50 protein-coding genes, 1 tRNA gene and 1 pseudogene (2 of these 52 cut by a window edge) are annotated in these 57,671 nt (G+C 39.6%); 21 read left to right on the top strand and 31 right to left on the bottom strand.

Annotated elements, in window-relative coordinates; genetic code table 11:
- Nucleotides 1–798, top strand: the end of a protein-coding gene (locus tag DC498_RS13550) for a phospho-sugar mutase (protein WP_116874762.1). The gene continues 930 nt to the left of window position 1, outside the view; only the last 798 of its 1,728 coding nucleotides appear in the window; its start codon lies off the left edge, out of view; it ends in the stop codon at nt 796–798.
- A gap of 147 nt (nt 799–945) precedes the next feature.
- Nucleotides 946–2,433 (top strand): annotated as a pseudogene (gene hutH / locus DC498_RS13545) (histidine ammonia-lyase).
- A 380-nt stretch (nt 2,434–2,813) separates the two neighbouring features.
- On the opposite strand, the gene DC498_RS13540 reads toward hutH, so the two are convergent.
- The 4 genes from DC498_RS13540 to DC498_RS13525 all read right to left on the bottom strand — a co-directional run bounded on the left by DC498_RS13540 (nt 2,814) and on the right by DC498_RS13525 (nt 7,379).
- The gene (locus tag DC498_RS13540; protein ID WP_116874700.1) at nt 2,814–4,367 is read right to left on the bottom strand and encodes a serine hydrolase; all 1,554 of its coding nucleotides are present in this window, start codon (nt 4,365–4,367) and stop codon (nt 2,814–2,816) included.
- Nucleotides 4,368–4,752: 385 nt separating this feature from the next.
- Complete coding sequence (locus DC498_RS13535) at nt 4,753–6,996, bottom strand: Tex family protein (protein WP_116874699.1); 2,244 nt, start codon at nt 6,994–6,996, stop codon at nt 4,753–4,755.
- 77 nt (nt 6,997–7,073) lie between these two features.
- Nucleotides 7,074–7,147: transfer RNA gene (locus DC498_RS13530), tRNA-Arg, on the bottom strand.
- A complete protein-coding gene (locus DC498_RS13525; protein WP_116874698.1) occupies nt 7,125–7,379 on the bottom strand; it encodes a GIY-YIG nuclease family protein in 255 nt (84 codons plus the stop codon). Before DC498_RS13525 ends, DC498_RS13530 begins: the two co-directional genes overlap by 23 nt.
- 260 nt (nt 7,380–7,639) lie before the next feature.
- On the opposite strand from DC498_RS13525, the gene ung reads away from it, so the two are divergent.
- From ung to DC498_RS13495, 6 genes are all read left to right on the top strand, one after another.
- Nucleotides 7,640–8,317, top strand: coding sequence for a uracil-DNA glycosylase (ung, locus tag DC498_RS13520; RefSeq protein ID WP_116874697.1), 678 nt, complete (start codon nt 7,640–7,642; stop codon nt 8,315–8,317).
- A 173-nt stretch (nt 8,318–8,490) separates the two neighbouring features.
- Entirely contained in the window at nt 8,491–9,384 is an 894-nt protein-coding gene (gene prpB, locus DC498_RS13515) for a methylisocitrate lyase (RefSeq protein WP_116874696.1), read from the top strand.
- A gap of 3 nt (nt 9,385–9,387) precedes the next feature.
- The gene (gene prpC / locus DC498_RS13510; RefSeq protein WP_116874695.1) at nt 9,388–10,545 is read left to right on the top strand and encodes a bifunctional 2-methylcitrate synthase/citrate synthase; all 1,158 of its coding nucleotides are present in this window, start codon (nt 9,388–9,390) and stop codon (nt 10,543–10,545) included.
- 72 nt (nt 10,546–10,617) lie between these two features.
- Entirely contained in the window at nt 10,618–10,980 is a 363-nt protein-coding gene (locus DC498_RS13505; RefSeq protein ID WP_116874694.1) for a four helix bundle protein, read from the top strand.
- A 73-nt stretch (nt 10,981–11,053) separates the two neighbouring features.
- A complete protein-coding gene (locus tag DC498_RS13500) occupies nt 11,054–12,508 on the top strand; it encodes a bifunctional 2-methylcitrate dehydratase/aconitate hydratase (RefSeq protein ID WP_116874693.1) in 1,455 nt (484 codons plus the stop codon).
- Between the two features lie 198 nt (nt 12,509–12,706).
- Complete coding sequence (locus DC498_RS13495) at nt 12,707–14,368, top strand: T9SS type A sorting domain-containing protein (RefSeq protein ID WP_116874692.1); 1,662 nt, start codon at nt 12,707–12,709, stop codon at nt 14,366–14,368.
- A 64-nt stretch (nt 14,369–14,432) separates the two neighbouring features.
- On the opposite strand, the gene coaD is transcribed toward DC498_RS13495, so the two are convergent.
- Together coaD and DC498_RS13485 are read right to left on the bottom strand one after the other, a co-directional pair.
- Entirely contained in the window at nt 14,433–14,900 is a 468-nt protein-coding gene (gene coaD, locus DC498_RS13490) for a pantetheine-phosphate adenylyltransferase (protein WP_116874691.1), read from the bottom strand.
- Nucleotides 14,901–14,972: 72 nt separating this feature from the next.
- On the bottom strand, nt 14,973–15,908 hold the full coding sequence (locus tag DC498_RS13485; RefSeq protein ID WP_116874690.1) for an aspartate carbamoyltransferase catalytic subunit: 936 nt from the start codon (nt 15,906–15,908) through the stop codon (nt 14,973–14,975).
- A gap of 189 nt (nt 15,909–16,097) precedes the next feature.
- On the opposite strand from DC498_RS13485, the gene rpmI reads away from it, so the two are divergent.
- From rpmI to DC498_RS13470, 3 genes are all read left to right on the top strand, one after another.
- Nucleotides 16,098–16,295: a 50S ribosomal protein L35 gene (gene rpmI / locus DC498_RS13480; protein ID WP_116874689.1), complete on the top strand. Its 198-nt coding sequence runs from the start codon at nt 16,098–16,100 to the stop codon at nt 16,293–16,295.
- Nucleotides 16,296–16,371: 76 nt separating this feature from the next.
- Entirely contained in the window at nt 16,372–16,716 is a 345-nt protein-coding gene (gene rplT / locus DC498_RS13475) for a 50S ribosomal protein L20 (RefSeq protein ID WP_116874688.1), read from the top strand.
- A 157-nt stretch (nt 16,717–16,873) separates the two neighbouring features.
- Nucleotides 16,874–18,274, top strand: a complete 1,401-nt coding sequence (locus tag DC498_RS13470; protein WP_116874687.1) for an arginine decarboxylase — start codon at nt 16,874–16,876, stop codon at nt 18,272–18,274.
- Nucleotides 18,275–18,365: 91 nt separating this feature from the next.
- Here DC498_RS13470 and DC498_RS13465 read toward each other — a convergent pair whose 3' ends face one another.
- From DC498_RS13465 to DC498_RS13455, 3 genes are all read right to left on the bottom strand, one after another.
- Nucleotides 18,366–19,409: an SMP-30/gluconolactonase/LRE family protein gene (locus tag DC498_RS13465; RefSeq protein WP_116874686.1), complete on the bottom strand. Its 1,044-nt coding sequence runs from the start codon at nt 19,407–19,409 to the stop codon at nt 18,366–18,368.
- 196 nt (nt 19,410–19,605) lie between these two features.
- Nucleotides 19,606–20,754 (bottom strand): galactonate dehydratase, encoded by a 1,149-nt coding sequence (dgoD, locus tag DC498_RS13460; protein WP_116874685.1) that lies wholly within the window; start codon nt 20,752–20,754, stop codon nt 19,606–19,608.
- A gap of 23 nt (nt 20,755–20,777) precedes the next feature.
- The gene (locus DC498_RS13455; RefSeq protein ID WP_116874684.1) at nt 20,778–22,196 is read right to left on the bottom strand and encodes an ATP-binding protein; all 1,419 of its coding nucleotides are present in this window, start codon (nt 22,194–22,196) and stop codon (nt 20,778–20,780) included.
- A gap of 196 nt (nt 22,197–22,392) precedes the next feature.
- On the opposite strand from DC498_RS13455, the gene DC498_RS13450 reads away from it, so the two are divergent.
- Complete coding sequence (locus DC498_RS13450; RefSeq protein ID WP_116874683.1) at nt 22,393–22,854, top strand: hypothetical protein; 462 nt, start codon at nt 22,393–22,395, stop codon at nt 22,852–22,854.
- A gap of 71 nt (nt 22,855–22,925) precedes the next feature.
- Here the strand turns inward: DC498_RS13450 and DC498_RS13445 are convergent, their stop codons facing one another.
- The 6 genes from DC498_RS13445 to DC498_RS13420 form a co-directional block, all read right to left on the bottom strand.
- On the bottom strand, nt 22,926–24,950 hold the full coding sequence (locus DC498_RS13445) for a polysaccharide biosynthesis protein (protein WP_116874682.1): 2,025 nt from the start codon (nt 24,948–24,950) through the stop codon (nt 22,926–22,928).
- Nucleotides 24,951–25,293: 343 nt separating this feature from the next.
- Nucleotides 25,294–25,596 (bottom strand): rhodanese-like domain-containing protein, encoded by a 303-nt coding sequence (locus DC498_RS13440; RefSeq protein WP_116874681.1) that lies wholly within the window; start codon nt 25,594–25,596, stop codon nt 25,294–25,296.
- Nucleotides 25,597–25,626: 30 nt separating this feature from the next.
- Complete coding sequence (locus DC498_RS13435) at nt 25,627–26,463, bottom strand: PASTA domain-containing protein (RefSeq protein ID WP_116874680.1); 837 nt, start codon at nt 26,461–26,463, stop codon at nt 25,627–25,629.
- A 55-nt stretch (nt 26,464–26,518) separates the two neighbouring features.
- Nucleotides 26,519–27,514 carry a D-alanine--D-alanine ligase gene (locus DC498_RS13430; RefSeq protein WP_116874679.1) on the bottom strand — a complete coding sequence of 332 codons (996 nt, stop codon included), beginning with the start codon at nt 27,512–27,514 and terminating at the stop codon, nt 26,519–26,521.
- Between the two features lie 71 nt (nt 27,515–27,585).
- On the bottom strand, nt 27,586–28,116 hold the full coding sequence (locus DC498_RS13425) for a YybH family protein (protein ID WP_116874678.1): 531 nt from the start codon (nt 28,114–28,116) through the stop codon (nt 27,586–27,588).
- A 100-nt stretch (nt 28,117–28,216) separates the two neighbouring features.
- Nucleotides 28,217–28,564, bottom strand: a complete 348-nt coding sequence (locus tag DC498_RS13420; protein ID WP_116874677.1) for a 4Fe-4S dicluster domain-containing protein — start codon at nt 28,562–28,564, stop codon at nt 28,217–28,219.
- Nucleotides 28,565–28,642: 78 nt separating this feature from the next.
- On the opposite strand from DC498_RS13420, the gene DC498_RS13415 reads away from it, so the two are divergent.
- Both DC498_RS13415 and DC498_RS13410 read left to right on the top strand, forming a co-directional pair.
- Nucleotides 28,643–29,650 carry an acyl-CoA reductase gene (locus DC498_RS13415; RefSeq protein ID WP_240628010.1) on the top strand — a complete coding sequence of 336 codons (1,008 nt, stop codon included), beginning with the start codon at nt 28,643–28,645 and terminating at the stop codon, nt 29,648–29,650.
- Between the two features lie 230 nt (nt 29,651–29,880).
- The gene (locus tag DC498_RS13410; protein WP_116874676.1) at nt 29,881–31,392 is read left to right on the top strand and encodes a trypsin-like peptidase domain-containing protein; all 1,512 of its coding nucleotides are present in this window, start codon (nt 29,881–29,883) and stop codon (nt 31,390–31,392) included.
- Nucleotides 31,393–31,447: 55 nt separating this feature from the next.
- On the opposite strand, the gene DC498_RS13405 is transcribed toward DC498_RS13410, so the two are convergent.
- Nucleotides 31,448–32,668 (bottom strand): bifunctional 3,4-dihydroxy-2-butanone-4-phosphate synthase/GTP cyclohydrolase II, encoded by a 1,221-nt coding sequence (locus DC498_RS13405; protein ID WP_116874675.1) that lies wholly within the window; start codon nt 32,666–32,668, stop codon nt 31,448–31,450.
- 179 nt (nt 32,669–32,847) lie between these two features.
- On the opposite strand from DC498_RS13405, the gene DC498_RS13400 reads away from it, so the two are divergent.
- Nucleotides 32,848–36,186, top strand: a complete 3,339-nt coding sequence (locus DC498_RS13400) for a TonB-dependent receptor (protein ID WP_116874674.1) — start codon at nt 32,848–32,850, stop codon at nt 36,184–36,186.
- A 77-nt stretch (nt 36,187–36,263) separates the two neighbouring features.
- On the opposite strand, the gene DC498_RS13395 is transcribed toward DC498_RS13400, so the two are convergent.
- The 4 genes from DC498_RS13395 to DC498_RS13380 form a co-directional block, all read right to left on the bottom strand.
- Nucleotides 36,264–36,857, bottom strand: a complete 594-nt coding sequence (locus DC498_RS13395) for a hypothetical protein (protein ID WP_116874673.1) — start codon at nt 36,855–36,857, stop codon at nt 36,264–36,266.
- Entirely contained in the window at nt 36,854–38,155 is a 1,302-nt protein-coding gene (locus DC498_RS13390) for an LVIVD repeat-containing protein (protein ID WP_165813834.1), read from the bottom strand. Before DC498_RS13390 ends, DC498_RS13395 begins: the two co-directional genes overlap by 4 nt.
- A gap of 90 nt (nt 38,156–38,245) precedes the next feature.
- The gene (locus tag DC498_RS13385; protein WP_116874671.1) at nt 38,246–39,796 is read right to left on the bottom strand and encodes a hypothetical protein; all 1,551 of its coding nucleotides are present in this window, start codon (nt 39,794–39,796) and stop codon (nt 38,246–38,248) included.
- Entirely contained in the window at nt 39,783–40,346 is a 564-nt protein-coding gene (locus tag DC498_RS13380) for an RNA polymerase sigma factor (RefSeq protein WP_240628008.1), read from the bottom strand. Before DC498_RS13380 ends, DC498_RS13385 begins: the two co-directional genes overlap by 14 nt.
- 148 nt (nt 40,347–40,494) lie before the next feature.
- Between DC498_RS13380 and aat the strand changes: the two genes are divergently transcribed.
- Nucleotides 40,495–41,139, top strand: coding sequence for a leucyl/phenylalanyl-tRNA--protein transferase (gene aat / locus DC498_RS13375; protein WP_116874759.1), 645 nt, complete (start codon nt 40,495–40,497; stop codon nt 41,137–41,139).
- Here aat and DC498_RS13370 read toward each other — a convergent pair.
- The 10 genes from DC498_RS13370 to ku form a co-directional block, all read right to left on the bottom strand.
- The gene (locus DC498_RS13370; RefSeq protein WP_116874670.1) at nt 41,134–41,835 is read right to left on the bottom strand and encodes a hypothetical protein; all 702 of its coding nucleotides are present in this window, start codon (nt 41,833–41,835) and stop codon (nt 41,134–41,136) included. The two genes, aat and DC498_RS13370, sit on opposite strands and share 6 nt — an antisense overlap.
- Nucleotides 41,813–42,334 (bottom strand): hypothetical protein, encoded by a 522-nt coding sequence (locus DC498_RS13365; RefSeq protein WP_116874669.1) that lies wholly within the window; start codon nt 42,332–42,334, stop codon nt 41,813–41,815. Before DC498_RS13365 ends, DC498_RS13370 begins: the two co-directional genes overlap by 23 nt.
- A gap of 11 nt (nt 42,335–42,345) precedes the next feature.
- Entirely contained in the window at nt 42,346–43,074 is a 729-nt protein-coding gene (locus tag DC498_RS13360) for a dioxygenase family protein (protein ID WP_116874668.1), read from the bottom strand.
- Nucleotides 43,075–43,182: 108 nt separating this feature from the next.
- Nucleotides 43,183–43,875 carry a LytR/AlgR family response regulator transcription factor gene (locus DC498_RS13355; RefSeq protein WP_116874667.1) on the bottom strand — a complete coding sequence of 231 codons (693 nt, stop codon included), beginning with the start codon at nt 43,873–43,875 and terminating at the stop codon, nt 43,183–43,185.
- Entirely contained in the window at nt 43,875–44,951 is a 1,077-nt protein-coding gene (locus tag DC498_RS13350) for a sensor histidine kinase (RefSeq protein ID WP_116874666.1), read from the bottom strand. Before DC498_RS13350 ends, DC498_RS13355 begins: the two co-directional genes overlap by 1 nt.
- A gap of 107 nt (nt 44,952–45,058) precedes the next feature.
- Nucleotides 45,059–45,958: an SAM hydrolase/SAM-dependent halogenase family protein gene (locus DC498_RS13345; protein WP_116874665.1), complete on the bottom strand. Its 900-nt coding sequence runs from the start codon at nt 45,956–45,958 to the stop codon at nt 45,059–45,061.
- Nucleotides 45,959–46,117: 159 nt separating this feature from the next.
- Complete coding sequence (locus DC498_RS13340; RefSeq protein WP_116874664.1) at nt 46,118–47,983, bottom strand: M1 family metallopeptidase; 1,866 nt, start codon at nt 47,981–47,983, stop codon at nt 46,118–46,120.
- 183 nt (nt 47,984–48,166) lie between these two features.
- Nucleotides 48,167–50,059 (bottom strand): DNA ligase D, encoded by a 1,893-nt coding sequence (gene ligD / locus DC498_RS13335; RefSeq protein ID WP_116874663.1) that lies wholly within the window; start codon nt 50,057–50,059, stop codon nt 48,167–48,169.
- A gap of 56 nt (nt 50,060–50,115) precedes the next feature.
- On the bottom strand, nt 50,116–50,766 hold the full coding sequence (locus DC498_RS26560; protein WP_116874662.1) for a DNA polymerase ligase N-terminal domain-containing protein: 651 nt from the start codon (nt 50,764–50,766) through the stop codon (nt 50,116–50,118).
- A gap of 3 nt (nt 50,767–50,769) precedes the next feature.
- Entirely contained in the window at nt 50,770–51,537 is a 768-nt protein-coding gene (gene ku, locus DC498_RS13325) for a non-homologous end joining protein Ku (RefSeq protein WP_116874661.1), read from the bottom strand.
- A 763-nt stretch (nt 51,538–52,300) separates the two neighbouring features.
- Between ku and DC498_RS13320 the strand changes: the two genes are divergently transcribed.
- Entirely contained in the window at nt 52,301–52,936 is a 636-nt protein-coding gene (locus tag DC498_RS13320; RefSeq protein WP_116874660.1) for a hypothetical protein, read from the top strand.
- Between the two features lie 34 nt (nt 52,937–52,970).
- Nucleotides 52,971–53,591, top strand: a complete 621-nt coding sequence (locus DC498_RS13315) for a M949_RS01915 family surface polysaccharide biosynthesis protein (protein WP_116874659.1) — start codon at nt 52,971–52,973, stop codon at nt 53,589–53,591.
- 119 nt (nt 53,592–53,710) lie between these two features.
- Here the strand turns inward: DC498_RS13315 and DC498_RS13310 are convergent, their stop codons facing one another.
- Nucleotides 53,711–54,316, bottom strand: coding sequence for a tRNA-(ms[2]io[6]A)-hydroxylase (locus DC498_RS13310; RefSeq protein WP_116874658.1), 606 nt, complete (start codon nt 54,314–54,316; stop codon nt 53,711–53,713).
- Between the two features lie 370 nt (nt 54,317–54,686).
- Here DC498_RS13310 and DC498_RS13305 point away from each other — a divergent pair, with 370 nt between their 5' ends.
- The 3 genes from DC498_RS13305 to DC498_RS13295 all read left to right on the top strand — a co-directional run.
- A complete protein-coding gene (locus DC498_RS13305; protein WP_116874657.1) occupies nt 54,687–57,134 on the top strand; it encodes a penicillin acylase family protein in 2,448 nt (815 codons plus the stop codon).
- 74 nt (nt 57,135–57,208) lie between these two features.
- On the top strand, nt 57,209–57,565 hold the full coding sequence (locus DC498_RS13300; protein WP_116874656.1) for a hypothetical protein: 357 nt from the start codon (nt 57,209–57,211) through the stop codon (nt 57,563–57,565).
- A gap of 38 nt (nt 57,566–57,603) precedes the next feature.
- A protein-coding gene (locus tag DC498_RS13295) for a DUF5686 and carboxypeptidase regulatory-like domain-containing protein (RefSeq protein WP_133176848.1) crosses the window boundary here: on the top strand, nt 57,604–57,671 show its 5' end (the start). The gene runs 2,392 nt beyond the window's last position; 68 of the gene's 2,460 nt are visible here — the first part of the coding sequence; its start codon is at nt 57,604–57,606; the stop codon falls past the right edge of the window.

Raw genomic sequence — 57,671 nt, 5'->3', positions numbered from 1 at the left:
AAGGATACAAAAGGAGAATGGCTGCTGGTAAACGGTAACCAAACCGCCCTGCTTGCTTTCAGCTACCTGATAGAAGCCCGTAAATCAAAAGGTATTGCCAAGCCGAATGATATGGTGGTGAAAACCATTGTAACCACGGATATGATTGACCGCTTTGCAAAAGAAAATGGCGTAAAATGTTACAATGTACTCACCGGTTTTAAATGGATCGCGGAGCTGATAAAAGAAAAAGAAGGCGTGGAAGATTATATTATTGGTGGTGAAGAAAGCTATGGCTTACTGGTTGGCTCTAAATTAAGAGATAAGGATGCCGTTAGCGCTGTAGCTATTTTATGTGAGATGGCCGCTTACGCAAAAGAAAACGGCAAGAGCCTTTTTGAGCAATTGGTTGAACTGTATGTAAAATATGGCTTCTTTAAAGAAAGCCTTATTTCAATTACCAAAAAAGGTATGCGCGGCCAGGAAGAAATTGCCGAAATGATGCAATCTTACCGTGATAATCCACCTCAGACAATAAACGGTTCACAGGTTGTTGAATTGCTTGATTATGAATTGAAGAAAGGTAAGAACCTGCAAACAGGCAAAGAATGGGAGATTAAATTACCCAAGTCGAACGTATTACAGTTTATACTGGAAGATGGCAGTAAAATTTCCGCCCGCCCCTCCGGCACTGAACCAAAAATTAAATTTTACTTCAGTGTAAATACCAGATTGACAAGTACTGCTGATTATGACAAAGTACATGCCGGGCTGGATAAGCGCATACAGGGAATTATCAGTGATATGAAATTGAAGTAATGGAGAATATTTTCATATAAAAAGCCCCGATTTTTATCGGGGCTTTTTATAGTTACCCCCTCCTTAATTTCCCGCACTTAAGTGCGGGCAATTAAGGAGAGCAACGGGTTGCTTTTCTTACATTTACAGGATAAATATTTAACCTGCATGAGTTACAATTATCTCCCGCTTGACAGGCATCCTATGGATTTTGACCAGGTAAAAAATCTTATTGCATACAGCCAGGATGTATCCATCACTTTTGATGCGCATGAACGTATTGTAAAATGCAGGAAATATCTTGATAAATTAATGCAGCAACCAGATAAGTTGTATTATGGCATCAATACCGGCTTTGGCTTTTTGCAACATGTAAAAATAAATGATGAGCAGGTTGAACAGTTGCAGGCAAACCTGCTCATGTCGCACGCATGTGGTATGGGAGAAGAAGTGCCATTGCCAATCGTAAAACTCATGCTGGCGTTAAAAATAAAATCACTGAGCTACGGCTATTCCGGCGTGCAGATAGATACAGTGAAACGGCTGACGGAAATGCATAATGAAAATATTTTGCCGGTGATCTATACACAGGGCTCACTTGGCGCTTCCGGAGATCTGGCGCCATTGAGCCACATGAGTTTGCCATTGATTGGTTTGGGGGAAGTTTGGTATAATGAAGAAAAAAGAAAAACAACAACCGTCTGAAAAGAAAAAGGCTGGCAACCCATACACCTGCAAAGCAAGGAAGGACTTGCCCTGATCAATGGCACACAATTTATGTCGGCGTATGGCATGTATATTTTGGTACAATGCGAACGGCTGATCCGCTGGGCTAATCTTATAACCGCTATTTCTTTCGACGCATTTGACTGTTCTCCTGAACCTTTTGACGAAAAAATACAGGAGATCCGCCCGCATGCCGGGCAGGTTGCTGTTGCGCAAATAATCAGGAGCCATTTACAGGGAAGTGCAATCGCGTTTCATAAAAACAAAGCAGTACAGGATCCTTATTCTTTCCGGTGCGTGCCGCAGGTGCATGGCGCAACGGCAGATACATTTGAATATGTGAAAAGCATTTTTCTCAGGGAGATCAATTCTGTTACTGATAACCCGAATATATTTCCTGATGATGATACGATATTAAGCGGCGGGAACTTTCACGGACAGCCACTGGCGCTGGCTTTGGATTTTTTAAGTATCGCAATGAGTGAGCTATCTAATATTTCTGAAAGAAGAATTTATCAGCTCATCAGCGGGCAAAGAGGATTACCTATGTTTTTGGTGAAAGATCCGGGGTTAAACTCCGGTTTTATGATACCGCAATATACCGCTGCAGGGATTGTTAGCGAAAACAAACAGCTATCCACCCCTGCTTCTGTAGATTCTATCTCTTCTTCCAATAACCAGGAAGATCATGTGAGCATGGGTGCTAATGCCGCCACAAAATGTTTGCGGATCATTCAAAATACGGAAAAGGTTTTAGCCATTGAATTACTAAGCGCCGTACAGGCACTGGAGTTCAGGCGACCGCTGAGAAGTTCTGATGCTGTTGAAAATGTTGTCAGCGAATTCAGGAAGGAAGTGTCATTTAATACAGAAGACAGGGTATTACATGACGATATGATGAAAGCGATTGGTTTTTTGCAAAGAAGATAGCTGCAAATTTCAGCGTTCCGCGTGTGTGGGGCGATTCAGGGCTACAAACATTAAGGAGTTAAGAAATAATATTTAGGCCAATTATTCAGTATCCTTAATTCCCCTGTTTAATGGTTGTACAGAATGCGCTAACAATAAATGCTTTCACAAAAAATATATTCATGTGTATTGACCAGTATTTGAATCCACAACTCCGTTGAGTTTAGCTACTTGTTGTCAGACAGTTTATATTTTTTCCTGCAACCCACTCTGTAGCGTGTGGGAGTGGATTGCAGGAAAAAATATTTTAGTGAGAATTTGTAATATTAACTATAACTCTTCTTGGATGTCAGATTAGATCAAATATTAGCTTTTACAATTCATGCATTTGCGAATAACTCCTACTCCACCTTCCTAAAATCAAGATCCTGGAAATCGTAGCTGAAATCAGTTAAAGGATATATGGCTTTCATCGTTAAACCAACAGCTTTCCCCGATTCATCCAATACGAAACTCGCAAAGGCATCGGCATCCATACTACGGTCATTCCATTTTACCACAAAGGTATTTCCCTTGTAATAAAACATTTCACCAGTTAGTTTGTATGAGCGTTTGGAATCAAGCCAGGGCTTACCATTTTTCACGGAGATCACCACATCACCAAACCAGGGATCTCTATATGTGCCGGTATATACATTAAAATCAGCTTTTTCTTTAACAGATTGCTGCACAACTTTTATATCATTCCAGATAGAATCCATTAATTGTTTGGCAGATGCCATTTGCTTTTGCCTGTTAGCGGAATATTCCGCAACCCTGTCTGTTCCTTTTATACCAAAATAACTGTCCTTAATCTGGTTAGTAATAGAGGTAAATGCTCCGCCTTCCTGCTGGTTGGTTAAAACAATAATACCCAAATTCAATTCAGGAAACATGGTGATCTGCGTAACAACTCCTGCAAGCCCACCGGTATGTGTAATTCTTTTATACCCTTTTTCATCACTCAAAAAAAAGCCAAGACCATAAGCTGCGAAATGCGTATTGTATGCTCCCGGCGCCCAAACCGGAATAATGGTTTGCGGTGAAGTTATTTCGCGGTACACGTTTTCTGAAAACAGTTGCCTGCTCAAACCATCTCCATATTTTCCTCTGTTTAACCACAACTGCACCCATTTGCACAGGTCGGTTATATTCGAGTTTAACCCGCCTGCCGCAGCGCCGAGCCTGAAAATATTCCTGCCGATTGCCTCTACTTTTCCATCCACCGGCGCATGACCATCAATGATATTCGTTTTATCTTTTACCCTGTTGTATGAGGTAGCGGTTTTTGTCATACCTATTACATCAATTATGTTTTGCTGCACAAAATCATCCCAGCTTTTACCACTTACCCTTGCTACCACTTCGCCGGCAATAATATACAGGTTGTTGTCATAATCATACTTTGAACGGAAACTTGAAACAGGTTTAAGATAGCGGAGATTATGAATAATATCTTTCAGCTCAAAGTTGGAAGAGTCAGGAAATATCATCAGGTCGCCGGCGCCTAGTCCCAAACCGCTGCGGTGCGTAAGCAGGTCGCGGATGGTAAATTCTTCCGTAACATAAGGATCATACAATTTAAATTCGGGAATATAATCTCTCACCTTATCATCCCATTTAATTTTTCCCTGGTCAACCAGTAAACCCAGTGCTGTAGCCGTAAATGCTTTACTGTTAGATGCTATGCCGAACAAAGTATTTTCATCTGTCTTTTGTTTGGTATTCAATGAGCGAACACCGTAGCCTTTCGCATGTACTACTTTTCCATCTTTAATAATACCTACCGCTATGCCCGGCACATCAAATGCTTTCATCGAACGTTCAACAACATCATCTATAGCTTTGGCAGTAAGCTGGCTGTAGGTGTTTAATGAAAAACACGTAAGCATAAAAAAGGAAAGGATGATGCGCATTGGAATATTTTGGGTAAAAGTACAACAAAGGCACTGCGAAAAAGCTTCAACCGCCCGGTGAAATAGTAATTATTCTTTTGTATTTAGCTGTATTGCTACTATTGGGCGTTCCTTGCCACGCTCGCTTGTGCTGCAGCAATTAACTCAGCACTATTGAAGCAACGCGATTAATGTTGGCGGTGCTGTGGTAATGCTATTGTGTATTGCAAAAGCAGCAGGCTATGTCGCCAGAGACGACAGGAAAGTCGTGCGTGGCGAGGACGCCACGCACAGCGAAGTACTATTGCTGAACAGAATTACCGAACGTACAAGAGTGTGACACAACTGAAGTTAATAGTAGCACTACAGCTCAGTACCAATAAATAATTCAATGGATATAAAACACCTACCTTCCAAACTTCTTCTTCAATACACTCAACGCATCTGTGAAGCTAGCCTGCGATAAATCGGGCTCTTTCTTTTCATATCTCCTTTGAGATGGATTATTACCCCTGCGTTCATTACGTGCAGGCATTTCCTGCGTTTGCTTAATGGATAATGCTATGCGCTTACGCACCATATCCACTTCCAGCACTTTTACTTTTACCTGGTCGTTGAGTTTTAAAGCCTCGTTGGGGTCGTCAATAAACTTATGTGTTATTTCAGAAATATGCACCAGTCCATCCTGCTTAACGCCAATATCTACAAAAGCGCCAAAACGCGTAATATTGGTAACAATGCCCGGCACTATCATACCCACCTGCACATCATTGATTGAGTAAATATTAGCAAACTCAAACTGCTGCAGTTCGCTTCGCGGATCTAGCCCGGGTTTTTGCAGTTCTTTTAAAATATCATTAATGGTATGCTCTCCAAACTGCTCACTGATATATTGTTTGGCATTGATGTTTTTTACTACCGTTTCATTACCAATGAGCGATTGAACCTCCACCTTATTATCAGCTGCCATTTTTTCAACCAATGTATATGCTTCCGGGTGAACAGCACTTGCATCAAGCGGATTATTCCCTTTTTTAATACGCAAAAAACCTGCGCACTGCTCGTATGCTTTTCCTCCCAGGCGCGGCACTTTCAGCAATTGGCTCCTGTCGGTAAATCCGCCATTTTCATTACGGTATTTAATAATATTATCTGCGAGCGTGCTGCCAATACCACTTACATACGCCAGTAAATGTTTGCTTGCTGTATTCAGGTTCACGCCTACCTGGTTCACGCAACTTACAACAGTCTGATCAAGCCGCTCTTTTAACCTGAACTGGTTAACATCATGCTGGTATTGACCAACACCAATGCTTTTAGGATCAATTTTTACAAGCTCCGCCAGCGGATCCATTAATCGCCTGCCGATACTAACTGCCCCGCGTACTGTAATATCCTGCTCCGGAAATTCTTCCCTCGCGGTTTCGGATGCTGAGTATACTGAAGCACCATCTTCGTTCACTAAAAATACAGGCAGTCCGAGGTTAAGCTTTTTGATAAACTGTTCTGTCTCCCTACCCGCAGTACCATCACCAATAGCAAATGCTTCTATACGGTAAGCATCAACGAGGTGCTTGATGGTATATTCCGAGCTTTGCAGCTTTCCCGGTTCATGCACGTATATCAAATCATTTTTTTTCAATTCACCTTTTTCATCCAGGCAAACTACCTTACAACCGGTTCGGTAACCAGGATCTATCGCCAGCACCCTCTTACCGCCCAGGGGGGCGCTCAGCAACAATTGCTTTAAATTTTCTGCAAAAACATTGATCGCTTCCTCATCTGCTTTTTGTTTAAGCATCGTTCTGAACTCCGTTTCCAGCGCAGGTTGCAGCAAACGTCGATAAGAATCTCTTACTGCCTTCTTTACATGTACACTGCTTTCGCCCATGCCTTTTACATATAATCCTTCAACCACAGAGAGCGCGGTTTCTTCTTCAGGCTCTATCGCAATACGTAAAATGCCTTCCATAAAACCACGCAATACCGCCAGCGCACGATGAGAGGGTACTTTTAATACAGGTTCGCTGTAATCAAAATAATCTTTGAACTTAATGCCTTCTGTTTCTTTATCTGCAATAACCTTACTGCTTAAAGCTGCTTTATCTTCAAACAACTTTCTCATTTTAGCACGCACCTGTGCGTCTTCATTGATCTGCTCCGCTATAATATCTCTTGCGCCCTGCAAAGCTTCTTCGGCGGTTTTTATTTTATCGCTAATAAAGGTTACGACATATGCATTAATATCTTCATTCTTTTGCTCCAGCATAAAAACAGACAACGGCTCCAATCCATTTTCCCTTGCCGTTTGCGCCTTGGTTTTTCTTTTGGGCTTGTATGGAAGATAGATATCTTCAAGCTCAGCAAGTGTTTTAGCATTATCCAGTTTTTCCTGTAATGCTTCCGTCATTTTTTCCTGCTCGGTAATAGATTTTTCTATCGCGGTTTTTCTTTCGGTAAACGCTTTCAGGGATTTCAGCTCATCTTCTATACCCTGTACTGCCACTTCATCCAAAGCGCCGGTTTTATCTTTACGGTACCTCGCTATAAAAGGTATGGTGGCTCCTTCATTCAATAAAGCAATAACAGTTTCAACCTGTTGCGGTTTTATAGATAATTTGTCCGCTATTATAAATGCAAATTCTTTCATAAGGCCGCGAAACTAAGGAGATGTTTTGAAAGAAAAATTTGAAAATAAAAAAGGATCACTTTACAGTAATCCTTTTGTGATCCGGATTGGATTCGAACCAATGACCCTCAGCTTAGAAGGCTGATGCTCTATCCAACTGAGCTACCGGACCAATTTTGTTTAATATATTCTTTTCCAACTCCCGATTTCAAATATATTTCTCTTTTTCTTGCTTCTATTCTTGTTTTAAACGTTTCAAAAAAACAAAGTTTCCACGGTATATAACCTTTCGTTGACTTTGTTTTCTTACTATTATGTTCTTTTAATCTCCTTTCAACATCTTCAGTTAAACCAACATAAAAACGTTCATCAATTTCACTTCTTATCACATACACAAAAAACATCTTTGTGATTTTTCATTTAGGTTAGTTTCGAACCAATGACCCTCAGCTTAGAAGGCTGATGCTCCCTGCCTGCCGGCAGGCAGGTATCCAACTGAGCTACCGGACCAATATTACATCTATTACATCTTTCTTTTTCGACCCTCTGCTTGTAAGGCAGATGCCCCCCTTACATACCCACATCCCTTATCGCCACAGTACCTTTTTTTGAGGCTGCAAAGATAATTTTTTTTAGTTTGCATCCAAACTCTAATTAAAGCTACATGGATGTAAAGATAGAATCAAGCTGGAAAGAGGCTTTGAAAGATGAATTTACAAAGCCGTACTTTGAACAGATCGCTTTTTTTCTGAAAACAGAGCGTTTGGCAGGTAAAACGATCTATCCCCCCGGGCCGTTGATATTTAATGCATTCCAGCAAACTCCTTTTGCCAATGTAAAAGCAGTAATTATCGGGCAGGATCCCTATCACGGGCCGGGGCAGGCTCATGGTCTTTGCTTTTCTGTTCAGGATGGTGTTCCTCCTCCCCCATCATTAATAAATATATATAAAGAAATTCAATCTGATATCGGTGTTGAAATGCCTTTCAAAAAAGGCAATCTCACCTATTGGGCACAACAGGGAGTACTGCTCCTCAACGCAGCATTAACAGTACGGGCTAATGAGCCATTCAGTCATTCTAAAATAGGTTGGGCAACATTTACTGACGCAGTCATTCAAAAAGTTGTTGAACAAAAATCAGGCATTGTATTCCTGCTTTGGGGAAAATTTGCGCAGGAAAAACAAATATTGATTGATGAAACCAGGCATCATGTTTTAAAAGCAGCTCATCCATCACCATTTTCTGCGGATAAAGGATTCTTTGGTTGCAAACATTTTTCCAAAACAAATGATTATCTAATCAAGCAGGGGCAGGATCCTATTGACTGGAAAATTTCATAACACATCGAAAAATATTTTTATTGTTGAGCCGGCTATAGTACTGCTAAGGAGCAGTTGTTGCGTCTCACTTTTCATCGTTCAATTCTTTATTCATCAATTGCGCTCATCATTTCATACTCTTTAATATCTGCATTTTATACTATACTCTCATCCAAACGCCATAAATTGCAACCATGTCAACACAAAATGTATCGGCAGGCGCACGCTTTAAAAAAGCCATAAAGGAAGAAAACCCTTTGCAAATTGTTGGAACAATTAATGCCAACCATGCTTTACTTGCCACACAGTCCGGGTTCAAAGCAATCTATCTTTCAGGCGGTGGTGTAGCTGCAGGCTCTTTGGGCATTCCTGATCTTGGCATTACTACGCTCGAAGATGTATTGACAGATATTAACCGCATAACCAATATTACTGATACACCCCTGCTTGTAGATGTTGATACAGGGTTCGGACCTTCTGCGTTCAATGTGTCAAGAACAGTTAAATCACTCATTAAGGCCGGTGCAGGTGCATTACATATAGAAGACCAGGTGGGCGCTAAACGCTGTGGTCACCGACCGGGAAAAGAAATTGTAAGCAAAGACGAAATGGCTGACAGGATTAAAGCCGCTGTTGATGCAAGAACCGACCAGGATTTTGTAATTGGTGCAAGAACAGATGCTTTAGCTAACGAAGGTTTAGAGAAGGCCCTGGAAAGAGCTGTAGCTTACAAAGAAGCAGGCGCTGATTTTATTTTTGCAGAAGCGGTGAGCGCATTAAGCCAGTATGGTACGTTTGTGAAAGCCACAGGCATTCCTGTGCTTGCCAATATAACCGAATTTGGCATGACGCCAATGTGGACGGTAGAAGAATTAAAAGATGCAGGGGTTGGATTGATATTATACCCCCTATCCGCTTTCAGGGCTGCCAATAAAGCCGCGTTGAATGTTTTTAATGCTATCAGGAAAGAAGGCACACAAAAAAATGTTCTTGATACCATGCAAACAAGAGCTGAGCTGTATGAAAGCATAGGATATCACGCTTTTGAACAAAAATTAGATACGCTTTTCTTGAAGCACAAATCATAATATATGAGCACAGATAATACGGTTGCAGGGTTTAAGCCTAAAAAAAGTGTAGCGCTGTCTGGCGTTGCCGCGGGTAATACTGCGCTTTGCACAGTTGGCAAAAGCGGTAATGATTTACACTACCGTGGTTACGATATACTTGATCTTGCTGAAAAAGCGGATTTTGAAGAAACCGCATACCTGCTTATTTACGGCAGCCTGCCTACAGAAGCACAGTTCACCGCATATAAAAATAAGTTACGTTCGCTCCGCGGATTACCGGCTGTAGCCAAAAATATACTGGAGCAAATTCCGGCGGCAGCACATCCTATGGATGTATTGCGCACCTATACTTCTGCGCTAGGCAGCATCTCTCCAGAAAAAGAGGATCATAACCAGGCGGGAGCAAAAGATATTGCCGATAAATTATTAGCCTCTTATAGTTCAGCATTATTATACTGGTATCATTTTTCGCACAACGGGAAAAGAATAGAAACAGAAACAGATGATGATAGCATCGGCGCGCATTTCCTGCACCTGCTACATGGGAAAAAAGCATCTGAATCGTGGCAGAAAGCCATGCAGGTATCTTTGAATTTATATGCTGAACATGAATTTAATGCATCCACGTTCACGGCAAGGGTTATAGCAGGCACAGGTTCTGATATTTATTCCGCTGTAACCGGTGCTATCGGTGCTTTACGTGGGCCAAAACATGGTGGCGCCAACGAAGTGGCTTACGATATACAAAGCAGGTATACATCACCGGAAGAAGCTGCCGCGGATATTAAAACAAGGCTTGAACGAAAAGAAGTGATCATCGGCTTTGGTCATCCTGTATATACCGTTTCTGACCCAAGAAATAAAGTGATCAAAGGAGTGGCGTGTAAACTCTCGGAAGAAGCGGGGGATACTTTATTATACAGTATTGCTGAAAAACTCGAATCTTTAATGTGGGAGGAAAAGAAAATGTTTCCTAACCTTGATTGGTTTTCTGCAGTATCCTATCATTTAATGGGTGTGCCTACGCTTTTCTTTACACCATTGTTTGTAATATCTCGTGTTACCGGTTGGAGTGCGCATATTATTGAACAAAGGCAGGATGGCAAAATCATCCGTCCAAGCGCTAATTATACCGGGCCGGAGAACAGGGAGTTTGTGGAGAGAAAAGAGAGGATTTGAAATTTATGATTTGTGATTTATGATTTATGATTTATGATTCGGGTGACAGCACAAAAGCTTAAATGTTAATCTATGAATAAATATGATCTTCAAAAAAGAACAAAACAATTTCACATTGCTGTTCTTCGGTTATGCGAAAATTTTCCAAGAAACATTACGGGGTTTGAAACGGCCAAACAATTAATCCGCTCCGCAGGTTCGGTAGGTGCAAACTACAGGGCCGCATGCCGGGGAAAATCCAAAGCGAATTTTATTTATAAAATCGACGTTGTAATAGAAGAGGCAGATGAATCTTTATATTGGCTTGAAATAACAAAAGAAATTTCATCAGTGCCGTCTATTTCACTAATTGATGCTTTAATAAAAGAAGCAAATGAATTGCTTAGTATCTTTACCGCGATAGACATCACTGCAAAAAAGAACAAAATCAAATAAGTATAATAATTATTATACTTAAAAGCGCTGGTGTTTAAAATCATAAATCTCAAATCAGAAATCAAAACCTTTTATGTCCTCTATTATTTCCAATGAACGTCCGCCTGTAGATAAAGTGATCAGTGATATTGCAGACTATGTTTTGAATTATGAAATAAAAAATGAGCTGGCATGGCAAACGGCGCATTACTGTTTGCTTGATACACTGGGATGTGGCTTTGAAGCATTAACCTATCCTGCCTGTACCAAATTGCTCGGGCCGATTGTGCCCGGCACTATCGTTCCCAACGGGGCAAAAGTCCCCGGAACAAGTTACCAGCTTGATCCGGTGCAGGCAGCATTTAATATTGGCGCGATCATCCGCTGGCTTGATTTTAATGATACCTGGCTGGCCGCGGAATGGGGGCATCCTTCCGATAATCTCGGGGGTATATTAGCAACGGCAGACTGGCTGAGCAGAACAGCTATCGCCAATGGTAAACCACCTTTAACCATGAAAGCCGTATTGGATGGTATGATCCGTGCGCATGAAATACAGGGTGTAATGGCATTGGAAAATTCTTTTAACCGGGTAGGTTTAGATCATGTATTGCTGGTGAAGCTGGCATCAACCGCGGTTGTTGGAAAACTGATCGGGCTTACAAGAGATGAACTGATCAATGCCATATCACTTGCATTTGTTGACGGGCACTCACTGCGCACCTACAGGCATTCACCTAATACCGGCAGCCGCAAATCCTGGGCGGCAGGCGATGCTACCTCCCGCGCAGTAAGATTAGCATTGATTGCTAAAACAGGTGAAATGGGATACCCTTCTGTACTCTCAGCCAAAACATGGGGATTTTATGATGTATTGTTCAAAGGCAATGCGTTTAAATTTCAACGTGATTATGGCTCTTATGTAATGGAAAATGTGTTGTTCAAAATTTCCTTCCCTGCGGAGTTTCACTCACAAACAGCGGTAGAAGCAGCAATGACACTTCATAAAAAGCTGAAAGCGCTGAATAAATCAGTAGAGGATATCAAATCATTACGTATACGCACACACGAAGCCGCAATACGCATCATAGATAAAAAGGGACCGCTGCATAATCCTGCAGACAGGGATCATTGCATCCAATACATGATTGCAGTGCCATTAATTTACGGCAGGCTTACCGCTGCGGATTATGAAGACAATATAGCTTCTGATCCACGCATTGACATATTGCGTGATAAAATGTTTACAGAAGAAGATGTTCAGTTCACCAAAGATTACCACGACCCCGAAAAACGTTCTATCGCCAATGCGCTTACTATTGAGTTCAACGATGGAACCAGGCTTGATGAAGTGGTAGTTGAATATCCCATCGGGCATAAACGCCGCCGCGACCAGGGCATACCTGTGCTGATTGAAAAATACAAAACCAACCTGGCAAGAATATTTTCATCCAAGCAGCAGCAAACCATCTATAATGCTTCTATTGACTTCAGTAAACTTACATCAATGCCGGTAAATGAATTTGTAAATTTGATGGGGCGGGGGTAAAATAGCCAATGGTGAATAAGTGCCACACCTTTTGTCATTCATCAATTTTTCTGATGACAACAGTTGATATTTGTCAATCCACACTCAATAGCATAAGGGTAAATATGTAGTTAAAATAAATGTTTAACCCTTAAATAATAATATAGCCTAAATAAGTGTTTTCATTTAGCATGATATTAAAAACACTTATAAGGCAAAATGAAAAAAAAATTTTATACCCCTGTAATAATAGTACTGGGATATTTGTCTCCTGAACCAATATTCAGCCAGACAACTTATGTTGATAATGGCACTTCAAATACTTATACCTTACAAACCGGGGATAGCCTGTATATTAAGCAAGGCGTTTTTACCGGAACAGTTAATAACTGGGGCACAGGTGGAAAAATTACGATTGCAAATGGCGCTACATTTAAGCCGGCAAACGTAAACGGTTATAAAAGCAGGTATACGGTATATGGAACCATGACTGTTGCTTCTTTACAAACATCCGACGGATTTAGCTTAAATAATTACGGAACGGTTACCGTTAATGGTAACACACAATTAAATGGCAGTGCACAAACTTTGATCAATAATGCCGCTGCTATTATCAATTTTAATGGTTCTGTTGATATTAATGCCGGTGGCAGCAGTTTTACCAACCACTCTAATATCACCATCAATTCAGGTTTTAACTTTTACGCAGATGGTATCAGCTTTACCAATTACGCGGAAATGGCTGTTGGCAATGACCTGAACCTGTATTCAAATTCATCTGTAAACAATAAGAAAAATTTGACCATAGGAGGAAATTTCAACTCGAGCAAGGGGCAGGTTAATAACGAGGGCAAATTTCAATCACAAAAAACGATCACATTTGGGGGAAACACTGTGGTTACAAATACCTGCCGCATTATTGGCAGCACCGGCATTACGATAAACAATAACGCCGTAACCATGTATAATAGTGGTTTACTCCTGGCTTCTAACGGTTCATCTTTTACCAATAGCGGCAATATTATAAGCTCCGGTAATGGCGTAATTAAATCAGGAGTATTTACTAACTATGGCACAGTAAAAGGCAACGGGTTCATGTATATTACCGGCAAAAGCACATTAGGAGGCGGAGCATCTGTGGGTGTAAATACAACAACCGGTGACACACTCAGGATATATACGGTAAACAGAACAAAGACCACACAAATTTTTGATGACCAGTGGGGAACAGTATATGCAAACGCGAAATACGCTGTATTTGCAGCCCCGGATACTACCGGGTTTTCATCCTATGCATGTGCATCAGCATACACCGCTTTGGTTTTATTGCCCGTGAGTTGGGATAATTTTTCTGTAACCCTTTCAAATAATATACCTGTTATAAACTGGTCGGCCAACTTTGATGAAGGAACGATCTTTATTGTACAGAGAAGTGAAAATGGAATTGACTTTACTTCCGTAGCCAGCATACCAGGTAAAAGCCATACTTATAATTATAGCTTTACCGATGTTACACTTTCCACAAGCTCTGCAGCAATTATATATTACAGAGTTTACGCAGCAGAGCTTACTGGTATTCAAAATTATACTGCTATAAAAAGCGTGCAGCTAAAAAAGGATAATAAGGCAGCATGCTCGGTTAATCCAAATCCTTTCAACAATAATTTTAATATAATCTATACAACCTCGCAAAAACAAAATATAACAATCAGGGTGTTTAATTTTAACGGACAGGCTGTATTTATTAAGCAGCTACTTGTAAATATTGGTACTCATACGATTGCTGTAACTGAGTCAGGCAAATGGTTGAGCGGTATATACATTGTGCAATTAACAGGGGAAAACGGGAGCTCGGTATCAACAAAAATTATCAGGAAGTAGATGCCTACAGGATATGGGATCAAAAATTTCAGCCAGGAAATTTATACAATGTTTTAAGCCGGCATTATCTCAAACTCCTGGCTACCGGTGCAGGAAGAAAAGCTCTTGCATTTCCTCCATTCCGTATTACATCTCTAACCAGTGTTGATGCTACTGAAGTATATTGAGGAAGACAGGTGAGAAAAATAGTCTCGATATCAGGAGACAGGCTTCTGTTCATATCCGCGATAGCCTTCTCATATTCAAAATCATTTACGTAACGTATCCCTCTTAAAATAAAATTAGCATTATGTTTTTTGCAGCAATCTATCGTTAGCCCTTCATATACTACAGCCTCTACTTTTTTCTCGTTCTTAAAAATCTCATTAATCCATTTCAACCGCTGCTCTTCAGAAAACATAGCTGTTTTATTGGCATTTCTGCCGATACCTATAATGAGCTTATCAAACAGGTTAAGTGACCGGTTAATAATATCAAGGTGACCAATTGTAATGGGATCAAAGGTTCCGGGAAAGAGCGCAATACGTTTCATGTGGAAGTTTGTGGTTTGTGGTTTGTGGTTTATGGTTTGGGGGTTAACTACAAACTACAAACCATAAATAAATTAACTCTCCTTCCTTCCTCCTCCTGCCAGCAAATACAATACTGCCATTCGCGTAGCTACCCCGTTCTCTACCTGCTGTAAGATAATAGATTGTTTTGAATCCGCAACATCACTATCTAATTCAACACCGCGGTTAATTGGTCCGGGATGCATGATAACGATTTCTTTATCCAGGCTATCCAGCATTCTTTTACTAATGCCGTAAGCAAGATTATATTCTCTCAGGGAAGAAAAAAGTACCTGGTTCTGCCTTTCCAACTGAATGCGCAGTACGTTCGCCACATCACACCACTCCAATGCTTTTCTCACATTGTATTCAACCCTTATATCAAATGCCTTTTGCATATATGGAGAAATCAATGTGGGAGGACCCGCCACCATTACCTCTGCACCCATTTTTTTAAGCAGGTAGATATTGCTCAGCGCTACCCTCGAATGCATGATATCGCCGATAATAGCCACCTTCAATCCTTCCAGGCTACCTTTTTTTTCACGCATGGAAAAAGCATCCAGCAATGCCTGGGTAGGATGCTCGTTTATACCATCTCCGGCATTTACAATGGCTGCCGGAATATGTTTTGCCAGGAAATGAGGCGCTCCGCTGGCACTATGCCGCATAACCACCATATCCACCTTCATGGAAAGGATATTATTCACTGTATCCAGCAAAGTTTCGCCTTTGGAAACCGAAGAGCCGCTTGCCGTAAAATTAATGGTATCGGCGCTGAGCCGCTTTTCGGCCAATTCAAACGAAATGCGTGTTCGGGTAGAACTTTCGTAAAAAAGATTGACAATGGTTACATCCCGCAGTGTGGGCACTTTTTTAATAGGACGCTGTAAAACTTCCTTAAATTGGGCTGCGGTATCTAAAATGAGCTGAATATCCTGTGGCCGGAGGTCTCTAATGCCTAACAGATGTTTTGTACTGAGTTGCATTAGGATGCGAAATTAGCTGTTGGACGTTAAAGTTCAAAAAGAGAATATTACTTGAATTTAAAAATCTTTTTTATTACCTTTGCGACCCCAAATCAGGAATTGTACTGGTTTGGTATTGCCCCAAAGGCTCCATAAGTGTTTCGTCTGTTCGAAGCCGCCCCTCGGGTATAACACATAATAATTTAAACAATGCCAAAGGTTAAAACCAATTCAAGCGCAAAGAAAAGGTTTAAAGTTACCGCAACAGGCAAGATTACCCACCAGAAGTCTTTCCGTCGTCACCTGTTGACAAAAAAATCTAAAAAACGTAAACGTGCTATGAATGTGGATGGTGAAGTGCACAAAACAAACATCCATTTCGTAAAACGTTTATTGCGTTTAAAGTAAACCTCAGCTTTTAAAAAGCAAATCATTACAAAACAGTTGATGTGCGTTAAGGCGTACTCACGTAAAACTTATAATCATGCCTCGTTCAGTAAACTCCGTAGCTTCAAAAGCTCGCAGAAAAAGAATATTAAAAGCCGCCAAGGGCTATTATGGCAAACGTAAAAATGTATTAACCGTTGCCAAAAACGTAGTAGAAAAAGGTTTAACATACAAATATGTTGGACGTAAATTAAAGAAAAGAGAATACCGTGCTTTGTGGATTGCCCGTATCAACGCCGCAGTTCGCGAAGAAGGGTTAACTTATTCTGAGTTCATCCATAAATTGAATGTAAAAGGTGTTGGCTTAGACCGCAAAGTGCTGGCTGATCTTGCTATGAATGAGCCTGAAAGCTTCAAAAAGCTGGTGGCATCCGTTAAATAAACCATACAAAGGCTGGGTTAATTGAAGATTTTCGCCAGATACCAGATAACATTAAACCGGTAGTGAAAAAATCACGACCGGTTTTTTATTGCATATATTTCAAAAAACTACATTTGCAAATCATTTCGCTCACTTATTAACAGGCATCACTTAAACAATGAATAAATCATACACCGATCTTGTCAAACAAACCTTTTATTTTCCCCAGGAAGGCTTTGATGTACAGGAGGGATATCTGCGGTTTAACGGACTGGATCTGAAAGCCCTTATTGACAAATACGGAACACCGCTAAAGCTTACCTACCTGCCTAAAATAGGCATGCAGATAAACAAAGCAAAGCAAATGTTTAAGGATGCTTTTAAAAAACACCGTTACGAAGGAAAATACTTTTACTGCTACTGTACAAAAAGCTCGCACTTTTCTTTTGTGGTGGAAGAAGCCCTCAAGCACGAAATTCATCTCGAAACTTCTTATGCTTATGATATCGAGATCATCAATCGCCTGTACGAGAAAAGAAAAATCACAAAAGATATACATATCATTTGCAATGGTTTTAAGCAAAAAGGGTACACCTCCCGTATTGCACGCCTGCTGAACAATGGCTTTAAAAATGTGATCCCTGTTTTAGATAATAAAGATGAACTGGAAGCTTACCGCAGATCTGTAAAAGTACCCTTTAAACTGGGCATACGTGTTGCAGCAGAAGAAGAACCTACATTTCCCTTTTACACCTCACGGTTAGGCATACGCGCCAGGGATATACTGGAATACTATGTAGACAAAATTGAAGGTAATGAAGATAAGTTCCAGCTAAAAATGCTGCACATCTTTTTAAATAAAGGTATTAAGGACGACATATACTACTGGAGTGAGCTGAATAAGATCATTCACTTGTACTGCCAGTTAAAGAAAATATGCCCTGAGCTTGATTCCATCAATATAGGTGGCGGATTCCCGATAAAGCACTCACTTGGTTTTGAATATGATTACCAGTTCATGATCAATGAGATTGTAAGAAATATTAAGAGTGCATGCAAAAAGGCCAAAGTGCCGATGCCAAATATCTATACTGAATTTGGCAGCTTTACGGTAGGTGAAAGTATGGCACACATATACAGCGTGGTTGGACAAAAAGTTCAGAACGACCGTGAGACATGGTATATGATTGACTCTTCTTTTATTACTACACTGCCTGATACCTGGGGTATTGGTGAGCGATTCTTGTTGTTGCCCATCAATAAATGGGACCAGGAGTATCAACGTGTGGTATTAGGCGGAATGACCTGTGACAGCCATGATTACTATGACTCCGAGGAGCATATCAATGAAGTGTTTCTTCCAAAAATAACCAATGGAGAGCCGCTTATTCTTGGCTTTTTCCATACCGGTGCTTACCAGGATCAGATCAGCGGATATGGCGGCATTAAACACTGCCTCATCCCATCACCTAAGCATGTGATTGTAGAGTATGATAAAAATGGAAAACTGGTAGATTGGCTGTATGCTAAAGAGCAATCCGCGCAAAGTATGCTGAAGATACTGGGATATATTAAGTAGTGAATAGGCAATGGTAAATTGAGTATAACGTGAGAGATGCTACACATTCTCTATTGCCCACTGTCCATTCCCTATTGCCATTCCCCATTCATTAGCGAAGCTTTATCTTCATAACCACATCATCTGCAGTTACGAACAGAACATTTTTTGCTTCATTAAAAACGCAATTCGAACAGGAGCGGCCATATACCTTTATCAACCCAAGCAGTTTACCCTGTGACGAAATAATGTTTATACCATCAGGACCTGCACTGAAAATATTACCTGCATTATCCAATTTAAAGCCATCAGGGCCCTGCTTAACTTCGGCTTTGCTTTTTAAAGGTATTGCGTCCAGTAAAACACCGCCGCCTAATATTTTTCCATTGTCATCAAGCTTATACGCATACCATGCCGGCTTTTTATCATCGCTGCTTGCTATATACAGCGTTTTTTCGTCGGGAGATAGCGCTAATCCATTAGGACGAGGTATTGAATCAATCAGCAATGTTACTTTTCCATTTGAGATTTTGTACACACCTTCAAACGTTAATGCTCTTTCCGGGTCATGCTCGCCTTCCGGCAAACCGTATATAGGATCGGTGAAATAAATATTGTTTTTGCTGTCGGTAATAAGGTCGTTAGGGCTATTGAACCGTTTGCCGTTATAGCCTTTAGCCAGTGCAGTATATACTGCGGCAGGTGAACCAGGCGCTGCATCCATTTTTGCTACCTGGCGGTTACCAGATTGGCATAGCAGCAACTTTCCATCCTTGTCCAGTGCCAGCCCGTTTGAACCCGTCTCGCCTTTCCGCGGTGCTGCATCTGTATACCCGGAAGGCGTAAGATAAAGAGTGCTCATCGTATCTCCTTCCTGCCATTGGTAGATTTTATTTTGTGGCACATCCGAAAAAATTAATTTTTTAAGAGATGCTATCCAGAGCGGCCCTTCGCTCCAGTCAAATCCCCTTCCAATTATTTCCGCGGTTGACCCGGTATCAACAAGCGGAGGCAAGGTTTTATCATACCATTCTGTTTTTATCAGTGTTTCTTTATGCACAGCAGCCGTATCGGATATACCAGCTTCATTGGGAGCTGGTTGATTGCAGGCAGTAATGCTATAGCAAAAGAACAAAACAGCAAAAAGATGTTTCATATATATGTGCTTTTAAAACCGGGGATATTGTTATTAACAGGAACCATATTTAGTTCGTAAAAACAATATATGTTTTGAAAACCATTAAGAAGTTAAGGGTCATCAAGGCTTTTTACTTAATTTTCTTAATGTCTTAATGGTTAATTATAAGATATGTTTGACGGCGGTTGTTATGCACTCTACACCCCACTCCTCCCTACCATTCCGCTATGCTTCCATCCTTATGGCGCCACACAGGATTTCTCCAGTTATGACCTTCACTATCCATTTTAATAACATGCGCTTCATTTATCGTAATTCCCAATCCCGGTCCTGAAGGGATCTTTACAAATCCGTTTTCATAACTGAATACAGATTTATCGGTAAGATAATCCAGCAGATCACTGCCCTGATTATAATGAATGCCAAGGCTTTGTTCCTGTATAAATACATTATGGCAGGTAGCGTCAACCTGCAAACATGCCGCTAAAGCAATAGGCCCGAGCGGGCAATGCGGCGCAGCGGCCACATCAAATGCTTCAGCCATAGATATTATTTTCTTGCATTCTGTTATACCGCCGGCATGCGACAGATCCGGTTGTATTATATCCACGTATCCATCTTTCAATAAGTCTTTAAACTGCCAGCGGCTGAACATCCTTTCACCTGTGGCAATAGGTATTGATGTGCATTGGGCAATTTCCTTTAATGCTTCATTATTTTCCGGTAAAACAGGTTCCTCAATAAACATAGGGTGAAATGGTTCTAACGCTTTCGCTAAAACTTTTGCCATGGGTTTATGCACCCTCCCGTGAAAATCAATGCCTATTCCTACAGTTCTATTTGTTGCTTCACTAATAGCCGAAACACGTTTCAGTACTTCTTCCACTTTTGCAAATGAGTCAATATACTGCAGCTCTTCTGTAGCATTCATTTTAACAGCTGTAAACCCGGCATTTGCTGCAGTCTTTGCCGCATCAGCTACATCAGCAGGCCTGTCCCCTCCTATCCAGGAGTATATTTTTATGGAATCCCTGGCTTTTCCACCCATCAACTGGTAAACAGGAGCATTAAAAAATTTTCCTTTAATATCCCATAAAGCCTGGTCAATACCCGCAATAGCGCTCATCAGGATTGGTCCGCCACGGTAAAACCCTGCCCTGTACATCAGGTTCCAATGATCTTCAATATGCATGGGATCTTTACCAATAAGATATTCCATCAGCTCATGCACAGCCGCTTTTACAGTAGCCGCACGACCTTCAATAACAGGTTCTCCCCAACCGGTTATACCCTCATCTGTTTCGATTTTTAAAAACAACCAGCGCGGTGGCACCTGGTAAAGTGAATAACCTTTAATTTTCATAAGCAATCAATATAAGATTCAGCTTAACCCGGCAGGTTAAGTGTGATAATAAAAGTCGTGCCCTCACCTAATACACTTTCCGCGTTAATACTACCTTTGTGGCTAAGAATAATATTCTCTGTATTTGTAAGCCCGAGCCCGGTACCTTTTGCTTTTCTGCTATAATAGGGTTCAAAAAGCTTACTTAATGCTTCAGCATCCATTCCACTACCATTATCTGTAATCTCTATATAACATTTTTTTTGTTTGGCATAAGTTTTTATAGTCAGCACACCTTTCTCAGATTCCATAGCTTCAATTGCATTAACAATTATATTAAGAAAAGCTATCTTGATTTTTTCCTGGTCAACCACAAGATCACATATATCTGCATCGTATTGCTTTATAACCTGTATACCATTTAGCATTATCCTGTCTTCTGCCAGCGATAGAGCTTCATCAAGCAATTGATTAATAGAAATAGCCTGCGATTTTAGTTCTATAAACCTGGTAGAATTGAGAAGTTCAGTGATCAGGGAATTAATTCTTTGACTATTGCGGGTAATCATATCGTAAAATATATTACGATCTTCTGCTCCCTGGTCCTGCTCAGACCTTAACTGATCAACGGAAAGATTAATATTGGTCAATGGATTTCTTACTTCATGAGCTATTGTTCTTGCAATACGGCCTGTTGATGTAAATTTTTCAAGACGGCGCATTTCAACAAGCTCCCTGTTGGCCTTATCCAGGTCTTCCACTCTTTTTTCAAGTTCCCCCCGGTATTCTTCAGCTTTCTGGTCAGCAAGCCTCCTTGCTTTATTTTCAGTTATATAGGTAATAAACCCAAATATGAATAATAACACTGCGATTATTAAAGAAGCTGTTATAACTACATTTAATGTTCTGTACCGGAGTTGTAGTTCTTCCCGATTTTTATCCCTTATCCCCTCTTCAGCATTTTGCATTGTAATGATTACATTTCGCAAACTATCCATTACCAACTTTCCATATTCTTCATTTATCAGCAAGCTGTCTGTTAATACATAATTATTGTTTTGCAGAGCGGTTATATTACTATCAATAATAGAAAATTTTTGATCAAGTAAAGCTTTAGCCCTGCCCATCAATTGCTTTTGCTGTGTATTATTTGTGATATTGGAATCCAGGTTATAAAGCAAAGAGTTGGAAGCATTGCGGCTTTGATAATAGGGATTTAACGCGCTTCTTTCTTTGGTAAGAAAATACCGCGTAGATCCGATTTCGGCATCTTTCATCAACGAAATAAAATCATTGAACTTGGTGATGACAATATTGGTTTTCTGAAAAGATTGGGATTGTTTATCAGCCTGAACATTGTAATACAGGGTAAGTAAATATGAAAAAAGTAAAATAACAAAAGCTGAACCATATCCAACCCGTATACGTTTATCAATCCTGAATTTTTTTATAATACGCTTCATGCTTGCCTGGATTCTTATCTAACAAAGTATAGCTGTTATGCAAAATAAGAAATAATTAATCGTTAATTCGTTTAGGTACAGATATTATAACCTGCAAATAACCAAACATGGCACTCCAATTGTTCACAAAAACGGGTACTGTTGTTACGCAGGGAAAACTGATTTTATTTCTGTAACTTTAAGCAAAGCCTCTACTATGATCAAGCCAACATCCTTCCGCCTTCCGCAATACATTGTGGACAAAGTATCACAATTGATGGATATACTCAGGAGTGAAAAACAGAAATATGAAATAGCTTCTATATCGGTTAAGGATAAACAGTTAAGAGACAGTATAAGTTGGCTTGCCCAGGAGAGTAATCAATATATCTGCGAACTTACTTCGCAATTAAAATCAATAGGCGCAGTAGTTGCAATTGATACTGAAGAAAACAATCAGTCATCATCTACCCCTCCTGTTTTTACAGAAGCTCAACTTTCATCAAATGTTATTCAATTCTGTAAAGACAGCGAAAAAATGATCATCAGCGCTTACAGGGTAGTTTTAAATGAGCCATACCTTGTAGAGGGGCTAAGAACACTTATAAGGCAACAATTGAATGGCATTATGTACGCTTTTCTGCAATTAAAATTATTATATAAGTTAAAAAGCGAATAAAAGTTTGCAAATAAAAAGGCGGATCATATATGATATCCGCCTTTTCTATTGCCGTTCATTGGTACCGCAAATTAATTGCGGATATTAATAGTTTCAGTAAAAGCAGGAACAAACAGAACTTTCTTCCGTCCTTTAACATCATCCAGTTTAGCAAACTCTGAGTTATTGCTGATAAATTCAGGAATAATAAGTTTCATTTTACCAACAAGTTTAAAATGATCTCCCTGTTTACATAATTCAGTAAGATTTTCTATATCATTCAAAACCTCTTTATAAGACCTTGAAACAACTTTGGCGATTTTTATTTTTTCATGATGTGTTGGCAAAGTTTTCTCTTTTTCATTCAACAACTCCTCATAAAGTTTTTCGCCTGGCCGCAAACCCGTGTATACTATATTAATATCTTTATCCGGAACCAGGCCTGCCAGCTTAATCATATTTTTAGCCAGGTCGGCTATTTTAACAGGCTGTCCCATATCAAAAACAAATATTTCTCCTCCATTTCCCATAGTAGCCGCTTCCAACACAAGCTGAACGGCTTCGGGAATAGTCATGAAATACCGGGTAATTTCAGGATGTGTTACAGTAATAGGCCCACCATGCTGAATTTGCGAACGGAAGCGAGGAATAACAGATCCGTTTGAACCCAGCACATTTCCAAACCTTGTGGTGATGAAACGTGTTTTATTATTCACAACGCTAATGCTTTCATCATCAGCATCCCTTAATAAGTCAGAAAGCAATTCAGTAGAAGGAGGGTTAAATGAAGAACTATTCAAAGACTGCACATATGTTTCTGCAATTCTTTTGGATGCCCCCATGATATTGGTAGGATTAACAGCCTTGTCTGTAGATATCATGATGAACTTTTCAACACCGAAGCAAACTGACAGGTCCGCCATATTCCTGGTTCCCATAACATTCGTCAAAATTGCTTCCTCCGGATATTTCTCCATCATGGGAACGTGCTTATAAGCAGCAGCATGAAACACTATATGAGGGCGATATTCTTTGAATGGAATAATCATCCGGCGCAGGTTTCTGATACTCGCAATAAAGGTCTTTATTTTTGCTGCAGGATAACCTTCTTCAAGTTCAAGCTGCATTTCATGCAGCGGAGATTCAGCCTGGTCACATAAAACAACCATTTCAGGATTATAAGACATGACCTGCCTGGCTATTTCAGATCCGATTGAACCAGCAGCACCTGTGATAAGTACTCTCTTACCATAAATTTCTTTTGAAACCAGTTGATTGTTTATTTCAATAGGCTTACGTGGCAAAAGGTCTTCAATCCGCAAATCCTGCATTTGTCCCATGCTGAGTTTACCACTTACCCATTGCTCAGAAGGAGGTACAGCCTGCACCTGGATACCTAAATTAAGGCACTGATCAATAATCCTTCTTACATCAGCATTATTGGAAAGACTATTCGGAAGTATTACTTTATTTATATTGAATTTCTTATGCAGATCAGCTAATTCGCGGGAATGATATACTCTTTTTTGTTCAATATTGCTGTTTATCTTTTTTCCACCGGATTGAATAAATCCGCTTACAACAACTTTTTCGTTGTTAGCAGCTTCAATAGCCTGTTTTATTAAAATAGCATGCTGGTCAGAACCATATATCAACACTCTTTTTACATCTGCCAATGCATTTCCTTTAGCCAGGATATAAACTTCCTTTATTGAAGTTCTTAACATAATAAGCAAAGAGGAACTGATGAAAAAGTTAAGTACCAGAAGCGTAGGCATGTCTAAACGTGGTATACGGTATAATCTTATAGCCACTAATTCTGAAACAACAGGATAAATCAGGCTCACCACCAGCACAGCGGAAAAAATCCTGAACATATCCTTCGTGTTTGAATACCTTATCAACCCCCGGTAAATACGCATAGCGTAAAATACAGTTAAGGATGTGGCAACAAATAATCCCGCATATATAAAGAAGTGTCCCCTTATCAGAAGTGGGAAACGGAATTCCTGCAAAATAAAATAAGACAACACAAAGGATGCAGTGGAGATAACAGTATCCGCGATAAGTATAATCCAGCGAGGAACTATAAAAGGTCTGTTTGTAAAGATTTTCATACTTCAGTACAGTATTTGTTAGGCTTTAGGGAACTCTTTCTTGGTTTTAAATACAACACTGGAGTTAGAAAAGGCTAAAATTTCGTATTAAGCATTCCTGGCTTATACATATTGATACTGGAGGAAAGGAAATTGGGATGTTTAATAGTTAGAGCAGAAGAAAAACTATAACCGGCACAAAGGTTATAAAAATATTCAGATTAAACAAGTTTTTAAATATTTATATTGAATTTCATATTTACCAATTTAATTTTTCAGAAAATTGATTTTCAATTAATTACGTAAAAAATCAGTGTAATTGACATTTTTACTACCTTATGATAACTTCTAAACGGTACACTTATCAGAACTTTTCCTGCCACTCAAGCATGCCGCCTGTAAGGTTCTTTACATTATTAAAACCCATTGACTCTAATAATAAACAGGCTTGTCCGCTTCTGTTACCACTTCTGCAATAACAAATTATTTCTTCAGACTTTAAATCTTCTATTTCGGTTGTATCCATCATCCTGATTTTTCCTAAGGGCAAAAGAATTCCGCCTATATTAAATGCTGCGTTTTCCTGTGGCTCGCGTACGTCTAAAAGATTAATTTTTTCACCTGCGGCTAACCTTTTGTTCAATTCTTCAGTTGTAATTGTTTGCATACTATAATGTTTTGTTGTGATGTTGAATGATTAATACTCATTACTGCCGGTAGACTGGCTTTGTTGTTTACCGGTACTATCTACCACTCTTTTCAAAGGCTTCTCAGGGGTTATCCAGATATCTATCATTTGTCCCTGGCGTATCCTGTTCATTGTACCATCATCATTAAACCGCGGAGGTTGCTGGCGGAAAACAAATGCCGCGCCGGTATCCTGCACATTTCCATCCTGCACCACACTACCCAGCATAATTTTATTTGCCTCTAACAAAGCGGCTGCTTCCTCGTAGCTCATGGCAAAAAGATCCGGAACAGGCAATTCTTCACTTCCAACTCCTGCACCAAGCACCAAAGAAATAGTATTGCCCATGGTAATTTTTGTACCTGGTCGTATCGTTGCATTTTTATATAGCTGATCCAAAACTGCGTTTTTGGCAATATCGGGCTGGTATGTGGTATCGCCCAGTTTTAATCCCCTTGATTTAAGCTCAAGCTCTGCATTACGAAAACTCATTCCAACAAGATTGGGCATTTCAATCTCCGGGGGCACCGCCCTGTTTACAGTTAAATATACGGTACGGTTCACTTTAACAGAAGCATCCGGCTCAGGAAATTGTTTTACTACGGCAAGCGGAGGAATAGAATCGTAGTATACAGAATCCTGCACCAATACTTCAAAGCCTTCTTTATTCAATAATGCTGTTGCCTCTTTAATATCCTTATTATTTACATCAGGCACTTTCAGATACGACCCATGATGTGTAAAATATTTCAGCGACTGAAGGAATAGAAAAAATATAAGTAACAGTATTCCCAGTGCTATCAATATATTTGCCCAGAGCGGGCGATCAGTGATTATTTTAAACATACTTTAAATATCTTAATAAATCTACACTTCAAAACCGGTTTTCAAATCAACCCTTTTATTGCTTACCGTTTGCTAAAGCTTCTTCTATAAGTGAGGAGTATAGCTCTTTCAATGTCCATCCCATTGCTTTTACCTGCTTGGGCACTATACTTGCTTCACTTTGCCCCGGCACTGTGTTTATTTCAAGTAAAAACGGCGCTTTTTTGTCGTCATTGTATATAAAGTCCATTCTCACAACCCCGCGGCAATTAAAAATTTTATATACCTTTTTTGCAGTTTCTCTAACCTGTTCTGCAATATCTTCTGAAACCTCAGCCGGAGTTATTTCGTTGGCCATACCCGTTGTATACTTTGCTTCGTAATCAAAAAAATCCTTTTTACTGATTACTTCTGTTATAGGCAGTGTTATTATTTTGTTATTTGATTTAAATACGCCAATTGTAAATTCCCGCCCATTAATAAATTCTTCTATCAATACCTGGTCATCTTCATTAAAGGCCTTTGCTACCGCTTTTCCTAATTCTTCCGAGTGCTGGTTCACTTTTGACATTCCGATACTCGACCCACCGTTATTGGGTTTAACAAAAACAGGAAACTGAAGATCCTTTACAGCCTCATCAGCGCTTTCAAACTGATCTTTTATTAAAACAACTGAGCGGGCAACATTAATGCCGCTGAATGCAGCAACCGCTACAGTATAACGCTTGTTAAATGTAAGCGCAGATATAGCCGCATCGCATGATGTATATGGAAGGTTCATTAAATCAAAGTATCCCTGTAATTTGCCATCTTCTCCCGGTGTGCCATGTATACCAATCAATACCGCGTCAAAGCTGATCTTTTTATTATTAACTGTTATGCTGAAATCATTTTTGTCCACTTCCGCTTTGTCATTACCATCTTTATAAAACCAACCATTGGTTGTTATATCAATGGTATAAACGTTATACTTTTCATGGTCAATATGCTTCTCAATAGTAACGGCACTTTTATACGATATTACTGATTCTCCGGAGTAGCCTCCTGTAACAAATGCGATATTGGGTTTCATGTATATTAATAATTTTTTGCACGCAAAGAAACAACTTTTTGCCGTTCATTCATAACAGCTTCCTGCATATACTACTCTCCTGTTCCTTCATTGCCGGAATCAAGTAAAAATTTCCAGCTTCCATCTTCCTGTTTTTGCCATATAGTAACATAAGTACCTTTATAAGTCGAGTCGCCCATCTGCATCGTATAAACACCGTAAGTATATCCAATATCTGCTGCTTTTGACATATTTGCACCAACGGGATGCCAGGTCAGGACAAGCGAAGAATCGTTTAAAGAACTGATAAGATCAACCGCCGCCGCTCCTGCAATTGGCATCCGCTGAGGGCGCAACATAACGCCCTCCTCATCCATATATTCAAGAAACGCTTTTTTCATTCCTACTTCTTTCGACCGGTTTGAAAAATCTATATCAGCCTGCTGCATGCTATTCAAAGCCTCAATTCTTTTTTCATCATTTTTAAACTTTGGAGTATTAATGCATGATGCGGTAATAACGCATAACAAAACCGGCAAAAAAGCAATTTTCAGCATAGGAATTATTGTATTAAAAAATAAGGGTGAAGGAACTTTACCTTCACCCACAACGGGAAATATCACCCGCCTGTTTTATGACGCCTAAGCATCATTATTAGAAACTTAAAAGATATTCGTTAACAAACAATCTTATGAATCTAAAGTTAAACTGTTTATCTAAATTTTACAAATGTAATTTTTCCTTCTTTGCCATTAATTCCTCAACAGTTTCCTCGTACATTTCATCAGGCACACAACAATCTACCGGGCAAACTGCCGCACATTGAGGCTCTTCATGAAATCCCTGGCACTCGGTACATTTATTTGGAACAATATAATAAGTATCCACGCTTATTGGCGAGAAGCGTTCATTCGCGTCAATAGTAGTGCCATCCATTAATGTAAAACTCCCTTTTACAGTAGTACCGTCTGCAAGCGCCCATTCAACCCCTCCTTCATAAATCGCATTGTTAGGACATTCAGGTTCACAAGCCCCGCAATTAATACATTCATCTGTTATTTTTATTGCCATACCTTATTTACAATTTTACGGGTAATATTTTGCAATTAGATTTGCAGGCCAAAGATAATCACATCTGAATAAATATTTATGCTGAATTTAAAACAAAGACTGGCTGCATTACAACTGCTAAAGCAATACATGCTTGGCGATGATGAAGAATGGACAACAGTTCAAAGAACAGCCAGCCTGCAAAATGCATGGTTTACACCTGAATTTATTACAACCGCCATTCAGAATATCTGCAACAATTTACTGGATGAAGAAAAATTATCGGAATGGGTGGCTTTATATAAAGTACCACACGAAAATAAAACAGCGATCAACATTGGTATTACCATGGCAGGCAATGTACCGCTGGTTGGTTTCCATGATTTTTTATGTGTGTTTGCCGCGGGGCATAAACAAACAATAAAGCTATCTGCCAAGGATAATATTTTATTAAAACATCTTACCGATAAACTGGTTCAATTTGAAAGCAATGCAAAGGAGACTATTGAATACCGGGAGATATTAAAAGGTTGTGATGCCTATATAGCTACAGGTTCAAATAATTCGGCAAGATATTTTGAATATTATTTTAAAAAGTATCCTCATATTATAAGAAGAAACAGAACATCCGTTGCCATAATTACAGGCAGCGAAACGAACAAAGACCTTGAAAGGCTTTCTGATGATGTATACATGTATTTTGGACTGGGATGCCGGAATGTTACCCAAATATTTGTACCGGGCAATTATGACTTTACTCTTCTTTTGGATGTATTTAAAAAATATGATCGCCTCATCGAAAATCATAAGTATAAGCATAACTACGATTATAACCTGGCAATGCATATTATCAATCAAAAATTTTACATGACAAATGGCTCGGTTATCCTGTCAGAAAATGCATCTGCATTTTCCCCCATCAGCCAGCTGCATTACCGGTTTTACAACAATAAAGACGAAATATATCAATCACTGAACCCTGAAGAAATTCAATGCATCGCCGGCACAGAAAAGATACCATTTGGTACCACCCAACAACCGGGCTTAACGGATTATGCCGACGGGATAGATACCATGCGTTTTTTAAGTGATATCGCCATAAATTAACCCGGCTTATTTTGACTTTAAAATGAATAACCATTAACATTTCTATTACGAATACAATCGTAATTTCATGTGCTGCAAAACAGCGGCTGCTCCTAATCATTTGTTAAAGCAAAATGTTGAAAATGCCAGTTTATCAGCTTTTAACGTTTTGTATTATAAAGGCATAGCATTTGATGAAGGATTTAAAGAAGTATTTATACATTTAGTTTACAAATAAATCTCTATAAGCAATGAAAATTAAGCATGTTGTATTTACAATACTTATAAGCGGATTAACCTCCCTTGGAGTAATGTATGGTTACAATCATTTCAATTCAAAACCTGTGGCAATCCAGGATGGAATAAAAGTTCCTGCGAATTATGCCGGCATGTTTGACAGTAATAATAATGTTCCCGGCGATTTGGTTGATTTTGTGCAACCTGCTAAAGCGGCGCTTCCCACTGTAGTACATATAACCACAGTTATTGGCAGAGAGCAGGCAAGCAATAATCTTCCCCGTCGCAGTAATCCATTCCAGGGATTGGTGCCTGATGATTTTTTTGATGACTTTTTTGGCGGTGGTGGACAAATGCGTGCTGTTCCACAAAGGGCTTCCGGATCCGGCGTGGTAGTAAGTCAGGATGGATATATTATTACGAACAATCATGTAATTGATGGCGCCAGCGAAATAAAAGTAGGGCTTAGCAATAAAACATCTTATACAGCAAAAGTAATAGGCGCGGACCCCAGCAGCGACCTTGCCGTACTTAAAATTGAGGCAAAAAATCTTCCTTTTCTTTTATATGGAAATTCTGACCAGGTACAGGTAGGCCAGTGGGCACTAGCAATAGGTTATCCTTTAAATCTTGAAACTACTGTAACAGCAGGTATTATCAGCGCCAAAGGAAGAACATTAGGTTTGAACAGCCGTAAAAGCCAGGCGCCTATTGAGTCTTATATACAAACAGATGCCGCGGTTAACCAGGGCAACAGTGGAGGTGCATTGGTTAATCTTAAGGGTGAACTGATCGGCATTAACTCTGCCATTGCTTCTCCTACGGGTTCTTATGCCGGTTATTCCTATGCTATTCCTGTAAATATTGTAAAAAAGATTGTAAACGATCTTATACAATTCGGCACCGTACAAAGGGCTTATCTTGGTATTAGCTACCTGCCGGATGAAGCGCCGGATTCAGAAAAAGAAAAAGTAGGGTATAAAACAGGATTAGGGGTATATGTCAGAGAAGTGCCCAAAGACGGCGCTGCTGCTGCTGCCGGTATAAAAGCAGGGGATTATATTACAAAAGTGAATGGCTTTCCGGTAATTTCCGGCAATGAAATGGTAGAGCAGATAGCAAGGTTTAAACCCGGAGATAAAATAACCGTTAATTACCTTAGAGACGGAAAAGAAGGGACAGCAAATGTTACCCTTAAGAATAAAACAGGCACATACGATATCGTTAGAGTATCTGCGCTGGATGAGTTTGGGGCTGACTTTGTAACCCTTGATAAAAAGAAAGCAGGTGAATATGGACAAAGCGGCGGTGTGGTTGTTAAGAAAATAAACCAGAACGGTCTCATCGATGGGCAAACAAGAATGAAAGACGGTTTTGTAATCTTAAGGGTGAATGATAAACCCGTAGCAAGTGTGGAAGAACTAAATACTGAAGTTCAGAAATCGGGCTCCTCTGTAAAGCTCGATGGTTTCTATCCTGGATTTGAAGGACTATATACCTATAATATCAGCAAAGATCCGCAGTAATGATCAGATAGCTTATAGAAGAACAGCCATTGTACAAATACAATGGCTGGTTCTTTTATTGCTTGTCTTTAAGAATTTCATGCCCCAGCTTATCCCTCTTTGTTTGCAGGTATTTTTCATTATAAGGATTAGGACAAATATGCAACGGAACATTTTCTACTATGTCTAATCCATAACCAATCAATCCAACTCTTTTTCGCGGGTTATTGCTGATCAGCTTCATTTTATTAACACCAAGATACCGGAGTATCTGCGCGCCTACACCATAATCTCTTTCATCCATTTTAAACCCGAGGTGCAGGTTTGCTTCCACTGTATCCATGCCTTCTTCCTGCAGCTTATATGCTTTTAATTTATTTACCAGTCCTATACCCCGCCCTTCCTGGTTCATATATAATACAACGCCTTTACCCGCTTCATCAACCATCTTCATGGCCTCATGTAGCTGATCTCCGCAATCGCACCTGAATGAACCTAAAATATCACCGGTAAAACAAGAGGAGTGAACACGTACAAGCACCGGTTCATCTTTCTGCCACTCTCCTTTCACCAGCGCCATATGTTCCCCGCTTGACGGGTTATTTCTTTCTTTAAATATAATAAGTTTAAAATGCCCGTATTTTGTAGGCATATCTACCCTTACAATTTCCTCAATCAACGAATCAGCCTTCAACCTGTATTCTATCAGATCCTTTATTGTGATCAGCTTCAGGTTAAATCGCTTAGCAATTTCCTGCAACTCAGGTAATCTTGCCATTGTACCATCATCATTCATGATCTCAACCAATACACCGCCATAAGGTTGATCAAAACCTGCCAGCCGTGCAAGATCAATAGCGGCTTCTGTATGCCCGGCTCTTCTTAATACGCCGCCGGCTTTAGCTTTCAGGGGGAAGATATGACCTGGTCTGCCTAAATCTTCCGGTTTTGTTTCAGGGTTAATTAAAGCCATCACAGTTTTCGACCTGTCCTGAGCAGATATGCCTGTGGTGCAGCCATGCCCAAGCAGGTCTACAGGTATGGTAAATGGTGTTTCATGCAAAGAAGTATTGTTATTAACCATCAGGTCAAGCTTCAGTTCGGCGCATCTTTCTTCTGTTAAAGGAGCACATATCAGGCCACGGCCATATTTTGACATGAAATTAATTACTTCCGGTGTAGCGTTCTGGGCGGCAGTAATAAAATCACCTTCATTTTCACGATCTTCATCATCAACCACTATTACTAATTTTCCCTGCTTTATTTCCTCAATCGCACTTTCAATCGTATCGAACATCTGAAAAAATTTTCGCAAAGTTACGAATTAGGCATGTTGAAACAGTATTTAAGAAAATAGCTGCACGAAAACATATTTATTTTTTGTAAATGTGTTGAATTTCGTAATAATATGTTAACATTCTGGTATTAACTTTCCATGATATTGATTTTTCTTTGCAGCGAGAAAAATTATCTGCTATGCAATTACACTTATTAAAAAAATTAATTTTCGCTATTATTGTTTTTATGGCCTGTAGCCCTGCATTTAGCCAGGTTACAACCAGCGGTATTAACGGAACAGTTTTAGATTCATCAGGTGTCTTTCTTGAGGGCGCCACTATTACAGCCATCCACAAACCTTCCGGAACGGTATATACCACTATTTCAGGAAAGAGTGGCTTTTTTAATATTGCCAATGCAAGAGTTGGTGGTCCGTATGAAGTAAAAGTTGAGTATGTAGGTTTCAGCCCGGTTGTGCTGGATGGCATTACATTGGTTTTGGGTGAGCCATACAATGTGAGTGCCGTAATGGGTGTTGATGTAAAAAGTCTTTCTACATTAGTAATAACAGGAAACAGGAGAAGAAATGCCATTGAAAAGACTGGCGCTTCTTCTAACCTCAATTCGCAGCAGTTAGCGCAGCTGCCAACTATTAACAGGAGTATTACAGATTTTACAAGGCTTGCTCCCCAATCAAATGGAAATTCATTTGCGGGCAGGGACGGACGTTATAATAACGTGCAGGTTGATGGTGCCAATTTCAACAATGGTTTTGGGTTAAATGATAACCCGCTGCCTGGCGGTGGTGGTCTTTCTTTGGATGCCATTGAAGAAATACAGGTAAACATCGCTCCTTATGATGTGCGCCAGGGCGGATTTACCGGCGCTGGTATTAACGCGGTAACACGCAGCGGAACAAACACCTTCTCCGGTTCTGCCTATTATTATTTCAGGCACCAGGGAATTACAGGACACAAGGTTAACGGAGAAGAAATTACCAATCCTAAAAGTGCAAGTGAAACCAAAGGTTTCCGTTTGGGTGGTCCTATCATCAAAAACAAATTATTCTTTTTTGTAAATGCTGAACATATAGATAATTCCGGCGCTTTGGGCGGAGCAATTAATCTTTGGAAACCATCTGAAAATGGTGTTGCAGACCCGGATAATGATATTGCCCGTACCAAAAGAAGCGACCTTGAAGCGGTACGCAACCATCTTATTAATCAATGGGGATATGACCCGGGAAGATATGAAGGATATGCTGATAATACCAAGAACAAAACAAGGTCATACCTTGCCCGTATCGACTGGAATATCAGTAAAAATCATAAGCTGGCTATACGGTATAACCAGGTTGAAAGCGACTACCCAGAATTGGTTAATGGAAGTTCAGGCCCTCAGCCGCGTTCTACTTCTGCAAACAGGGTAAGTGCGCAGTCAATGGCTTTTGAAAAAACCATGTACTTTACTGCCAGCAAAGTAAATTCCGTTACACTTGAATTAAACAGTAAACTCAGTTCAAAACTTTCCAACCAATTTTTAGCTACCTACAGTAAAATATTTACCGGACGTACTTCTAACAGCGAAGAGTTCCCGATGATAGATATAGGAGATGGCGCCGGCACAAGCTCTACTTATGTAAATTATATTTCTGCAGGATATGAATTGTTTACATACGCCAACGAAGTAAAGAATGATAACTACAACTTCTTTAATAACCTTAGCTATGTAACCAACAAGCATAATTTTACTTTTGGCGCCAGTTTTGAACTACAAAAGTTTGCTAATGGTTATACCAGGATGGGTACTTCTTATTACAGGTACGCTTCTGTAGCAGATTTTTTGAAAACAGGAACTGCCGATGAAGTAGCGCCTATACAATTCGGACTTACCTATGCTTATCCCGGACAGGAGCCTTATGCTAAAGTAAAATACGGTTTGCCTGCAATATATATACAGGATAAAATTTCTTTTACAAAAGACTTCAGCCTCACACTTGGTTTACGTGCGGAAGTGCCCTGGTTCATAGACAAACTTCCTGTGAACGCAGCGGTTGATGCACTTGAGCTACAGGATGTAAACGGCAATACTAAATTTTATACCTCCAAATGGCCCAAAACAAGGTTGATGCTTTCACCAAGAGTTGGTTTCCGTTGGGATATCGAAGGAGACAGGTCTCTTATATTACGTGGGGGAACCGGAATATTCTCAGGCAGGGTACCATTTGTCTGGTTAACCAACATGCCTTCTAACCTCGGTGTAATTCAAAATACCATTGAACCAGGAAGCTATGGAGCATCTGCTGGCTGGATCGGAGATATCAGGTTTAACCCTGAAAAATATTACTGGCTTAACAATACACCAGCAAGCGCTGCAGATGTATTTATAAAATCACCTAAAGATGGTGTTCCTTCAAGCCTTGCTTTAGTAGATCCAGATTTTAAAATGCCACAGATATGGAGAAGCAGTATCGGCTTTGATAAAGCGATACCTAACTCAAGCCTTACTTTAACTGCCGACTTCCTGTTTACAAAAGATATCCAGGCGGTATACCAGTTTGGCGCAAACAGAAAGGCCGCAACACAAACAATGAGTTATTCCGGCGACAACCGTGACTTCTTCCCCAACGCTGCATCTTATACGTATAATTCATTGCTGGGTGGAAATGCAGGAAGTGTTTTAACCAACACCAATAAAGGATATTCAATGAACCTTTCAGTAGGCTTAAGCCTGCCTGTAAGAAAAGGATTGTTCGGTTCCCTTTTCTACAGCACAACGGTTGCGGGCACTACAACAGACAATCCTGGCTCAAATGCAAGCTCTGCATGGGGCAGCAGTCCGAACATCAATACACCTAATGATCTTGCGGTATATTCTGCTACTGATGCGCTTCCCAACCGGATAGTGGGTAATATTTCATACCGTATTGAATATTTAAAGCACCTGGCAACTACGATTTCATTGTATTATAATGGTGCTAATCTTGGCAGGTATTCTTATGGATATACAGGAGATTTAAATGGTGATGGTATAAGCGCCGATTTATTATACATCCCTAATAGCGCTGATGAATTAAACTTTACCGCTATTACCGGCAGCACACCATTTACGGTTGAACAGCAAAAAGCTGCTTTTGATGCATTTATTGATAATGATAAATACCTGAGCAAAATGCGTGGCAAATATGCAGAAAGAAATGGGGCTTTGCTGCCATGGCTGCATCGTTTTGATTTTAAAGTATTGCAGGATATATTCACCAATATCGGTAAACAAAAGAATACATTACAACTTAGCCTGGATATTATAAATGTTGGCAATATGCTCAATTCAAAATGGGGCATTCAGCAAACGCTTATTTCAGGTGCAAATACGCTATTAACCAGAAGAAGTGTTACTGCCGAAGGTGTACCAACTTTTACAATGAACACCGTGCAGGTTGGCGGACAAACCATATTGCCTACCACTGCATTCAGAGATGTAACCACTACTTCAACCACATGGGGTATGCAGATTGGTCTGAGATATATTTTTAATTAGGTTTTTATAATAACAAATAAATAAAAGCTGTTTCATATTTTGAAACAGCTTTTATTATTACAAATAACCAGGTAATATTAAAACTCCCACCCAATCTTTATCATCAATCTTTTAAAAGTAAAATCATAATACTGCTTATCAACAGACTCCGTTGTTCCGGCCGTGCCCACAACTGTAGTTTTAGTGGTTTTGGTTTCTTCAAAATACTTATACGAGTAGCCTGTACTTAAAAGCATATTATTACCACTGCGAAATTTTATAGCATAACCCAGCCCGGCATCAAAATACAGCCCCCCTTTATATTCACTCCAGGCTTTTGTTTGCCCGCTTCCCCAGGTAAAATTTTCTTCTTTTTTAGGAAGCCAGGGTATATTATATCCCCCATCGGCATATATAAAAAAACGGTTGCCGTTTTTTATACTGATATATTTTTTTATATCAATAAACAACGGTACAGTTCTGTAACGATAAAAATCCAAACCAATCCCCGCTCCTGCAAACCAGTTGTGTTTTTCAAGCCCGTTAACTGATTGAAGCAAACCCGATACTGCTCCATTCCCGTTGATCAAACCTACCTGCTGAAGCGAATGAAATTGCAATCTTTGCTTTTGCTGGCTAAAGCCCGCCTGGATACAAAAAGCAAGCGCCAGCATCATGATAGTTTTTCTCATTGTGCTATATCAATTTTGCTCAGTAAATGAATGTTATTGATATCAGCATACGAATATTGATACAACCCTTCCGAATTTACCAGCAATGCAATACCATCCATTGCAATTACATCATAAGTTTCAATATCAGGTATGGTAGTAATAAGCTTTATATTCTTAACATCTGCCGCGTTATACACTTTCAAACCATCTGCCCCATCGCATATAAAAAGTAGATCCCCATCTTTTGAAAGCCCGTAAGGATTTGTCATAGGGTATGTTTTCAGCAAAGCAGGACTTGACAGATCTTTAATATCCAATATTTCCAGTTGATTGGTAAACCCATTACAGCTTGTACCCGAGCGAAGCGTAACATAAGCATACTTTTCATCGGCTATAACCGGATCGCAGCTCTGCACATGCGAAAATTGCCCTTCCTGTACAGGATTATTACCATCAGCAATATTATAAATAAACATGCCTGTTGTAGAGCCAATGAACAATTTCTGCTGAAATGGATATATTGTTTCAATATTCCATCCCATATTAATTTTTTTATTGAATGACGGTGATTGAGGTGAGCCTATACCAAAAACATTCAGATCACTTGTTGTAACAGCGTACAAATTATTTCCGGCAATTGCAAACCTGGCCATCGATCCTCCAACACCAAAGGGAGAAACAGCATTCCCGGGGGAGGAGGATGTGTTTGAGCTGTATCGTGCCGTATTCGCCAGGCTTAATACATCCTCATACATTATTACGTCGTGCTTATTAAAATTAATGCCAAAAAAGCCGCCATTGCCACATTCCGCATCTACTGTTGTATCTCTTTTAACCCAATCAACAATAACTTTTGACGTATCGGCATAGAATGCACCATAATATTGCCGGTAAGGAAATGCGCTTTCAACAATTTTGGTTGTGCGTGCCTGTAAAGGATTAGTAATATCCAATGCAACCAGGTCAGTATATGCATCAGCATATAATGTATTTCCTTTTACAGCCAAATCCATATTTCCAGGAATATCTATGAATGCAACATTCTTGGGCGAAAGAGGATTGCTGTTATCAATGATGTGTATTCCTTTGTCAAGCTCATTCAAAAAAATATACTGTCCCCTGATATATAATTTTCCGGCCTGCGAGATTTGCCGTGGCGCATTGCTTTTAATATTAGCACGCACCTGTTCTGTTGTTCTGTAAACAGGACTAAAATAGCTGAAAGTATGTGTACAATGATCTTTAATGCATCCCTGGAGAAAGAGGATGAAGCTTAGCAGAATAATTGAAGTAAGCTTGTGTATATGTTTTAGCATAAGCATAGTTTTTAAAGCTGACAACAGCTATTACTACAGCGTTGCTTCAGTTATTTATTTTATTGCCTGTTTCTAAAGAAAGATGCTATATTATTTCTTCCAAAGTATCCATTCCGTTTTTATGCCAACAGACATAAGGCTCTGCTGTGTTCCGGAAGAAGATTTTACAAGGTTTGATAGTCCGTATTGCATGTATGGACCTACATACAAAGGCATGTGGGAATGCTGAAATAATTTTGCTGATAATCCCGCATATAGTCCTAACTGAAATTTATTAAATAAAGATTCATCCTGGTAGTAAGTACCTGTTGGTTTATCATAATGCAGGGCATTAGAATTTATTAGCCAGCCGGCAGACAAACCAGAGTTCAGTTGCAGCGGAAACAGTTTAGTGCCTTTATTTAATTGCCATTGTATACCCAGCGGCAATTCCATAAGATGATATTTGTTTTTATACTCTGCAGCGTTGTTTCCGGAATAGTAACCAGAATAGCGTCCACTGCTGTTTAACCCGGCAAATGCTCCGTTATTATTGCTTAAAAATTTCCCAACCTCCCTGCTTGTAGAAAAATAGCTGTATTGAAAATTTCCGGTAAGTGCAAGCCTGGGTTTTACATACCATTTTACAGATGCACCAGCATTCCACATTAATCCGCGTTTAACAGGCGTTGCCGAAGTTGGTAATGCGGCGAGGTATACATTATTCTGCGAGGCAACAAAACCGGCATTCATGTTATACACAGGTGCGGATGTTGCATAATCTGCTAAAGTTGATTTCTCAAAACTTAATTTATTAAAAATATCAGATAAGCCCGACCCTGTTTTTGAAAATCCGGCACCGGCGTTTATACCAAATTCCCATGATTTCTTTTTAGCCAGCCGTACAGTTGAATTTGAAGCAGTGCTGGCAGGTAATTTTTGCAATGAAGTGCTGATCTGTTTTTCATTATCGGGCCAGGAAAGGATGAACGGTTGTGCATGAATATACTGTTGAACGGCTGTACCATTGAAACCTTTTGCAGCATTATTGCCTTCAGTAATATTTTTAGAAAAATTTTTATAGCCTTCCTGTTGTTCTTTTGTATCATTCAATATATGCCCGATTTTCTGTCCACCTGTTTTCACATTATTTTCTGCGACATTAAAAGCAGGCAACGAAGTATTTTTACCAGGCTTACTTTTTACCGGGTATTTATCCGTTGCCTGCGGAGTAACCTGTTTGCTGATTATAGCAGAAGAAACAGGTTGTGACTCAGACCCTAAACCATCCTTATTATTAGTATTTGTGATTTCAGCAGGAGTAGTATTTTGTTTTTCAGCAGGGCCTGCATCCATCCCTGCGATAGTATTTTGTTCAGTATGAGCCGGATTGTTTGAATTTTCAGTTGAGGCTTTTTCAGTTTGTTTAATGGCTACCATTTCCTCAGAAGCTTTTTCACCAGTGCCGCTTCCCCACATCATATATGCCCCTGCGCCACCCAACAGCAGCAATAAAAGCAGCGGAATCCAGAAGATTGCTCTTCTTCTCTTTTTATCTTTTTCTATGCGGTCATTCACATTATGCCACACATTGTCCGACGGTTTCAGTTTCAATCCGTCAAACAAGTCTTGCACCTGTTTTTCAAAATCATTTTCCGGCATATTGTCCCAGTTTTGATTCAACGGAATATTTTTCTATCCAGTTAATAAGCAGGTTTCTTGCCCGCATATATTGCGACCTGGACGTTCCCTCATTAATACCTAGTATTTCACCGATCTCTACATGTGTATATCCCTCTACCGCATGCATATTAAATACCGTTTGGTATCCTGTTGGTAATTGCCTTACTAAATTTGCCAGTTCTTTTGCCTGCATGCTAAGTTGAGGGTTATCTTCAGAAACCGGGTGAAGTGCCAGGTCTGTAAACGAAAGGTCGTATTGATATTTACTGCTTTGTTTTAAATAATTTATAGCAGTGTTCACCATAATACGCCTTACCCATGCACCCAATTCTCCGTCTGAACGGTATTGGTGCAGGTATTTAAACACTTTTACAAATCCTTCCTGTAAAACATCTTCCGCATCAGCAAGCGATTTGGTATAGCGATAACATACCCCAAGCATCTGCTCTGCAAAAAGTTCATACAACTTTCGCTGAGCTGAAGGCTTGTTCTTTAGACAGTCGTTTACTAATTGCTGATAATCAATCATCAGTATATATCCGGTTTAGTTGACAACACTTCATTATAAAGCGTTGCACGAACACTAATTTTTTGATGCGCAATATAAATACATAATAATAAACCGATATTAATATAAGGATGAAGGGTAAATGGATTCTGTAATTAACTTCGTGCATATGCCCATCTTCGCTTTAAAAAATGAATTAATATTTCCTCCTGTACAGCTTGCTGATGCTGATGGATTGCTGGCTATGGGAGGCAATCTTTCTGTGGAAAGGCTGTTGCTGGCATACAGGAGCGGTATTTTTCCGTGGTATGAAGGAACTGTTCCGCTTTGGTGGAGCCCTGATCCGAGATTTGTTTTATTTCCTGATGAACTGAAAGTGAGTAAGAGTATGCAGCAGCTGATCAAAAAAGAGCAATTCAGGTTTACGATCAATCAAAATTTTAAAGCTGTTATTCATAATTGTAAAAACATACCACGCAATAATCAGCAGGGCACCTGGATTACAAACGAAGTTGAAAAAGCCTATACAACGCTCCATGAAAAAGGATTTGCACATAGTGCTGAAGCCTGGCTGGGTGATGAGCTTGTTGGCGGATTGTATGGCATAAGGTTAGGTAATGCTTTTTTTGGAGAGAGTATGTTCAGCAAAGCGAGCAATGCCAGTAAATTTGCTTTTATACGTTATGTGCAGCAATTGAGATCAGAGGCTGTTGCATTAATAGACTGCCAGGTGTATACCGCCCACCTGGAAAGCCTGGGCGCGGCTATGATACCAAGAGAAAAATTCATGCAGCTTTTAAAAGATTTATTATAGGCTCACTTCAGCTATTAATAATATTGCATCATTGCTCAGCGCTTCAGCTTCTATTTCAGGAACCTCCCATAACGCTAATCCGTCCCTTTCATGCAATAACCGGTATTGAACCTCAAAAGCGCCCTCTATCACATAGGTATAAACAGCATTTTTTTTGTTATGGAGCTCATATATCACTTCTGATCTTCCACCAAGCTTTATCATAGAAAGCATAAAGGGCATTTCCGGATTTTGCCGGCTTACCCGCACAAACTGATCCTTATTCTGATCAATATTAAATGAAACAAGCTCATCTATAGCGCAAGCAGATTTAGCAACCCGTCTGAAACGAATATGCAGGTAATTGACCAGACTATCTTCGTAAGCGTTTTTAATTTCTATTATTGTTCCGGGCAAAGTAAACTTTATCTGCGCCTCTCCTGCCATAATAGTTACTTCATGCCCCGGTGAATCACTATAAATAATACCGCCAGCAACAGGCAAAAAAACAATATAGCTTTCTTCCTCAACAAACATTTTTATTGTTTCAGCCGGCGCCAGCGTATCATCATTCAACAGGTATAAATTGCCAAACGCGGTTTTATGTTCATTAAAATAATTACCGGAATTGAAGGTTTTATAACTCCTCATTACACCTGTTTCATTCTTACCCCTTTCTTTCGCGAGAAAGATCTTAGCGTTTGATTGCTCCATCATTTTGTTCTTTTTGCAATGAATGTATATTTACAAAAGGCTGGATCTTATACAAGCTTGTTTGCCCTTCAATACCATCCGCATCAGCAGACAGCAATAAATAATCACCAATAGTTTCGTGCCATCGCAGGGGATCACTGTAAAAATTAATAGCTACACTATGTACTGATTTATGCTGCAGATCGGAATTAATTATTTCAAAATAAAATTTGCTGAAGCTTAAAAAGATTTTACCAATATTGTTTACAATATCAGGTATTTTATTATTGAGCTGTTTAATATAGTTAACTGCCGCGGCGCTAACCAGGAAATGCAGTTTTTCAGATGCAGGTACATGCAAAAGCAATTGCGAAAAAGTGGTATACCTGTTTTCCTGGTTAAACAACTGCGACTGCATTTTAAATTCCTTCCAGGTATCTTCAAACACAAGCTTTTCCCATTCTTTTTGTGACCGGGCATCAATTATTTTCCGGTAACATAATGTAATAATCCTTGTTCCCATCAATATAATTCTTATGGTACATTCAACTGGATAGCCAATGAAAATCCATTGGTTTTATCACCGGTAACTGTTGACATCTCCACTCCATCCTTATCATCGCTGAAGATATTATCGCTGGCATTATAAGTATACCCGCTCATTCCTTTACTATACCCGTTCACAGCCAGTAAAGCGCTGCCTGAACCTTCGGGAAATGCAATCTGGGTTACCTTAAGCGAAGTACCTGATGCATTATATATGTGAACATGTATATGAGTAGCCCTTCCCTGGTACCAGCCGGGAAAAATAGTGGTGAACGTAACTAATCCATTGTTATCGGTGGTTTGCCGGCCACGTAAAAAATGAACAGAGGTATAATTTGTAGATTGCATTTGTGTGCCCCCATATTCCGAATAATTGCCTTCTGCATCACAATGCCATATATCTACTATCGCTCCGGCCAATGCAGCACAATTTTTGCTCACCTGCCCTACTGTTATATTTACCGTTAACTTATATCCGCTGCGTCCGTCGGTTATATCACTCCTTTCATAAGCTGATGGATTTTTTGTAGGGAACGGACCTTCTGTTTCTGTGGGTGCAACAGTGCAGGTATCTGAACCAGAGCCGGTTCCTGTTTCGCTGCCATCAGTTGTTGTATCTGTAGTAACATCGTTTTTTTTACAGCTATTAGCCAAAGGTGCAATAAACGATATTCCGAGGGCTGCGAAGCCTTGTCGTAAAAAAAGCTTTCTTTCCATATACAATTTTTTGAAGTGGATTTATTGTAATAGATACAAATATGATACCCCCTGCGGGTAAATAAAAACAAATGAGGCAAACGAAGAAAATGTTGCGGCGGAAGGTATTTATTTGTTAAACCTTTTTAAGAAATTCTCTTCAAAACTATTGCCTAACGGAAGTTTGATCTCGCCCACAGATACCATTTTATTCCTCAGGCTGGTGACTTTATCAAGAGGAATAACATACGAGCGGTGAATGCGTATAAAATTATTTTCCGGCAGCTTTTCGAGAATATTTTTTATTGTCATCCTGGTAATGACGGGGCGTTGATCTTCTATATGGATTTTAAGATAATCATCATATCCTTCTATGTACAAAATATTTTTTATATCAATTTTAACCAGGCTGTAATCTGCGCGTATGAAAAGATATTGTGCCTCTGTTTTTTGCTTTTGTAATTGATACGCATAATAGTCCTGGGCTTTTTCGGATGCCTGCAAAAAACGTTTAAATGTAAACGGTTTCAATAAATAATCTACCGCGTTTAAATTAAAGCCTTCCACGGCAAACTCGCTATATGCTGTTGTAAAAATCACCATTGTTTCCTGCTGAACGGATTTATACAGATCTATCCCGTTCAATGATGGCATATTCACATCAAGAAATAACAGGTCAACCGGAAATTTTTTCAGGTATTTCAATGCTTCTGTTGGCTGATTAAATGTTTTTTGAAGGTTGATAAAATCAAGCCTGGCACAAAAATTTTCTATTATGCTTAATGCAGGTAATTCATCATCTATTGCTATCGCTTCTATCATTATAAATTCAAAGTAAGTAAAACCGTAAAATCTTTTTCCGTATTTTTTATCTCAAGTATGTGTTTGGAAGGATATAATAATTCCAGCCTGTTTTTCGTATTGGCTATTCCCAAACCATGCTGGCTATCCATATTACCATCGCGTTTTACTTTGTGGTTATATATTTCCATAGTAAGCACGGTATTAATAACATTTACAGCTATGGTTATAAGCGATTCCTCCTCAGCATTTACGCCATATTTAAAAGCATTTTCAACAAAAGCGATAAGTATGAGTGGTGCAATTTTTTTTCCATACAAATCACCTTCCACCACAAAATTAAGCTGCATGGATTCTCCAAAACGCAGTTCCTGCAACTCAATATAATCCCGTATATAATTTATTTCTTTTTCAAGAGGAACATATTCCTGGGTAACATCAGAAAGCACATAACGCATCATACCGGAAAGTTTTACCACGGCTGTTGCAGTATCATCCGATTTATTGATTGCCAATGCATATATACTGTTAAGTGTATTGAAAAGAAAATGCGGGTTTATCTGTGCCTTGAGGTAAGAAAGCTCCCTGTCAACTTTTTCTTTTTCTACCCTTCGCCACCTGTTGCTGATCCTCAGCATCAGCGAAAAAAAGAATATTGCCAGAAATAAGGAAATGTTCTGGCGCATACTAAAAAAATCTCCACCAGGTCGTCTTCTTCCTATTAGCCTGTGCGGCATAGGATTTATGGGATCAATGGGATTTATTGGGTTCATCGGGCGGGGCGGTAAAGGAAACCGCTCTCCTCTGTTGAGATCAACTAATTGCGGAATATAGCTGATAACAAAAAAGCAACCCAGCACAAGTAAAAAATAGATAAGATATTTTTCTGAAAAATAGAAGCGGGGTATTAAAAAATAGTAGTTAAGATAGAAGAATAGTAACATCATTACATATCTCAACAGATCACTATAATAACCGGGATTTTTTATTACAGAAGAAAAACCCTGCTGCCTGTCGGGCGAAAACAGGAAAGGTAGCAGCAAGAACAAACCGCAGCCTGCTATATGTATAAGTATTTGCGAGGGCTTATTGTTCATTTTTAAAATTATCTGCAAATATCTTTTTAAAACATATGAGTGGAATCAAATTTGAGGTATACCGTTTAAATTCTGCGGAGAATAATTCTTCACTACCGTATTTCCTGTTATTTCCTTACCTCAATATTCCAGTCGGCGCCGTTGCTGATATGAAACCGCGAAGCAAAATTACCCATGTTGATGGCCAGTGAAAAATTCATCAGGCTGTTTTGATAAGCGAGCGCTTCTCCTTCAGGCACATTACCAAATGATTTAGCATAAGGTATTTTACCAGCATATACTAAAGTATCCAGGTGCATGATCTCAACATGCAGCGTATCGCCATGTTTAACTTTTAAAGTATTAAAAACTGCTGTGTCAATATTAGTCCAAACGTTACCGTACTGGGGATCAAGCACAGGTATATTGCCTTTAATTTTCCCATTTGAAAATACAGGCTTTTGATATGGCATCTTAACTACTTTAGGCGGCATTTCCGGGCCAACCTGCTCAAACTTGATTTTCCCGGAAGCCAGTTCAGCCGCTGTATAAGCAAATATATCCCTGCCATGAAAAGTATAAGAATTTGAAGAGCCTTCCCGGTGATGAAGCTTTTCATCAATCTGCCGGAGTGAAGCAACTCCCATCGTTTCAGCAATAAGCGTAAGCGTGCCGTTATCAGGCGTTACAAAAAAATACCCGTTTTTTGTTTTTAAAACCACTCCTTTTCTTTGTGTGCCTACGCCTGGATCGACCACGGAAATAAATATTGTTCCTTTAGGCCAATAGGGAGCAGTTTGCTGAAGCCGGTAAGCAGCTTCCCATATATTATATGCCGGTATTTCGTGCGTGAGATCGAAAACACGCGTATTTGAAGATTCTTTAAAAATTACACCTTTCATTTCGGCAACAGCTCCGTCTTTTAAGCCAAAATCAGTTTGTATTACAATAGCCGGAGTATTATTAGTACTGCATCCACATAGTGCAATAACAATAACAAAAATAAAAACGAAAGAAAGATACTTCATGGTTTAAGGTGAATACTACTGTTTAACTGCAAATATCTTCTGCAGGATGGAATTATTTTAAGCGAATATATAATGTAATATGAAAAAATAATTTGACTGGTAAAAAATAATATTAAAACAATCCGGCTTTTAAAAAGTCATTATTTCCGTATACAAAAATTACTCGTTTATCCATACATTATTGCTTTTGTCTACATCTGCATTGTAAAAACTCCCCAACGCTACCTTAATGATCTTTTTTGAACCACTTACCGGAATTGCAACTGTTTTATTCCCTTTTTCCCATACTGCTATACTCCGGTGAATTTTTTCGGTTGTATTATCTGCAAAATATACGGTAATATCTACAGGTGCAGGCTTATTGCCTTTTGATGCTATTGTAACGCGTTTAGGTTTTACGCTGGCAATTGCAAGATCAGGATAGCCCATATCAAAAAACCATGTTTTCCAGAACCAATTGAGATTTTTGCCTGAGCCTTCATTCATGCAATTAAAAAAATCGTATGGTACCGGATGCCTGCCATTCCATGTTTTGATATAATGATGCAATGCTTTAAAAAACAGTTCATCGCCCAGCATATCTTTTACATACAGGTAACCCAGTGCGGGTTTGGGATAGGAATTGATAGAAAAAGAAGTTTCACTTTCGTAATACATGCCCTGCAGCTGTGTAGTAGGTGTCATTATGGGCAGATCAATTTCTTTACCGGCAACATTCTGGTATGCCGCCATAGCAAAACTATCAATCTCATTGGGCAGATACATAGGCGTAAGCAACCATTCGCCCAATGTTGCCCAGCCTTCATCCATCCAGCCGTATTTTGTTTCGTTAATGCCCATATAAAAAGGGAACATGGTATGAAATATTTCATGAGAAGTCAATGAAAAACTTCCAACGGCTCCTGCAACAGGCACATCATTTACCATCATAGGATATTCCATTTTGTCAAGCCCGTCAAAAACGGTTTCATGATTATAGGGATAAGGCCATTTGGGAAACCGATAGCTCATATATTCCACGGTTTTGCGTGCTTCGTTTATCACATCATCATAATCCTTATGAGCCGGGGCATATACCGCATCCACCCTTGTTCTTCGCTGGGTTGTACTATCTACAACCAGGCTGGCTGCTTTCCATATATAATGATTGCTTACCGCGAATGCAAAATCAGTTACATTTTTTGCTTCAAATCTGAAAGTATTGACAGACTTATTCACTGTAAAACTTTTCTTTGCAAGATCATTTTCATCAATTACGGTTATTACATCATCTTTTGTTTCGGCTGCCTGCAGTCTTTCACAAATAGCGGAAGCATATACTTCACTGCAATTTTTCAGATCACCGGTTGCCCAAACGCCATAATTCCCCGGTACGGTAATATCAACATTGAAATCGCAGAAGTCATTGTAAAATTCATAGGTACCGAGATAATCCGGCATATTCCATCCATCAATATCGTCATACACTGTTATCCTGGGAAAACTATAGGCGATAAAATAAGCACCTTCCGCAACTTCGCCTGTGCGTATATGTGAGCCTTTGTTTAAAGTATATGCATATTCGATAGTGAAATGAATGTTTTGCCCGGGCAACAATAGCTTTACAGGAACCGTCATATTAGTGCCCTGGATAAGCGCAGCGCCTGCATCCTGCTGTTCACCATCAACAACAATTTTTGTAATAGACATGCCCCTGGTTAAATCAGCAGGCTCTACAGGCCAGGAGCGGGTTACACCGGCTTTATACAGGTCTGTATATAGTTTAAATACAATTTTATTAAGGGTATCCGGGCTTTGATTGCTGTAATCAATATCCACTTTACCGCTTAACAGTCTTGTGGTTGGATTGAAGTTAATACTGAGGTTATATGTAGCGGTATTCTGCCAGTAGTTCTTTCCCGGCTGTCCATTATGGCTGCGTGTATTTTTATTAAAAGCTGCTTCAATATTCCTGGCAACCGGTAAGTTAATCTGCGCTGATGCCTGCAGGGAAGAGCATACCAGCAGAACAAAAAATACTCTCATGTGTAAGTTAGTTTGGGATGGTTAAATGTACTTAAAAAAATGAAGCAACATTAACTTTTGAGACTATAATGGGTTACTTTCTCCCACAGTAACTATTTTTAATTTAATACAACCTGCCGACGGAATCGCAGTGGGAGAATCCTGTTTTCAAAACAGGCATTAACGTAAAGTGTACATTGTTATTTATCTCTCCATCTTTTTTATACACTTCAAAATATCTGCTCCTTTACCGAGAACAGGTTTGAAGATATCACCCTTTTGAGAAATTCTTTTGGGCATGGTATGTATATCAAATTGCGAGGGATGTAAACCTTTCTTTACCTCCTTCCAATCCAGCGGCGCGGAAACCGTTGCACCTTTTTTTGGTCGGACACTGTATACACTTGCAATGGTCTGCCCTTTCCTGTTCTGCAAATAATCTATATAAATCTTCTTATTTCCGCGTTTCTTAAGATTACGCTCTAACGTAGTAAAGCCAGGCAGCATTTCAGTTACCCGCATTGCCGTAAGGTGCGCAAAAGTTTTTACCTGCTCATACTCATACTTATTTGCCATCGGTACAAAAACATGTATGCCGGATGCCCCCGAAGTTTTGCAATACGACTTTACACCGCACGCATCAAGCACCTGTTTTGTTGCCTGTGCTACTTCAATCACCTGCTCAAAAGTATTCTTTTCCGAGGGATCAATATCAATGATCATATATGTTGGTTTTTCCAACCGCTTTATTGTACTGTTCCACGGATTCATTTCAATACAACCAAGATTAGCAAGATAAAGCAGGGTAGCCTTATCATTGCAAACGATATAATCAATATTCCTCTGGTTGCTTTCTGAAAATATTTCAACAGAGGAAACCCAGTCCGGCGCTGTATCACCTGCGTCTTTATGGTAAAAACTGCTCCCCTTTATTCCATTCGGAAAGCGGTTTAAACTTTCAGCCCGGTCTTTCAGGTATGGCAAAATATATTTCGCCATTTTATCGTAATAATTTACCAGGTCGGCTTTGGTATACCCATCATCCGGCCAATATATCTTTTGCTGATGGGTAAGCTTTACTTCATGCTTACCAATAACAACTATCTTATCATCAATACCCGAAGCAATATTTTTTGCAACCTTTGGTTTTGCACCTGCATGCGATGCTGCTTTTTCTTTTTTTGTTAGTGGCATTGCTTTTTCTTTTTCCGGAATTACAACATCTTTAGCAGGCTTATCTATTCTCAATCCCATAAAAACCGGGTGCCTGAAAATATGATCTTCTGTAAGTTCAGCAAACTTAATATTACAAACCAGCCTGGGTTGCACCCAGGTAGCAGGCATATTGGTTTTAGGTGTAACATCAAACGGAGATGTTGTTCTTATAAGCGGCTTTAGCTTATTGTATACTTCCGTTAATGTTTTTTCATCAAAGCCTGTGCCTGTATGACCTGCATACACAAGCCTGCCATTATTATACCTGCCCAGGATCAGCGCACCGAATTTTTTTCTTGAACCGCGGGGCTCGGTAAACCCGGCAATAACCGCCTCTTCTGTTTTATGATGCTTTATTTTCAGCCAGTCTTTACTGCGTGTATTTTCAGTATAAGGTGCTGATGCACGCTTGGCTATTATACCTTCAAGGTTTTTCCTGCGGGCTGCTTCAAAAAAACCAATGCCATCTTTTTGAACATGATCACAGTATTTTACAAAATCATTTTCTGTCAATGCCTCCTTCAATAACTCCTTACGCTCAAGCGTAGACAAGGATTCTGTGCTATGCCCGTTGAGGTGTAACAAATCAAACACATGATATACCAATGGAATGGCAGGATTATCTCCAAAATGCTGAAGCGTTTGAAAATCTGGTAAATTCTTATCATTGTAAGCAACAATTTCACCATCTATGATCATTGCATGTTTTTGACCCTGCAGCGCTTCTGTTATGGTAAAATACTTTTCTGCTAATGATAATCCGTTACGTGAATACAGCCTGAAATCTTTTCCAATCCCTGCAATCGCCCTGTATCCGTCCCATTTAATTTCAAAAAGCCAGTCTGCATCATCAAAAGGTTCAGCGCCGGGGCTGGCCAGCATGGGATGTATATAATGCTTAAACTTTTTTTCGCCGGATAAATGTGCTGCGTAATTTTTTACCCTTTTTGTTGCTTCAGGGACTTTTTTTTTACGGCAGTCCTTATGCCTTTGGCCGGTTTTCCCGTTCCTTTGGCCAAAGCTGCTTTTGTTACTTTAGATGTTTTACTGGTAAATTTTTCAGCATCATATGTTGAAGCAACCGCATATTCATCATTATGCTTGATCAAGAGCCAGGCATTTTCTGCATCTGCTGTTTTCATCTTCACCAGGGCAAATTCACCTTTCAGTTTTTTTCCGTGCAAAATAAATTTAAGAGAACCACTTTTAAGTTCCGCCAGTAAAACAGATTCATCTTTCTTCTGCGGATCTTTCTGTAAGCCTTCATATGTTCCTTCATCCCAAATCTCCACCTCCCCTGCTCCATAATTACCTGCCGGAATAGTTCCTTCAAAAGTTCTGTAATCATAAGGATGATCTTCTACCATCATGGCAAGCCTTTTATCCGCAGGATTCATTGAAGGTCCTTTTGGCACAGCCCAGCTTTTTAACACGCCTTCCATCTCCAGCCTGAAATCATAATGCAGTCTTGATGCGGCATGCCGCTGCACTACAAACTTCAACTCCCTGCTGCCTTTTTTAATTTTACCGGAGGGCTCCGCGGTAGATTTAAAATTTCTCTTCTTTTTATATGCTGTTAATCCTGCCATAGTCTAAGAGGCTTTCTTTTTGGTGAGACTGGCTTTTAACTGTTCCATCAAATCATCGGTTTTAAGATGCGCCACACGCAATTCAGGTGTAACCACCTTTTTACCTTTGGCTTTAGCCTCTATGATCTTCATCAGCCTGGCGGCATAGGTATTTTTATACACGGAGATATTGAATTTTTCGGATAGCTGATTAATTAATGAAACCGCCATTTTCAGCTCGGCCGGTTTAATGGTTCTCTTAGGAACAGAAAGTGCTGTAGTTTTCCTGATCTCTGACTGGTATCGTATCCGCTGAAAAAGGATTATATTTTCATACGGTCTTAATATCCCCAGCACTTCCCTGTTGCGCATTACAAAAGTACCTACCCCGCACATTTTGGTTTTCTTAAGCGATTCAACAAGTAATGTATAGGCAGCTTCACCATTCTTTTGCGGCTCCAGGAAATAAGGAGTTTCAAAATAAATACTATCAATTTCATCTTCTTTCACAAAGTTATCAATAGCCAGCAATTTTGATTTTTCGGGAATAGCTTTTTCAAAGTCTTTATCATCCAGCACCACATATTTGCCTTTATAATCGTATGCTTTTATAATATTAGCCCATGCTACTTCCCTGCCTGTTTTTTCATTCACTCGTTTAAACCTGATATTACTGTGATCTTTTTTATCAAGCATATCGAGATCAAGGTTGCTCTCTTCAGTAGCGGCATATAGTTTTACAGGAATATTTACCAGCCCGAAGCCGATGGCTCCCGTCCATATTGCTTTCATAACTTAATTTTATACAAAAAGTAAAACAAAATTGATACCAGTTAACGCTATCAATAATCGTCCAAGGCGATAAGAAAATTTGCCGGGCAAAGACGCCTGGCAAGCATACCGGCAGTGTTATCCCTAAATTAGTATAGTTTACGAAGAAGAACAAAGAAGTGCGCATTTCAAATTTTGCAGGCAGGTGTCTCACCATAGCCGTCAACTCAAGCCCGGAAGGTTTAAACCATGCCTGCAGACAGATTTGAATAGCGGGCAAAGGATCGGTAGTTCCGGCATGGGGATGAAATGTTTTTCAGTATTTCACTGATCACTTTACATTAGGGGTATCCCCTGACGGGCAAATAAAACGTTCGGTATATTTGCTGCCAACAGGTAGCCGCTATGCGGCAGGACACAATGGGCTATCAGCCGTCAGCTTCAGCAATACACGTCTCACGTTTTATATCTCACATTTCTCATACCACCCTCATCACTCATTTTTCCCGTTGTCCTGCTTTCTTTTCCGTGCCATCGGCACAACCCGTTTGTAAACAAAAGGATAATTTTCAATTATGCGCCGTAGGTGCTACCCTAATTATGTAAAGAAGACCGCACCTGGAGCATGCATTGTGAAGCTGTTGTTTCTTAAGTTGTCATGCTTAAGCAGGCAGATCAAATAAAACAGGCATTACTTGTTTATGTTTACAGTACAATTGAACCGGAAAAGAATGGCAAGTACGGAAAGCAATAAATAAATCAACCTAACGATTATATATAGCTTATGTCTATTAAAAATAATATTAAAAAATATTACCTGGTACCTGCTGTTGCATTTCTCGTTCAATTTCTCCTGGGTATTATCTTCATTAAATCACCTAACTCTTTCCTCGTAAATTTGTTAATAATATTTTCCGGGGCATTAATATCTTCTTTATTAGCCGGTACCATCTATTACTTACAGGATACCAAATGGGGACCTGCCAAAAGGGAAAAACGATTTTCCAAATCGCCTTTCAGAGAGCTATTGCTAAATGGTTTTACCCGTGAAAATAATTTTATAATTGGCTATATCTCAAAATATCCTGTAATAATAATATACAACTGGGGACTCGAAAAACCATCTGTTAATATTCATATCTTCTTTAATTCGCACTACCGCGGAAGAAAACTCGCTTTTGAAGATACAGCGGAGATAGAGAAAAGAAATCTAAAAAAAACAATGTGGTCAAATCATAATTATTTCTGGAGGGAAAACTCAATCGCACATTTTATGGCGTATAATTTTTCACCTCCGGATTATGAAAAAGTGCTTTCAAAAGCAGATGAAATAATTAACATGCTGCGGAATGAAGCACTACAACCCATCAATATTAATGAGGCTAAAAAATATTTTGATGAGGAACGTGACAAGCTATAGATCTGCTGGTTTAAATTATTTTAAATCTTCTAACATGAAGTTTTCAATTTTTATAGTGATCTTATTATACTCAGCTTACTCATATGGTCAACTTCCCGTAAAAACCCTCAGCAAAAATGAAATTCCATCGCAAATAAAATACACAGGGCATATTATGAATGCCGTGAAATGGATAGAAAATAATGAAACACATTATGCAGTAACTACCGAAACAGGTATATACTCAGGTAAAGGAAATGAATTTGGAGAATTTAGAAATGCTGAGCTATATGCCTATCATTATATAGTAATTGCAGATAGCGTTCAACTCATCTGGAAAGTATATGACTATTCAAAAGATTGTGCGTTGGATGTAAAGGCAGCATTTACAAAGGATGCTTTTGCGATAACCGATCTTGATAAAAATGGCATAGCAGAAATCTGGTTAATGTATGAAACTCAATGTACGGGCGATGTATCTCCTGCCATAGCAAAAATTATCATGTACGAAGGAGGTAAAAAGTATGCTTTAAGAGGAGAAAGCAGGGTAAGGTATTCCGATAAAGATTTTTCCGGCGGTACCTATACTCCTGATAACAACTTCAGAACCGGCAACCCTTTATTTAAACAATATGCCAAAAAGCTTTGGCAAAGGGTTATGAGCAAAGTTAAGTAAATGCTGTTCTATTTCCTGCTGGTACGCGTCTTCATGCAATAATATAAAGTGTCCGTATTTAGATATATGAAGACGTATCCCGTAAAAAAGCGTTCGATACTTTGCTTTAAAGATCGGGCTCAGTGTATCCTATCCCCCCTCACTTCCAGTTGCTGCATCACATCAGCTTCATACGCCAGCCATTCGGTCCAGCGTTTTCTTACTTTGTCTTTGTCTATATAGGTTTCTGCAAGCTCTATGAATAAGGTATAATGCCCTGCTTCGCTTTCCATGAACCGGCGGTAAAACTTACGCATGTAATCATCATTCAATCCCTCGCTTAATCTTTTAAAGCGTTCGCAACTGCGGGCTTCAATCAGTGCCATGGTCAGGAGCTGATCTAAAAAGCGGTCTTCAATGCTCCCGCCTTTTTGTTGAAATTCAATCAGCTTATTTACATATATATCTTTGCGTTGTTTTCCTAATACCAAACCACGTTTCTGCAATTCTGCAAGTACCAGGCGAAAATGTCCCCATTCCTCTGTTACAATAGGAGCCAAAGCAGTTACCATCTCTGCTTTATCGGAATAACGCTGAATTAAACTAATACAGGTAGTAGCAGCTTTTTGTTCGCAGTAAGCATGATCCGTTAAAATATCTTCCATACTTATTGATGCCAGGTCAACCCAGCGCGGATCAGTAGGCAACTGCAGACCAAGTATATTTTTTACATCTTCCTCATTCATGTGTTTACAATAAAATGCAAAAATAGCTTTTAAAAGTTGTTATCCTTCACGTATACAGCCTGATGCTAAGAATGCACTGTTTTCGTTCCTGCTGCTGCATATTGTTCATAGAAGACTGCATTTAAGGTCACAATAAAAATGCTATACCGGTTAAGCAATCCGGTATGTATTCATGCACGCTATGCAACCATTAAGAAGTTAAGGGAATTAAGCATACCGAATAATTAGTCATAATATTGTTTAATTCCTTAATGGTTGCAACCTTAAATCATCCCACACACGCGGAACGCCGGATTTTGTGGCGTTTCTTCCAAATTGTGGTTTCTAAATTTGTTTTTATTTTTCTCCTCCAACCCTGTAATTTTAAATTATGAGAATAGTTTTCTTCTGTATTTCATTGCTTGTAACCGCATTGCTGCTTTTTGCATTAGGCACTGCTACATGGACGCCTCTTGCACTCGGCAATTTTTTAAGTCCTCAGCATGGTATATGGCAAAATGCTGAACCTGCTAAACAAAGTTTTGATGCAACGCTCCATTTTCCTGAGCTGAAAGGCAATACAACAGTATACCTTGATGAAAGACTGGTGCCGCATATTGTTGCCGATAATGATGAAGACGCTTATTTCATACAAGGATATCTCCATGCAAAATTCCGTTTATGGCAAATGGAATTCCAAACCTATGCCGCTGCAGGAAGAATAAGTGAAATTGTGGGTGATGTTGCAAGAGATTATGATCGTGGCAAAAGAAGATTGGGTATGGTTTATGCCGCTGAAAACCTTTTAAAAGAGATAGAAGCAGACCCGGTTAGCAAAGCTGAGGTAGACAATTATACCGCGGGTGTAAACGCATATATAGCAACATTAACCGAAAGCAGGCTGCCTGTTGAATATAAACTCCTTGGTTATGCGCCTGAAAAATGGAACAATCTTAAAACCGCTTTGTTCGTAAAGCAGATGACGGAAACACTTGCCGGCTTTGAAAATGATCTGCCTATGACAAAAGCCCTGGCTTATTTCGGAGATGCAAAATTGCGTTTGCTTTTTCCGCAAATAGCGGATGCTCTTGATCCTGTAATCCCCAAAGGAACGGTATATCCCGAAGCAACAGTACATCCTATTCCGCCTGCATCAAAAGACTCATTATACATTCAACCCGACACAACAACAGTGCAGGATAAATTGAAAGAAATTAATAAACCCAACCCTGCCAATGGCAGTAACAACTGGGCCGTAAGTGGCAATAAAACGCAAAGCGGTGCGCCTATACTTTGTAATGATCCGCATCTTACATTATCACTTCCGTCTATCTGGTACGAAATACAAATGATAACGCCTACTATGAATGCATATGGTGTAAGTTTTCCCGGTGCACCTGGTGTTATTATCGGCTTTAATGATAGTATAGCATTTGGCTTTACTAATTCCGGGCGTGATGTAAAAGACTATTACAGTATTCAGTTTAAAGATGAAACCAAAACGCAATACAGGTTCGGGAACGATTGGAAAAGCGCTGACCTGCGCATTGAAGAAATTAAAATAAAAGGGAAACCGCCTGTATATGACACTGTAGCATATACGGTTTTTGGGCCTGTAACCTATGACAATAGTTTCCCGGCTTCAGAAATGCCTGGCAAAGCATTGGCTGCAAGATGGAAAGCGCATGATCCTTCAAACGAATTATTGTTGTGGCACTATCTTGACAGGGCGAAGAACTATGAAGATTATGAAAACGCTTTGCAATATTTTACCTGTCCGGCACACAATGTGGCATTTGCTTCAAAATCCGGGGATATTGCTATATGGCAGCAGGGAACTTTTCCTGCACGCTGGAACAGGCAGGGTGTATATGCAATGCCCGGGGAAGACAGCAGCTACATGTGGCAAACATTTATTCCCCGGAGTGAGAACCCTCATGTGCTTAATCCTGAAAGAGGTTTTATCAGCAGTGCCAATCAGCGGCCTGCAGATTCTGCCTACCATTATTTTATTCCCGGAGAATATGATTTATATCGTGGCATAGAAATCAACAGGCGGCTGGCAGCCATGAGCAATATCACACCACAGGATATGATGAAACTGCAAAATGACAATTACAATGCATTTGCAGAAACAGCCCGCCCTTTATTGCTAAAGTATATTACACAGAGCAGTCTTGAAGGAATGGCAAATCAATATCTTGACACAATAAGAAACTGGTCACTGAATAATGATATCAATTTAACTGCTCCAACGCTTTTTACATTATGGTTCAAAAATCTTGAAAAGCAGGTATGGGATGATGAATTTGAAAAAGCAGGTGTTGATAAAATGCTCCCTTCTCAACCAACGTTAATAGAAGCTCTGTTAAAAGACAGCACGTTTGCATTTGCGGATAATATTAATACTCCGCAAACAGAAACAATAGCCGATGCTGTGAGTGCTGCTTTTGCAAAAACTGTTGCTACGGCAGATTCGCTTGCGTCTGTAAACAAGCTCACTTGGGGCATGTATAAAAACACATCCATCTATCATTTGCTTAAAACCAAAGTAATGCCTTTTGCAAGAACAGGTTTAATGGTGGGCGGAGGAAAGCATGTAATTAATGCAACCCAGCACGACCATGGGCCAAGCTGGAGAATGATTGTGCATTTAACCAAAGACACTGAGGCTTATGTGGTATACCCGGGAGGACAATCGGGCAATCCCGGCAGCCCTTATTACGATAATTTTATTGATAAATGGGCTGCAGGAGAATATTACAAGGCCTGGATAATGAAAAAAGGGGAAGAAGGTTCGGATAGGTTGGTTTGGAAAATGATCTTTAAAAAAGGATAATTATCATTGCCGCGGATACACGGATTGCTTTTTTTAACAGATGCAGACGTGGCAAACAATTTAAAATTATACGAATGAAATTTATCATATCACTTATATTGATTGCGCTGCTGAGCTTTGCTTTCTCGCTGTACCTGCCCTGGTGGAGTATTGCGATAGTATCATTTGGAGTACCGCTGGTTATCTGGCAAAAGCCTTATCTTGATTTTATTGCCGGTTTTGCAGCATTATTTTTATTGTGGGGCGGGCTTGCATGGTATACCAGTTCCGCCAACAGTCATTTGCTTGCTGAAAAAATTGCCGTGCTGGTTATTAACAAAAACAGCCCGTTAACGCTGATAACCATAACAGCATTGGCCGGCGCTTTAGTTGCAGGACTTTCAGCGCTTACAGGATCATTGTTAAGAGGCATTATCTGGAAAAAAGCGTGAATGGCACAATAATTTCAATAGCAGGCTATATTCCTTTCATGAAGAAAAATTTATGTTTTACATTGCCATTTTTGTTTGCCTGCCTGTATAGTTTCGGCCTGCCGGT

Source organism: Terrimonas sp., from assembly GCF_003075435.1.
Taxonomy (GTDB): Bacteria; Bacteroidota; Bacteroidia; order Chitinophagales; family Chitinophagaceae; genus Agriterribacter.
The sequence above is the reverse complement of the archived record's forward strand: the minus strand, read 5'-3'. Positions and strand labels throughout refer to the sequence as shown.

What these genes read in the sequence shown, in the direction of transcription:
- DC498_RS13540 (WP_116874700.1), bottom strand. Translation starts at nt 4,367, where the DNA reads ATGCGCATCATCCTTTCCTTTTTTATGCTTACGTGTTTTTCATTAAAC.
- DC498_RS13535 (WP_116874699.1), bottom strand. Translation starts at nt 6,996, where the DNA reads ATGAAAGAATTTGCATTTATAATAGCGGACAAATTATCTATAAAACCG.
- DC498_RS13525 (WP_116874698.1), bottom strand. Translation starts at nt 7,379, where the DNA reads ATGTTTTTTGTGTATGTGATAAGAAGTGAAATTGATGAACGTTTTTAT.
- ung (WP_116874697.1), top strand. Translation starts at nt 7,640, where the DNA reads ATGGATGTAAAGATAGAATCAAGCTGGAAAGAGGCTTTGAAAGATGAA.
- prpB (WP_116874696.1), top strand. Translation starts at nt 8,491, where the DNA reads ATGTCAACACAAAATGTATCGGCAGGCGCACGCTTTAAAAAAGCCATA.
- prpC (WP_116874695.1), top strand. Translation starts at nt 9,388, where the DNA reads ATGAGCACAGATAATACGGTTGCAGGGTTTAAGCCTAAAAAAAGTGTA.
- DC498_RS13505 (WP_116874694.1), top strand. Translation starts at nt 10,618, where the DNA reads ATGAATAAATATGATCTTCAAAAAAGAACAAAACAATTTCACATTGCT.
- DC498_RS13500 (WP_116874693.1), top strand. Translation starts at nt 11,054, where the DNA reads ATGTCCTCTATTATTTCCAATGAACGTCCGCCTGTAGATAAAGTGATC.
- DC498_RS13495 (WP_116874692.1), top strand. Translation starts at nt 12,707, where the DNA reads ATGAAAAAAAAATTTTATACCCCTGTAATAATAGTACTGGGATATTTG.
- coaD (WP_116874691.1), bottom strand. Translation starts at nt 14,900, where the DNA reads ATGAAACGTATTGCGCTCTTTCCCGGAACCTTTGATCCCATTACAATT.
- DC498_RS13485 (WP_116874690.1), bottom strand. Translation starts at nt 15,908, where the DNA reads ATGCAACTCAGTACAAAACATCTGTTAGGCATTAGAGACCTCCGGCCA.
- rpmI (WP_116874689.1), top strand. Translation starts at nt 16,098, where the DNA reads ATGCCAAAGGTTAAAACCAATTCAAGCGCAAAGAAAAGGTTTAAAGTT.
- rplT (WP_116874688.1), top strand. Translation starts at nt 16,372, where the DNA reads ATGCCTCGTTCAGTAAACTCCGTAGCTTCAAAAGCTCGCAGAAAAAGA.
- DC498_RS13470 (WP_116874687.1), top strand. Translation starts at nt 16,874, where the DNA reads ATGAATAAATCATACACCGATCTTGTCAAACAAACCTTTTATTTTCCC.
- DC498_RS13465 (WP_116874686.1), bottom strand. Translation starts at nt 19,409, where the DNA reads ATGAAACATCTTTTTGCTGTTTTGTTCTTTTGCTATAGCATTACTGCC.
- dgoD (WP_116874685.1), bottom strand. Translation starts at nt 20,754, where the DNA reads ATGAAAATTAAAGGTTATTCACTTTACCAGGTGCCACCGCGCTGGTTG.
- DC498_RS13455 (WP_116874684.1), bottom strand. Translation starts at nt 22,196, where the DNA reads ATGAAGCGTATTATAAAAAAATTCAGGATTGATAAACGTATACGGGTT.
- DC498_RS13450 (WP_116874683.1), top strand. Translation starts at nt 22,393, where the DNA reads ATGATCAAGCCAACATCCTTCCGCCTTCCGCAATACATTGTGGACAAA.
- DC498_RS13445 (WP_116874682.1), bottom strand. Translation starts at nt 24,950, where the DNA reads ATGAAAATCTTTACAAACAGACCTTTTATAGTTCCTCGCTGGATTATA.
- DC498_RS13440 (WP_116874681.1), bottom strand. Translation starts at nt 25,596, where the DNA reads ATGCAAACAATTACAACTGAAGAATTGAACAAAAGGTTAGCCGCAGGT.
- DC498_RS13435 (WP_116874680.1), bottom strand. Translation starts at nt 26,463, where the DNA reads ATGTTTAAAATAATCACTGATCGCCCGCTCTGGGCAAATATATTGATA.
- DC498_RS13430 (WP_116874679.1), bottom strand. Translation starts at nt 27,514, where the DNA reads ATGAAACCCAATATCGCATTTGTTACAGGAGGCTACTCCGGAGAATCA.
- DC498_RS13420 (WP_116874677.1), bottom strand. Translation starts at nt 28,564, where the DNA reads ATGGCAATAAAAATAACAGATGAATGTATTAATTGCGGGGCTTGTGAA.
- DC498_RS13415 (WP_240628010.1), top strand. Translation starts at nt 28,643, where the DNA reads ATGCTGAATTTAAAACAAAGACTGGCTGCATTACAACTGCTAAAGCAA.
- DC498_RS13410 (WP_116874676.1), top strand. Translation starts at nt 29,881, where the DNA reads ATGAAAATTAAGCATGTTGTATTTACAATACTTATAAGCGGATTAACC.
- DC498_RS13405 (WP_116874675.1), bottom strand. Translation starts at nt 32,668, where the DNA reads ATGTTCGATACGATTGAAAGTGCGATTGAGGAAATAAAGCAGGGAAAA.
- DC498_RS13400 (WP_116874674.1), top strand. Translation starts at nt 32,848, where the DNA reads ATGCAATTACACTTATTAAAAAAATTAATTTTCGCTATTATTGTTTTT.
- DC498_RS13395 (WP_116874673.1), bottom strand. Translation starts at nt 36,857, where the DNA reads ATGAGAAAAACTATCATGATGCTGGCGCTTGCTTTTTGTATCCAGGCG.
- DC498_RS13390 (WP_165813834.1), bottom strand. Translation starts at nt 38,155, where the DNA reads ATGCTAAAACATATACACAAGCTTACTTCAATTATTCTGCTAAGCTTC.
- DC498_RS13385 (WP_116874671.1), bottom strand. Translation starts at nt 39,796, where the DNA reads ATGCCGGAAAATGATTTTGAAAAACAGGTGCAAGACTTGTTTGACGGA.
- DC498_RS13380 (WP_240628008.1), bottom strand. Translation starts at nt 40,346, where the DNA reads ATGATTGATTATCAGCAATTAGTAAACGACTGTCTAAAGAACAAGCCT.
- aat (WP_116874759.1), top strand. Translation starts at nt 40,495, where the DNA reads ATGCCCATCTTCGCTTTAAAAAATGAATTAATATTTCCTCCTGTACAG.
- DC498_RS13370 (WP_116874670.1), bottom strand. Translation starts at nt 41,835, where the DNA reads ATGATGGAGCAATCAAACGCTAAGATCTTTCTCGCGAAAGAAAGGGGT.
- DC498_RS13365 (WP_116874669.1), bottom strand. Translation starts at nt 42,334, where the DNA reads ATGGGAACAAGGATTATTACATTATGTTACCGGAAAATAATTGATGCC.
- DC498_RS13360 (WP_116874668.1), bottom strand. Translation starts at nt 43,074, where the DNA reads ATGGAAAGAAAGCTTTTTTTACGACAAGGCTTCGCAGCCCTCGGAATA.
- DC498_RS13355 (WP_116874667.1), bottom strand. Translation starts at nt 43,875, where the DNA reads ATGATAGAAGCGATAGCAATAGATGATGAATTACCTGCATTAAGCATA.
- DC498_RS13350 (WP_116874666.1), bottom strand. Translation starts at nt 44,951, where the DNA reads ATGAACAATAAGCCCTCGCAAATACTTATACATATAGCAGGCTGCGGT.
- DC498_RS13345 (WP_116874665.1), bottom strand. Translation starts at nt 45,958, where the DNA reads ATGAAGTATCTTTCTTTCGTTTTTATTTTTGTTATTGTTATTGCACTA.
- DC498_RS13340 (WP_116874664.1), bottom strand. Translation starts at nt 47,983, where the DNA reads ATGAGAGTATTTTTTGTTCTGCTGGTATGCTCTTCCCTGCAGGCATCA.
- ligD (WP_116874663.1), bottom strand. Translation starts at nt 50,059, where the DNA reads ATGCTGGCCAGCCCCGGCGCTGAACCTTTTGATGATGCAGACTGGCTT.
- DC498_RS26560 (WP_116874662.1), bottom strand. Translation starts at nt 50,766, where the DNA reads ATGGCAGGATTAACAGCATATAAAAAGAAGAGAAATTTTAAATCTACC.
- ku (WP_116874661.1), bottom strand. Translation starts at nt 51,537, where the DNA reads ATGAAAGCAATATGGACGGGAGCCATCGGCTTCGGGCTGGTAAATATT.
- DC498_RS13320 (WP_116874660.1), top strand. Translation starts at nt 52,301, where the DNA reads ATGTCTATTAAAAATAATATTAAAAAATATTACCTGGTACCTGCTGTT.
- DC498_RS13315 (WP_116874659.1), top strand. Translation starts at nt 52,971, where the DNA reads ATGAAGTTTTCAATTTTTATAGTGATCTTATTATACTCAGCTTACTCA.
- DC498_RS13310 (WP_116874658.1), bottom strand. Translation starts at nt 54,316, where the DNA reads ATGAATGAGGAAGATGTAAAAAATATACTTGGTCTGCAGTTGCCTACT.
- DC498_RS13305 (WP_116874657.1), top strand. Translation starts at nt 54,687, where the DNA reads ATGAGAATAGTTTTCTTCTGTATTTCATTGCTTGTAACCGCATTGCTG.
- DC498_RS13300 (WP_116874656.1), top strand. Translation starts at nt 57,209, where the DNA reads ATGAAATTTATCATATCACTTATATTGATTGCGCTGCTGAGCTTTGCT.